This window comes from Tautonia sp. JC769, assembly GCF_040717455.1.
Lineage (GTDB): Bacteria > Planctomycetota > Planctomycetia > Isosphaerales > Isosphaeraceae > Tautonia.
In genome coordinates this window covers 112175-157456 of sequence record NZ_JBFEFH010000017.1, presented here as the reverse complement: position 1 = coordinate 157456, position 45282 = coordinate 112175, and the positions used below count along the sequence as shown (strand labels likewise).

The window sequence follows — 45282 nt, the reverse complement described above, 5'->3', positions numbered from 1 at the left end:
CCCGGGACGCGAATCGGCCTTGTGCTCCTGACGCGATTCGCTAAGGTTGGCACCGCACACCGTGGGGCAATTCCGCGCCGATCGGCCGCTGGTCAACGGAGAGCCCCTGGAACCCGTCGCGACTGCACCGCCAGCAGGCAAGGAGGCCACTGGCATGAATCGCCGCATGGCCTTGTTCTCGACCATGATGCTCGGCGGTCTGATCGGGCGAGTGGCCCGGGGCCAGGATCGCCGGTCGGGCTTCCGACCGGCCCAGGACACCGTGGACGAGCCGAGCCTCGACCCGGATCTGCTCGGGATCGGCACCGACCCGCTCGACCCGGAGATCGGGAGCCGAGGCGGCTCGGACCCGGCCGAGGATCTTCCCTTCGTCGCCCCCCCCCAGATCAAGCAGCAAGGGCTCAAATGGGGGATCTTCAACATCGCCCCCTATACCGCCCTGCCCCACTCGCGCGACACCACCAAGCCCGAGACGGCCCTGGTGGAATGGGTCTTCCGGCACACCGGGTCGGACATCTGGCATCGCGACGACCTGGCCGTCCTGAGCGCCACCTCGAAGCAGCTCCGCGTGTTCCATCGCGACGACGTGATCGCCAAGGTCAATGAGGTCTACAAGCGGTTCGTCGACGCCTGGTTCGACGTCCTGACGCTCCGGGTCCGGATCGTCGCGGCCGTCGACCCGAAATGGCGCCTCGACGTCTTCTCGCGGCTCGATCCGGTCCGGCTCGGCACGAAAGGGCGGGGAGGCCCGCAGGGGCAGCAAGCCTGGCTCGTCGACCCGAGCACGACCGAGCAGCTCATGGCGACCATGTCCCTCAGCCAGTCGTTCCGCCTCATCGAGGAGCGCAAGGAGCCGATCGTCAACGGCCAGACCCTCACGCTCCGGACCGGCCTGAAAGACCCGATCACCTATCGAGGGGGGATCGACCGCTCCAATACGGTCCAGATCGGCTTCGAGCCGACCATCGACGCCATCGAAGAAGGTGTGGAGCTGCGGGCCAGTCCGCTGCTCCGGGACGACGGGACCTCGGTCGACCTGGCGGTCGACCTTCGGGCCACGGTCGTGAAGCGGAAACACCTGACCCGCGTGATCGTGCCTCGCCAGATCGGCCCCGCCGAGATGGATCTGGACGTCCCGGAGGTCGCCCACAGCCGGCTCAACCAGACGATCCCCGAGTGGCCGCTCGACAAGACCTTGCTGATCTCGGCCGGCATCCTCCCGGGGATCTTCATGAACAAGGGGGGCCCCTTGAACCTCGGGTTCGGCGGCCCGACCCAGACCGAATTGCTCGTCGTGCTCGACCTGCAGAGCAATCTCGAATCGGCCCGGCGCCGACGCGAACGCCGCTGACCGGGCGGGTCCGCTCAGGCGCGTCGGGCGGCGAGCCGGGCGCGCAGCTCCGCAAGCGGGCCGAAGTCGAGGAGCTCCAGCCCCGTCCCCGCGACGCATCGCAGGCCTTCGGCCCGCAGGGCCTCCGGCAAGGGGGCCGTGCCCACGTCGAGCCCCGCCGCGTTCGCCGAGAAGGCCGGCAAGGCGATGGTCCGATCGTCGAACAGGAAGCACGGGGCCGATCGCCCGGCCGCCTTCAGGGTCGGGTGATGATGCCCGAAGACGATCCGGTCGCCTGGGATCGGGCGGTGCCCGTGGGCGATCGTCCAGCCCCCCACGGCGATCGACTCCGGCCAAGGGGGCCGTCGGCGCGGGTCGTGATTGCCGGCGACCATCACCAGGTCGACCCCGCGCCCGGCGAACCAGGCTCGAAGGCGAGCCAGCGACCGCGCCGTCCTCGGGCACGGGGCGGCGGATTCGGTCAGATCCCCTGCGACGATCACCCGATCGAGCGGCACCCGGGCGAACAGGCGATCGAAGGTGGCGATCGTCTCATTGAGCGAGTGGGACGGCACGACATCGCCCCCCGAGGCCCTCGCCCACTCGTAGCCGAGATGCACGTCGGCGACGACGGCAAGCCGATCCGCCTCGAAGATCGCGGCCCCCTCCGGCGCGAGTCGCCAGCCGGGAGGGCCATCGACCAGGCCCTGAGCCTCCAATCGCCCCCCGATGCGCATGGTCTTGCCCCCGGAATCGCCCCGCGAGAGCCGGGCACTCGCGGGGCGGACTTGATTCGCCCTCAATAATGACGAGACCATTGCGAAGAATCCAAGTCGCGATCTCGAATTCGAGCCGTCAGGCTCGCCGAGCCGCTCCGGACATTCCACCTCCCGTCGATGGGCAACCCGGGAACCCCCATGACCTCCTTGATCCTTGCAACTGCGTTGTTGACCCCAGCCCCGCCGGGAACGCCCCAGGAGGGATCGTCTCCTGCGGTCGGCCACTGGGTCGGGACGCTGAAGATCGGGCCCTCCGAGCTGACCCTGGTCCTGCACGTGACGCCGAGCGACGACGTCGAGGGAGAGCTCTCCGGGTCGTTGGATAGCCCCGACCAGGGATCGTTCGGCCTGAAACTGGATCGAATCGCCTTCGCCGATCGCACCCTCCAGTTCGAGAGCCAGACCATCGCGACGACGTTCAGGGGTGAGATGGACGAGGAGGGCCGGGCGATCACCGGGACGTTCACCCAGGGCGGCCGAGCCACGCCAATCACCCTGACCCTGACCCCGGACGACCAACTGCCCCGGCCCGTCGACGCCCCGGAGGCGTTGCTCGGCATCTGGCAAGGGCCGATCGAGCTGCCGCTCGGGCAGTCGCTCCGCGTGGCGCTTCGGGTGGAGACCGTCGAGGGCTCGCCGGACACGCGTCGGGCCGTCTTCGACAGCATCGATCAGGATGTGAAGGGGATTCCGGTCACCGCGATCTCGGTCGAGGGCAAGCGGGTTCGGTTCGAGGTCAAATCGATCGGCGGGACTTTCGAAGGGACGATCGACGAGGATCGCACCCGGCTCGAGGGGCAGTGGACGCAGTCGATCCTCAACCTCCCGCTCACGCTCGAGAAGGTCGAGGCGACCAGCACGCTCGATCGCCCGCAACACCCGAAACCGCCCTTCCCGTACACGGTCGAGGAGGTGACCTTCGCGAATCCGGCGGCCGAGATCGACCTGGCCGGGACCCTGACATTGCCCGAGGGAGACGGCCCCTTCCCCGCCGCCGTCCTGGTCAGTGGCTCGGGACCCCAGGATCGGGACGAGACGATCCTGGGGCACAAGCCGTTCCTGGTGATCGCCGATCACCTGACCCGCGCCGGGATCGCCGTGCTCCGGTTCGACGACCGCGGCGTGGGAGCGTCGGGGGGCGATCACGCCTCGGCAACCACGGAGGACTTCGCCACCGACGCCCTGGCCGCCGTGCGGTTCCTCCACGATCGCCCCGAAGTCGCCCCGGAGTCGATCGGCATCATCGGCCACAGCGAGGGCGGGGTGATCGGGCCGCTCGCCGCCACGAAGGCCCCTGAAGACGTCGCGTTCCTGGTGCTGCTCGCCGGGACCGGCGTGACCGGCCGCGAGATCATCCTGAGGCAATCCTCCCTGATCGCCCTCGCCTCGGGCATCCCCGAGGAGCGGGTCGACCAGCAGGTCAAGCTGCTGGAGCAACTGACGGCCCGGTTGGATACGGACGACCCCGGGCCCCTCGACGCCGACGCCGTGGACGCCCTGGCGAAACAGGCACTCGAGGGCATTGCCCCCGAGCACCGCGACGCCCTCGAGGAGTCGGACGTTGCCCTTGCGCTCTCGGCCTCGGAGCTGCAAACCCCCTGGTTCCGGTTCTTCCTCCGCCACGACCCGAGGCCGGCCCTCCGGCAGGTCTCCGCCCCGGTGCTCGCGCTGTTCGGCGAGAAGGATCTGCAGGTCGACCCCGAGCAGAATGCCCCCGAGGTTGAAGCCGCCCTCATCGCGGGCGGGAACCGGCAGTCGAAGGTCGTGGTCGTTCCTGGCGTGAATCACCTCTTCCAGCGGGCCGAGAGCGGTGCCCCGCTCGAATACGGATCGATCGAGGAGACCATCGCGCCCGACGTCCTCGATCGGATGACCACGTGGATCCGATCGGTCACATCAGAGAAGCACTGACGAGGAGATCCGTGATGATCTGCATCGGCCCTCGGCTCGCATCGCCCATGGCTGAGATGACCGTGATGCAGAACATCACGATCAACGCAATCAGCAACGCGTACTCGACCGCCGAGACCGCGGAATCGTCAGACGCGATTCGAGTGAACCATCGAGCGAGCATCGAATCGGGCTTTCTCTTGGAAGGAGGAGCAGATCGCTTCCCGGCCATCGGGCATACTCAGACACCCTGATGGGAATGCTAGGCCGGGGATCAACCACTGTCAAAGTGCGTGTCCGAGCCAGCGCCCGGCGAGATGCTGAAACATCGGATCGAGATCGACATTCCCACCCGTGAGAATGACCCCGATCCGTGTGCCGGCGATTCCCGGGACGCGGCCGCTCAGCAACGCGGCGACCGGCACGGCGCAGGAGGGTTCAATGATGATGTTCAGCCGTTCCCAGATGAACCGCATCGCCTCGAGGATCTCCGGCTCTTCTACGGCCACGATCCGTTCCAGGTGACGCGAGAGGACCGCGAAGGGTCTCGTGCCGAGCGAGGTCCGGAGCCCGTCGGCCACGGTCCTGGGGTTGTCTGACGGTTGGATCCGGCCCAGTTCGAGCGAGCGTCTCGCGTCGTCGGCTCGACTCGGCTCGGCGCCGATCAGCCGGGTCTCGGGGCTCGCCCCGGCCGTCGCCAGGCAGGTGCCGGCCATCAATCCCCCGCCCCCGATCGGGGCCGTGACGACATCGAGCGGCCCGGACTCCTCGATCAGTTCCAGGGCGGCCGTCCCGGCCCCGGCGATCACACGCCAGTCATCGTACGGGTGGACGAGTGCGTAACCGTGCTCGTCGATCAGGCGGGCGACCGTCGCTTCGCGAGACTCCACCGTCGGCTCGCAGGAGACGACGCGGGCCCCGTGCCCCTCGGTCGCCTGGCGCTTGATGGCCGGTGCCGAGTGCGGCATGACCACGCAGGCCGGGACCCCCGCGAGCTTCGCCGCGAGGGCCAGGGCCTGGGCGTGATTGCCCGACGAGTGCGTGACGACCCCGGATCGCCGCTCGTCGTCGGAGAGTTGCAGGATCGCGTTCATCGCCCCCCTGAATTTGAACGCACCGATCCGCTGGAAGTTCTCGCACTTCAGGAAGACGGAAGCCCCGACCCGTCGATCGAGCGCCGAGCACGTCAGCACCGGAGTCCGATGGGCCAGGCCCTCCAGGCGGTCGGCGGCGTCACGGATCTGATCGATCCCGATCGGGATCTCGGGAGAATGAGCGGGGGCACTCATGAGCGGGACTCCTGGCGAGGCGATGAATCAGGATGCAGAAAAGTCTCGACGCTTGACACTCAGCTCGACGCTCAAAGGTACGGAGAGAACAGCCGGGCGAGGTTGTCTCGGAGTTTGAGCGGCAGCGATCGGCTCTTCAGTGATTCGAGGGTCAGCTCGCATGCTCGGCGACGACGATCCTCGAGGAACCGATCGATCTCGGCCGCGAGACCGGGGTCGTAACATTCCACGTTCAGCTCGAAATTCAGGACGAGGCTCCTCGGATCCCAGTTGGCCGAGCCGAAGAACGACCAGGCACCGTCGACGACCATCAGCTTCGAGTGGTCGAACGGCGGCTCCAGCAGGAGGACGCGGCATCCCGCCTCGAGCAGCGGCTCGAGCAGCGGGATCCCGGCCCATTGGACCACCGCATGGTTGTTCTTCTGCGGGATGAGGATCTCCACGTCAACCCCGCGCTGCGCGGCCGAGATCAGGGCCGCCGAGAGGGGGGGGTCGGGGATGAAATACGGGGTGACGATCGAGACGGAATCGCGGGCGACCGCGAGTGCCCCGAACAGGACGGCGGTCAACGGGTTGTCCGGCAGGTCGGGGCCATCGACGATGATCCGGGCGATCGTGTCCCCCTCGTGCCGGTGGTCTCGGGGGAACCAGAGCGGGCCGTCGAGGATCTCCTCGGTGCTGAAGGCCCAGTCGTCGGCGAACGACTGTTGCAGGGTGGTGACGACCGGGCCGCAGATCTCGAAGTGCGCGTCGCGGGCATGGACCGGGTGGACCTCGCTCGGCTTGCTCAGGAAGTCGTCGAGGATGTTCATGCCCCCGGTAAACCCGAGATGGCCGTCGATGACCATCACCTTGCGGTGGTTCCGAAGGTTGGCATAACGCATCCAGTCGGGCCGCAGGGTCGGGATGAACAGCGCGACGTCCAGGCCGAGGCCTCGAAGGTGCTCGACGATCGGCGCCCCTTCGTGGACCGACCCCAGGCCGTCGATCAGGATCCGAATCTCGACCCCCCGACTGCGGGCCCGGGCCAGGGCCTCGGCCACCGGGATCCCGGCCTCGTCGTTGCGGAAGATGTAGGTGAGCAGCGTGATCGACCGCCTGGCCTGGTCGATGGCCCGGACCATCGCCGGATAGGTCTCGTCCCCCCCGTCGAGCAGTCTCACCCGGTTGCCCCCCAGCAATCGGCGGCCCGTCGCCGCCCCGCCGAGCCGGGCGAGCGTGGCCAGATGCGCACGATCCGGGCCGAGCCGTTCGTGCAGGAGGGCGTCGGTATATCCTTCCGGGTCGAGCTTGTGGACCGAGGGCCGGTCCCGTCGCAACGCCCTGGCCTTGCGCTCGATCCGGTTGATCCCGAGCAGGACGTAGACGATCGCACCCAGGATCGGCGAGAGCCAGATCAGGCCGATCCAACCGATCGCCGCCCGCGTCTCCTTCTTGTGAATCAGGACGTGCATCGTGGTGACGAGGCTCACCAGGATGCCCAATCCCGTGACCAGGATGTGTTCCCAGGAAATCGTCGCGGCGACCAGCAGCATGGACGTAACCTCTGGCGGACTCGAACACGGGCAGGCAGGCCGCCTAGCTTACCCGATCGCCGGGCCCGCTAAACCACGATCGAGGGGCCGACCCCTCGGATTCCCGGCGATCGACGCGGCGAATGCTGGGCAGGCGACTGCCGGGGCGATACACTCCGGAAATCCGATCGATCGCAACGAGACAACGGTGCGGCCTTCAAGGCCAGGAGCATTGGCGTGCGCGTCTTGATGACCGGAGGTTACGGATGCATCGGTTCCTGGGTCACCCTGCAATTGATCGAAGGGGGCCATGAGGTTGCGATCCTCGACCTGAAACGTGACACCCACCGCCTGGAACTGCTCCTCGAGCCCGATCACCTGGAGCGGGTCCGGTTCATCGCCGGCGATGTGACGGATCCGGACCTCGTCCGTGAGGCCGCCGAGCAGTTCGAGGCCACCCAGTTGCTCCACCTGGCCGCCTTACAGGTCCCCCTCTGCCGGGCCGACCCGATCAAGGGGGCCCTCGTCAACGTCGTCGGCACCCTGGCGGTCTTCGAAGCGGCCCGCATCCTGAAGGACCAGGTCACGCGGGTCGTCTACGCCAGCTCGGCCGCCGTGCACGGCCCGGGAGAGCCGAACGGCGCCCCCCTGGCCGACGAGGTCCGCCTGGCCCCGATGACCCACTACGGCGCCTACAAGGTCTGCAACGAGCTGAACGCCCGGGTCTACTGGCTCGACCACGGGATCTCGAGCGTCGCGCTGCGTCCCTGGACCGTCTACGGCGTCGGTCGCGATTTTGGGATGACTAGCGAGCCGACGAAGGCCATCAAGGCCGTCGCCGCCGGCCGCGACTACGCGATCAGCTACGGCGGCCTCCAGGACCTCCAGTACGTCGGGGACGTGGCCGCCGCCTTCGTCCGGGCCCTCGACGCCCCGTTCGAGGGGGCCGACTCCTTCAACGTCCGGGGCGATGTCGTGCCGATCGAAACCTTCGTCTCCACCTTCGAGACCGTCGTCCCCGAGGCGAAAGGCCGTGTTTCGCACGGCTCGAACCAGTTGCCGATCGCGCCGAGTCTCGACGAGAGCCGACTCCAGGCGCAGCTCGGCCCCCTGCCCCGGACGAGTCTCGACCAGGGGATCGCCGAGACCTACCGGCGGTTCTCAGACCTTCAAGCTCAGGGACGGCTCGACCTGTCGGATCTCTGACGCGCCGGTCCCACCTGACCAGGGGTTTGGACGGTCGGCCAGGGCGGGATACAATTGAATACGAGCCTGAATCGCCGAAGAAATCGATCGATCGGAGTCCCCGACATGAGCCAGGATGACACGAGCGCGATCCCGAAGTCGAACCGCCGATCGCTCCTCCGTCGGGCCTTGGGCGGTGCCTCGGCAGGAATCGGTCTCTGGGCCTGGCGAGGCCCCGAGGCACTCGGATGGTTCTCCTCCGCCGACGTCGCCGACCGCGAGCTGATCATCCGCAATCTCGTGCCGCTCGACGCCGAGACTCCCCTCACCAGCCTCGGAAGTTGGATCACCCCGAACGACCTGTTCTTCAAACGCAGCCATTTCGTCGAGCCCGCCATCCTGCCCGAGCCCTGGCGGTTGGAGATCAAGGGGCTGGTCGATCGGCCGGTTTCCCTCGCGCTGGACGACCTGGCGGAGATGGAGCAGGTCACCCGGCCGGTCGTGCTTCAGTGCGCCGGCAACGGCCGAGGGTTATTCCGCCCGAACATCCCGGGCATCCCCTGGGCGAAGGGGGCCGTCGGCAACGCGGAATGGACCGGGGTCCGGCTGGTCGACCTGCTGGAACGGGCGGGCGTGCAAGGCGGGGCCAGGCACGTCCACTTGCTCGGGGCCGACACCCCGCCGCATCCGAAGACGCCGGCGTTCTTCCGGAGCATCCCGCTGGCCAAGGCGATCGACCCGATGACGATGGTCGCCACGCACATGAACGGCGAGCCCCTGCCCCACCTGCACGGCGGGCCGCTCCGCCTGATCGTCCCCTGCTGGACGGCCAACCACTCGCTCAAGTGGTTGCGCGAGATCACCCTGGCCGACGAGGAAGCCCCCGGCTTCTACCAGAGGACCGGCTACCGGATTCCCCGGGAACTGGCTCCGCCCGGCTCCTGGATCGAGGACCCCGAGGGTGAACTACTCCCCGTCACGGCGATGAACGTCAAGTCGCTCGTCACGTCTCCCGGAGAGGGGCAGCGGCTCACCTCGGGGCGGGTGGACGTCAGGGGAGTCGCCTGGACCGGGCCCGGCCGGATCACCGGGGTGGACGTCTCCATCGACGGCGAGGCGTGGCAACCCGCCACCCTGGACGGCCCGGACGTCGAAGGCTCGTGGCGGACCTGGAACCTCGCCTGGGACGCGTCGCCCGGCTCGCACACCATCCGGGTCCGGGCCACCGATTCCCACGGCGAGTCCCAGCCGGAACAATCCCCCTGGAACCGGAGCGGCTACCTCTGGAATGCGATCGAATCGATCGCGGTCGAGGTGGCCTGACCCGGTTTGTCTTACTCTTATCCCGAGGATCGGATCGAGCGATGCTCACACGAAGCGCCCTTCTCGCCGTCTGCCTGCTGATCGCATTGCTCGCCGGCTCGTCGACCCGATGGCCGTCCGGCCGGATCCTCGCGGAAGCGACCCCACAGCAGGATGACGCGGGGGCTGAGGAAGAGGCGTTCGAACGCGAGCTGGGCCGACGGACGCTCGAAGGCAACTGCCTGATGTGCCACTCCATTGAGATGATCGAGACGCAACGGCTCACGCCCGAGCAGTGGGCCGCCGAGGTCGAGAAGATGGTCGGCTGGGGAGCCCCCGTCCCCCCCGAGGAGACCGATTTGCTGGTGGCCTACCTGGCCGCATCCTACGCGACCGAGTCCGCCGAGCCGGTCTTCGGTCGGCAGACCCTCGACGATGCCCGGTCCTCGACCCGCCCGGCACCCGATCCCGACGCCCTTCCCGAAGGCGCGGCCGACCGGGGGGCCGCCGTCTTCACCGAGCACTGCGCCACCTGCCACGGCCCGGACGGGCTCGGCGGCGACCTGGGGGTGAGCCTGATCGCCCGCCCGGTCCTGCTCCGCCCGGCCGACTACGCCTCGATCCTGCGCAAAGGCCGTCACCGGATGCCCGGCTTCCAGATCGTGCTCAGCGACCAGCAGGTCGCCGACACGCTCGCCTGGCTCCAGGCCCAATCGCGTTGATCCGACCCGGGCCGGTCGCGTCCCCCCGTTTTTTCCCCACGTGCTCTCGGCACGCGGGCAAAGCAAAAAAGGGGGGCGAGTGCTTCCCCCCCCATCGCAGGGGCGAATCGATCATTGCCGGGGCGACTGGCCGGGGACGGTTCCAGGGGTGGTGACGCCGGCCGCCGCCGACGGGGCGGGGAAGAAGTCCTCCGGCATCGGCTTGATGTCGATCTTGGCCGATTCCCGAGCGTCTTCGATGATCGATTGCTGGAGCTCTTCCCCGTAGACGCTCTCGACCGCGTCCCGAATCTGGTCGAAGGTGACTTCCTGGCCGGATCGGCGGTCGGTGACCTTGATCAGATGGAAGCCGTACTCGGTCTCGACCGGCTCGGACACCTGACCGACCTCGAGCGCGAAGGCGGCCTCGGCGAACGGCTCGACCACCTGCCCGCGACGGGAGAAATAGCCGATATTCCCGCCGTCCGGGGCCTCCTGATTGCTCGGGTCTTCCGAGAACTTGTCGGCCGCGACGGCGAAGTCGAGCGAGCCGTCGTCGATCTGCTGCTTCCACCCCGCCACTTTCTGCCGGGCGGCCTCCTTCTCGGCGTCCGTCGCTTCCGGTTCGACGCGGGCGAGGATGTGGCTGGCCTGGACGGTCGTCCCCGTGAACAGATCCTTGTTCTCCTCGAAGTACGAACGAAGGGTCGCCTCGTCGGCCCGGGCGCGTAGGTACTTCGACCACCGGAGGTTCATCGCCAGGCGTTCACGCAACTCGGTCTCGGTCAGACCCAGCTCGGCCATCAGGCTGTTCAGGCTCCCCTGCCCGCTCTGCTGGAGCTGCTGGCCGAGATTCGCGACCTCGGTGTCCAGCTCCGCCGCCGTGACGGCAACCTGCTGCTCCTGCAGGAAGCGGGAGAACAGGTCCTGATTGATCAGCGCATTGATCGACGTGGTGTAAACCTCCTCCCTCGCGTCGGGGGGGATGGCGAACTGGCCGAGGAATTCGAGGACCTGCGACCGGGTGATCGTCCCCCCCTCGAACGTGGCCACGACCGGATCGTTGGCCGCGGGGGCCTGGGCCGGGGCCGGCCCGGACGGCCTGACGGTCGGCGGAGCCTGCGCGATCGCGGGACCTGCCATGACGAGTACAACGACAAGGGCCGCCGGCGACAGCTTGCGTCGGTCGATCGCGCACATGAACGGAGCCTCCGTGGCGGAAAAAAAGTTCGAGTCGAGGGGTTCGATCGCTCGTTGAGCCTTCTGCGGGATCCTCGACCGCCAATCCGTCAGCGGTCCGGCCCGAGCTCCTGATCGCGACGCATTATACGGCCCTTTGCCCGCGGTGTTGAGAGCAAGACGCGGGAGCCGAACACCTGCGCCCTCCCCGTTCCGACCGGGAGCCGACTCGAATCGATCGCGATGCGACGCTCGGGGCTCCCCATCGTGATCCGATTACCCGAAGAACCACCAACGGACGCGAGAGGGGCGGGGGCGGAGGCGGATGACGGCCCGTTCCGAGGTCAGGTCGGGCAAGAGCAGGCCCACGGCCAGCGCCGCGGCGCCGATCAGGGCCGTGCGGAGCACCCGAGGCCGGGTCGGGTCGGGGTCGTCCTCGGGAGACTCGCCCGCCGTCGGTTCCGGACTGCCGCCGGCGGGAGGCTCGATGGCGGCGACCAGCGCGGCCAGGTCATCCGGGATGGGCGGGGAGCAATGGCTCCCGGAGAGGATCGACGGGGTCCCCCGACGGGTCCGGAGTCCCGCGACATCCGAGGGGCTGGTCCCTGGGCCGGTCATCGGGGCGATGCCCGACACCTCGGCGGGGGCCGCCAGCTCGATGGGGATGACCGCGAGCTCGGCCAGCGATCCCGATGCGGACGACTCGCCGGCGCGCTCGGGCATCCCCCGAGCCCCGGCCCGATCGGCCCCCTCGGGCCCCTCGCCGACCGGGCCGGAGGCCATGAGCAAGGGATCGGCGAACTCGTCGATCCGGGGCAGCCGGTCGGGCACCTCGCGCTCCCCCCGGATGTCGGGGCCGGTCGCCAGCAAGCCTCCCACGGTCGAGGCGCTCTGGGTCGGCAGGGGCCGGACCAGCCCTCGCTCGAACGCGGAAGCGGCCACCGACCCGGCCGAAACCCGCTCGATCGTCGTCGCCCGCCCCGGGGCGAGTTCCAGGCCGGAGAGTTCAGCCCCTCGACGCGTGTCGAGGTTCACGAAGAGGGACGCGCCGAGTTCCGCGACGCCGAAGAACGGGGCCTCCTGCTCGAGCGGCACATCCCAGCCGATCGGCGACTCGACCTGGCTCCCCCCAGCTCCGGGATACCAGGTCTCGGGGGGGGGGGGCGGGGCCGCCTGACGGACATTCAGCGTGTAGGGGACCGGCGTATCCGACATGGTCGGCGGCCCCACCACCTCGATCCCGAGGTAAAGCGCGGTCGGCTCCGTGGGGACGAGCGAAAGCAAGCGGGCATCGAGCCGATCCGTCGAAGCATCCAGCCACCAGGCATCGATCAAGGCCCCTTCGGCATCGCGCAACGAGACCCGCAAGGCGGCAACGCCGGCATCGAACCGATTCTCGAATCGGACCGCGTACGAGAAGCTCAACGCCCGCGTCCCGGGGGCCAACGCGAGGCGGAACAGGTGGCCTCCTTCTCCGACAACGACCGCCCCCTCCCACTCGACCAGTCGAGTCGAGGGCAGAGGCTTTGCCAGTTCCGGATCGAACTCGAAGCGCACGTCATCCCCAGGGATGGGGGGATGTTTGCCCGGCCTGTCGTCGGCCGAGACGAGCCACGACGTCACCCGCCAGGGGAACGACACGGTCACTCGGGAGCGCTCCGGGGCGTCCTTGGGGGATCGATCGCCGGAGACGGCAGGCGTCCCCGACTCCCAGAGGTTGAGTGTCTGGCTCGGACCAGCGAGCACGATCGGCTCCGCGATGCTCGGGGGCTCGAACGAGCCGAGGCCCGTTGCAAGCATCGCCCGGGCTTCGAGGAGTTCCAACCGAGCCGGTCGAGCCTTTCGAGATGTGCGACGGGCGGCTCGGACCACGGTCTGGCTCCTTCAATCCCTGGTGCAAGACGGCCCGGCCCGCCGCTGGCAGGCCCGCCATCCCCTCAGCATACCTCGGCCCGGACTCATTCAGGAGGCGGTCGGTCGCCCGGCCGTAGGCGAGTGTCAGGAACGGGTGTCCCGACGAGTCATCCCCTCCCTCTTGGACGGATTTCGAGGCCCGGACCCGACAGCCATCCCGAGGATTTCTCGCGCCCCGGCGGGCGATCGGGCGGGATTCCCCCCGATCGTCTCAATCGGGAGGGAAGGGCCCCGGGGCGGCCACCGGCACGCTCGACGGCCGCTGAGCTCTCGACTACAATGGACACCCGTACCGCCCCAACCCGACACCACGAAGGCCCGGATCGGATCGCGCCCCGCGCTGATCCCCCGGACGGACGACGCCCGGATGGCCCGCAATTTCGGCAATCGCCCCGCCCGATCGCGTCGAATCCCCCCCCCGGAGTCCCCGGTCGGCGCGATCCGATCGGCCGCCGTCCGCCACTGGTTCGGCCAGGCATTCCCGGGGGGTCCGACCCCCGCCCAGGCCCTCGCCTGGCCGGTGATCGACGCCGGGGAGAATCTCCTGCTCGTCTCCCCCACCGGCACGGGCAAGACGCTCGCCGCGTTCCTGGCGATCCTCGACCGATTATACCGGTCGCACGAAGCCGGGACCCTTGAGCCGGGCGTGCGATGCGTCTACCTCTCCCCCTTGCGGAGCCTCGGCTACGACATCGAGCGGAACCTGCTGGAACCCATCGATTCGATCCGACGGGAGCTCGGCCTCGACACCAGTCCGGTGACGATCGGGGTCCGCACGGGCGACACCTCCGGGCACTTCCGCCGGAAGCTCCGGGAGCAACCGCCGCACCTCCTGATCACGACGCCCGAGAGCCTCTCGCTCGTGCTCAGCCAGAAGACCTGGGGGCGGCTCTGGCGGTCGGTCGAGCATCTGATCGTCGATGAGGTCCATTCGCTCGTCCCGACCAAGCGCGGGGCCGACCTCGCGGTTTCGCTCGAACGCCTCGCGGCCCAGGCGGACCGCGACCCGAGCCGGATCGGCCTCTCGGCGACCTGCAAGCCGCCCGAGCCGGTCGCCCGGTTCCTGGTCGGGCCGACCCGATCGTGCCGGGTGATCGAGGCCCCCCGTCCCGACGGCAAGGCCGGTCCGGTCATCGAGGTCGAGTCCCTCCTGAATCGCGACGAAGGCCCCCACCGAGGGCTGACCTACCGCCGCCTGCTCCGGAGGCTCCGGGACGAGACGGAATCGAACCGCACCACGATCGTCTTCGCCAATACCCGGGCCTTCACCGAGCGGATCACCCACGACCTGAAGGAAGACCTCGGGGCCGAAGCCGTCGCGGCGCACCACTCGGCGCTCGACGCCAACCGCCGTCGAAGCGTCGAGGCGGCCCTCAAAGGCGGAGAACTGCGGGCCGTCGTCACCAGCACGAGCCTGGAGCTGGGGGTCGACATCGGCTCGGCCGATCTGGCCGTCCTGGTCGGCCTGCCGGGCAGCGTCGCGCGGTGCCTCCAGCGCGTCGGGCGGGCGGGGCACCGGGTCGGGTCGCAGACGAAGGGCCTGATGCTCGCCGCCACCGCCGCCGAGCTGGCCGGGGCCGCCGTCACGGCAAAGGCGGCCCGGGAAGGGCGCGTCGAGCCATTGCGGACGGTCGAGGCGCCGCTCGACGTGCTCTGCCAGCAGCTCATCGGCATGGCCTGCGTCGGCGAGTGCTCGGCCGACGAGGCGTTCGCCCTCGTCCGCAAGGCCGGGCCGATGGAGCACCTGAGCCGGCCCGACTTCGACGCCTGCCTCCTGTTCCTCTCCGGGGAACTTTCCGCCCCCGCCGGGGCCTGGGAGCCGGAGCCGGGGGCGACCCCGAAGTGGACCTCCCCCCGCTTCTGGAAGAAAGGGGACCTGTTCGGGGTCCGCAACGCCAGGATCATCCGCTGGTTCCGGGCGAACGTGGGGACGATCACCTCGGAGGAATCGGTCAAGGTCTTCGTCGATGAGGCACCCATCGGCACCCTCGAAGGGAACTACGCCGAGCGGCTCCAGCCGGGCGATCGGTTCGTGCTCGACGGCCGGGCCCTGGAGTTCGTCCGGCTCGACGGCCTGACCGTCCACGCCCGATTCTCGGGGGGGGACCCCGACCTGCCGCGCTGGACGAGCGACCGCCAGGGGCTCTCCGCCGAGCTGGCCTCGGAATTGGCTTCGTTTCGTTATCGTGCCGCAACCCTCCTCGACGAGGGGACTTCGGCGTTCCGCGCATGGCTCGTCGAGTCGTACCGGCTCGAACCGGAAGCCATTGGCCTGCTTGAAGATCTGTTCGCGGCGCAGGAGCAACTGAGCGAGGTCCCCCGGCCTGGTTCAGTCCTGATCGAGGAGTCTCCGCACGAGGAAGGAGTTTGCTACACCGTCCACGCCCCGCTCGGCCGATCGGCCTGCGAGGCCGCCGCCCGGGCCTTCGCCGCCCGGCTCGGCCGACGGTTCGGGCGTGACCTCGGCCTGGTCGTCGCCGACCTCGGCTGGCAGGTCCGGCTGCCGATCGAGGCGTCCTTGACGGCGAGCGATCTCCCCCCCCTGCTCGACCCCGAGGGCTTCGCCGACGACGTGCTCGCCGGGATCGACCGCGGCGACCTCGCCGCCCGACGCTTCCGGCATGTCGCCTCGACCGCCTTGATGGTGCTGCGCCGCCCCGAAGGGGGTCGGACAAAAGTCGGCGGCCTGCTCTGGGTCAGCCAGCGGCTTTACCCGCTCGTCCAGGCCGCCTGCCCCGATCACCCGCTGTTGAAGGAAACCCGCCGCGAGGTGCTCCACGATCTGCTCGATACCGCCACGGCGCTCGACTGGCTCCGATCACGCCCCGTCGTCCGCTTCCGATCGCTCGACGGGCCCTCTCCGTTCACCGCCTGCTGGATCGACGCCGCCGGGCCGGAAGCGATGAAGTTCGAGTCGCCCGAGGAGGCGCTGCGGAGGTTCCACGAGCGACTCTTTTCCGGAGGTCAGGATTGATCCCCGGGTCAGTCAGGTTCCCACTCATCGGCCTGGTGGGCGACGGGAGTCCCATCGCGGTCGAAACGGACCGCCATCCCGCGGGTCGTGCCCGGCTCCATGTACTTCACACTGTCCTGAGCCTCGTTCTCGAAAAAGATCCGGATCACCCTGGGCTTCCCTCGGGTTTCGAAGGTCGGTTCGCGGCCTTTCAGGAAACTCCGGGCCGATCGATCCAGGGATTCCAGCGGGACGGTCGTCCCGTCCAGTCGGACGAGTAGGACAAGAGGCATGTCGCGCTCCGACGCAACGGGCAGTTCGAGATCAGCACGCCCGGCCTTCCGGAACGATGCCGGCACTCCGAACGTGTCCATCTCGATGACCCAACCCCGAGTCCGGTCCGAGTCGAGCAGCAGCACCGCAATCGATTCAGCCCCCGGGGTTCGGTCGAGCACGATGGTCGCGAGGAAGCCGGACTCGACGATCCCCCCATGCAACCGGAGGAATTCCCTCGCCTCTCGTTCGAGGTTGACCGGGGAGGCAACTCGGGTGTAATTCGGCCCCTGGAGGCTGAAGATCATCACCGACTCGGTCGGCGTGTTCCCGGCCGGTGCGTGAAGTCCTCCGGACGGACTCGTCGCCGGTCCGCAAGAAACGAGCAGAAGCGCGACAAGCGGCAGGAGACGGGAATCCTTAAACATGACTGCGACCTTCCCCCCAGGCGGCAATTTTTCGAAGGCCATGACGCAAGGTATCAGAGCTGATCGGCGCTGATGACCTCGCCCCCCTTGCGGGTGGCGAGGGCTCGCCAGGTCGCGGGCGAGACGGTGTCCTTGACGAACCGGACGGAACCGTCGCCGAGCAAGAGATTGACGCCGCCGGGGTGGTTGCTGCTGGCCTCGCTCCAGCCGACGGAGTGGCGATTGCAGCTCGGTTCGGCAGGATTGGGCGGATACCAGTGGGAGTACGTCGAGGCGTTGGCGTCGCCGTCGGCCCAGTTGCTCCGCTTGTTGGGGTGGACGTTGGCGGCGGCCCGGCAATCGGCGTCGGTCAGGGTGTTGACGTGCCGGATGTAGCGACGAGCGTCCTCGGCCATGTCCGCCGCGGGGATGTTGTAGGGGCCGCCGGGGCCGATGAGGCTCTCCGACATGACGGCCGTGTTGCTCGACCCGTCGCGGATCTCGGCCAGCGTGGTCGAGGAATTGATGTAGAAGGTGCCGTCGATCTGCCGGTAACCGTTGGCGGGCACGTCGAGGCCCGACCCGGCCGTGGCCACGTAGTTCGCGCCGTAGATCGGAGGGGTCGGCCGGTCGATGCCGTCGCTCGGGCAATGGAAGAGGGCGACCTTGGTGGAGAGGGCCGACAGGTTCTCGGGGAACGGTGCATACGCCTGATTCGGCCCGCCGATGATCGGGAAGTCGAAGTTGATCGCGTCGTGGACGGCCGACTGCTCCAGGTAAGGGGTCAGGTGGGCCAGCACCCCCCACTTGGCATGGCCGCCGGGGACGGTCGGATCCCCCGGCCAGGGGGCGTCATAGAAGGTGTAGCCGATCGGGAAGCTGCCGAGCGCCCCGTGATAGTTGTGCAAGGCGATGCCGAGCTGCTTCAGGTGGTTGACGCATTGCGCCCGCCTGGCCGCCTCTCGGGCCGCCTGCACCGCGGGGAGGAGCAAGGCGATCAAGAGCCCGATGATCGCGATGACCACGAGCAGTTCGATCAGGGTGAAGCCGCGACGTGATCGCGTCATGGTGGGGAGGCTCCTTGCGGTGTTCGGGCGGATCGGGATCAAGGGAGGACTTCCAGGGCCACGGTGGCCGTGAACGACTCGACGTCGAACTGCGAACGATCCTCCTCGGCCGCCGGGAGGGTCTTCTGGGCCCGGATGACCCAGGTCCCCGCGCGATCGAGCCGGATGGTGGCGATCCCGTCGTTGTCCGTCGGGATGGCGAAGCACCAGGCCAGGTCCGGCTTGAAGCCGATGAACCGGGCGAACACGTCTTGCCGAGCGGCCGGTTCCCCCCGGAACAGGACCCGGACGCGGAGGTCGGCCCCCGCGGTCCACGACTCGGGGCCGTCGAGCGGGACGATCTCGAACTCGTGGCCGAGCGTCCGGGTGGCCTCCTCGTGGGCATCTCCCGAGATCAGGAGCGCCTTGGCGAACTGGTGGCTCCGGGCGGAGTAGTCGATCGTCCCCCCCTCGACCTGGGCCCGGGCCTCGGGCTTCGTGGCCATGACGTGGCGATGCTGGCCATGCTCATCCACGACGACGGTATAGACCGACGGGTGCCGGGTCGCCTCGGCGGTATACAGCCCCTCTTCCTCGACCCTCACCTCATTGGCGTGGAGCGAGTAGCCCTCGGTCGCCAGGTAGCTGACCGAACCCGACGGGGTATGGAGCCGGTAGTCCTTGATCGCCTCGGCTTCGATCGGCAGGTCGATCGGCAGGATGTGCCCCCAAGAGAGGTAGACGGTATCTCGGCTCCCCGGCTCGGTCACGAGCCGGCTGGCCATCACCTTGATCTCGTGCGCCGGGGCGGCCGTGGACGCCCCCATCAGGAGCATCGAGGCCGCGCAGGCCCCCCAAACCGGCCCTCGCCAACCGAATCGTCCCATGGTCCCCCTCCTGTGCAAGGAATCGGCATGCGGTAGGAAAAATCCTGGAATCGTAATACACGACGCCCCGCCGGATCGCAAATCAAATCGCGGAAAAATCCCCGAAGGGCATCGGATTGCTTGCCAAAGCGGGGAGGGCGTCGGTAGGCTTGGGCGCGAGAGGGTGGAACGGACTCGGGCCCGGGTAGAAGGATCGGAGGACCCGATGATGGCGAGCGACGGTCCGGCCACAAGGCCTGACGAAAGCCACGAGTTGCGCCGATTCCTCGACCGCATCCGCGCCGGGGATGACGACGCCGCCCGGGAACTGCTCGGGCGGTACGAGGCCGAGGTCCGCCTGGTCGTCCGCCGCCAGTTGCCCCGGCTCTTGCGCTCGCGGTTCGACTCGCTCGACTTCATGCAGAGCGTCTGGGGGAGTTTCTTCCGGCGGATGCGAGGCAACGACGGCCCGGCCGACTTCGAGGATTCCCGACACCTTGTCGCCTTCCTGGCCAAGGCTGCGAAGAACAAGGTGATCGACGAGTACCGCCGCGCGGGCAGCCAGAAGCAGGACATGCACCGGGAGGAGCCCCTCTGGGTCGACGGCCAGCGGCCTCGGGACCTCCCCGGGCGTGACGACTCTCCCAGCGAGGTGGCCGAGGCGCGCGAGGCCCTCTCCCGGCTCCGCGACCTGATGCCGCAGGATCGGCACGCGATCATCGAGCTGAAGGCCCAGGGGCTCTCCAGCCGCGACGTGGGCGATCGGCTCGGCATCAGCGAGCGGACGGTGCAGCGGGTCATCGAGGACCTCAAGCGCCGGCTCGACCTGGAGCGTGAAACGGACCCGTCTCGAGCCGGGCAGCATGACGACGCGACGCCTCGGCCGGCCCCCAAGGACGGACCCTTGCCCCGCCGCCCCCGACACGAATGATCGAGCCCCCACACCCGTCGGACCTGGCCACGACTTCCGGCCGGACCTGGGACGATGCCTCATCGCCCGCCGCCGCCCGGCTCGCCCACCGCTTCGAGGACGCCTGGAAGCGCTCCCCGCCCCACGCCCGGCCCGATCCGGCCGCTTACCTCCCCGATGAGCCTTCCGAGCGTCCCGGCGCCTGGCTCGCCCTGCTCAGGGCCGACCTGGGACTCCGGTGGGATGCCGGGGAGGCCGTCAGCGTCGAGCAGTATCGCGCCCGCTACCCGGACCTCGACGAACAGACCCTCGTCGCCCTGCTGTACGAGGAGTTCTGCCTGCTCGAAGAAACGGGATCGGACCCCGACCCCGCCGACTACGAGCGGCGGTTCCCGGAGCTGGCCTCGGCCCTGCGGCGGGTCTTCGACATCCATGCGCTGATCGGCGGATCGGCCTCGCCGATGGTCAGCTCGACGCAATCGAACTTCAACTCGGGGCGGAGCACCCGATCGGTCGAGGCCGCCCCCGTCGATCCGGTCGAGTTCCCCGAGGCCGGCGAGACGATCGGCGGGTTCCGGCTGGCCGAGGAGCTGGGCCGCGGGTCGTTCGCCCGGGTCTACCTGGCCCACGAGCGCTTGCTGGCGGATCGCCCGGTCGCATTGAAGGTCGCCACGACCGGCTCCCGAGAGCCGCAAACCCTGGCCCGATTGCAGCATACGCATATCGTCCCGGTCCACAGCTACCGGGTCGATCCGGTCTCCGGGCTCCACCTGCTCTGCATGCCCTTCTTCGGCCGGACGACGCTGGCCGATGTCCTGAACGACCCGGCGACCCTCGCCGCGCGCTCGGGCAGCGAATTGCTCGCGGTGCTCGACCGGATCGAGCCGCCCGAGGACGACCGGCCCCGCACCGCCACCGCCGCCCGGAAGGCCTTGGCCGGTCGATCCTTCTCCGGGGCGATCGCCTGGTGGGGGGCCCGGCTCGCCGAGGCGCTGCAGCACGCGCACGACCGAGGCGTCCTGCACCGCGACGTGAAGCCGACGAACGTGCTGGTGACCGGCGACGGGCTGCCGATGCTCCTCGACTTCAACCTGGCCATCAGCCCGGTGATCGACGAGCCCGCCGACGACTCGGCGAAGCTCGGCGGCACCCTGGCCTACATGGCCCCGGAGCACATCGAGGGGCTGGCCGAGGGGATCGACACGGGGGTCGACGCCCGGGCCGACGTCTTCGCGCTCGGCGTGGTCCTGTTCGAGGCCATCGCCGGATCCCGGCCGTTCCCGGTCGTCCGCAAGGCGCGATCGGTGCCGGAAGCCTTCTGGAAGACCGCCGAGCAGCGGCGAGCCGGGCCTCCCCCCTTGCTCCGGGGGGGCCGGCCGGTCTCCCCGGCCCTGGAGGCGGTCATCCGCCGCAGCCTCGAGCCCGATGCCGAGCGCCGCTACCAGTCCGCCTCGGAGCTGGCGGCCGACCTCCAGGCGATCGCCAACGACGGCCCGCTGCGCCACGCGACCGAGCCGATCGCCAGCCGGTCGATCCGATGGGTGCGCCGCAATCGCGTGCGGTTCCTGATGGCCGCCCCGGCCGTGGTCGCCGGCTCGATCCTGCTGGCCACGATCCACGACGCTCGGGTCCGGCGGGTGGCGGCGCAGGGCGAGGTGAGGCGGATCATCGAGCAGGCCGCGATGTACCAGCAGGCCGGCAAGCTCGACGCCGCGATCCAGGGCTACGGCTTCGCCATGCAGGCCGCCGCCAAGCACCCGTCGCTGGCGAAGCTCTGGTGGGAGGCCCAGGAGAAACGCCTCTGGGCCATCCACATCGAGCAGCTCGAACGCCACACGCTCGAATTCTTCGAGGAGGCCGAGTGGCTCCGCTATCGCCTCTTCGGCTTCGTCGAGCCGGAGCGGCCGCCGGGCGAGGCCCTGCGCGGCCTGCTCTCCCCCTTCGGGGTCTTCTCGGAGATCGACTGGGCGGCGAACGACGACTTCGACCGCCTGCAACCCGAACGACGCCGCCGGTTGCTCGAAACGGTCCCCCAGTTGCTGTTCCTCCGGGCGGTCCACCTCTGGTTGACCGAGCCCGCCGGGCCGTCCACCGCCGGGGACATCGCCGACCTGCGCGATCGGGCCGTCCGGGCCATGCCGGGCAACGACCCTCGCCGAGCCGCCTGGGACGCCCTCTGCGGCGAGCTGGGCATCCTCGGGCCGGCCATCTCCCCCGCGACCGACACGCCCCTCTCGGCGAACGAACGTGCCCGGCAGACGGCGGAAGCCGCCTTCCTGCTGGGCATCGCGTCGGCGGCGCGGTACCAGGGGACCGGGGACTCGGCCGACGCCGACCGGGCGATCGCCTGGCTCGAAGCCGCGGTTCGGGGACGCCCCGACTCCTACTGGCCCCGGTTCTACCTGGCGACCTTCGCGCTCGAATCGGGCCGCATCAACGACGCCCTCCGTCACGCCGACGCGGCGGTCGCCCTGAACCCGTCGACCCCCTGGGCGTTGTTCAATCGCGCCCTGGCGGCAAGGGCCTCGGGCAACACCGCGGCGGCCCTCGGCGACCTCCGGGCCGCCTCGGCCCGTATTCCGTCCGGCGACCGGGACCGCCTGCTCGACCGGATCGAGCTGAACGTCGGGCTCGTCCTGCTGCAGCGGGGCGACCGGGAGGGGGCCCGGGCCGCCTTCGAGTCGATCGTCGGGACCACGCCGGTCGGGCTGTCCCTGGGGCGACAGGGCACCGTGTTGCTCCTGGCGAGCGGGCCGACCGGCCTGGCGAGCGGCCTGGGATCGGTCGGGATGCAGACGGCGCTGGGGACGCTCGCCGCGGCCTCGGGCACGCGGTTCGAACGCGCCGCCCGGCTGGACCTGGCCCGGCTCGACGCCGAGGAAGGCCGGCCCGAGCTGGCCCTGCTCGCTTACAGCGACCTGCTGGTCGACGAGCCCGCGCAGCGGGAAGCCCGCCTCGGTCGTGCGCTGCTCTTGCTGGCCTCGGGTCGGCGGCAGACGGCCCTGGCCGACGCGGAAGCCCTGGTCGCCCAGGCCCGGGCGGCCTCGCAGGCGAGGGTCGTCGGCGGATCGTCGTGGGCCGATCGTCGGCCGCTGGCCGAGCTGATCGAATTTCGGGGCCGGTGCCACCTGGCAACCGGGCAGCCGGCCGCCGCGCTGGCGGATTTCGCCGAGAGCCTGGCGATCGCCCCGACCCCGTCGCGGTCCCGACTGCACCTGCGAGCCTTGCTCGCCACCCGGCCGGGGGTCGCGCTGCGGCTCGATGACCCGGCGGCCCTCGACCTGCTCCCCGGCTCCGGCCTGACCGCCGACCTGCTGCACGCGGCCGAGGCCCTGGCCTCGCCCCCGGCCTCGGCCGAGGCGTCCCCGGTGCCCCGAATGCTGACCCGGGCCACCGTGCTCTCCGCGCTCGGCCGCGCGGGGGAGGCCGAGGAGGCCGCCTCGGAGGCCACGCTGGTCGCCCCGGACGCCTCGTTGCCGAGGCTGGTCCGGGCGAGGATCCGCCACCGATCGGGCGACCTGGGCGGCGCGTTGGCGGATCTCAACGCGGCCCTGTCGCTCCGCCCCGATGACCTCGCGTCGTTGATCCTCCGGGGGCAGGTGCTCTACGAATCCGGCCGGCCGCTCGACGCGTTGAACGACCTGAACCGGGCCGCGGTGCTGGGCCGAGACGACGCGCATCTGCACCGGGTCCGGGCGCTGGCGCTGGCCGCGATCGGCCACCTCGACGCCGCCATCGCCGACCTGGGCGAGGCGATCGCCCGCGACCCGCACGACCCGCTCCTGTCGCTGCTCCGCGCCCGGCTCCACGACCGGGCCGGGCAGCACGCCGCCGCCCGTGCGGACCTGGATCACGCCTTCGCCTGGTCGAGCGATCGGCCGGAACTCCGGGCCCTGATCGCCCTGATCCGAGGGAAGGGCCGGTCGACCGAGGCGGGGGCGGACGCATCGCCTCGGCCCGAGGACGACCTCACGACCGCCGCGTCGTCGCGCTGATCGGTCGGCCTTCAAGGGGTTCCGGCCCGCCCGGCGGGGCGATTCGCCCCCTCCGGGTCGGGCCTTACCACCCGTCGACCGGGCCCGACTCATGCACCCCCGGCCAGTAGATGACCGGTTGCGGGAATCCCCCCGAGAAGGGGTCGGCGGGCCAGAACCGCACGACCCACCAGCCGAGCATCGCCAGGATGGCGTAGGTCGCGATCGTCGCGCTCATCGACTTCGAGGTGAACTTCAGGGCCGTGCCGAAGGCCTTGTTCACGCGCCTGCCGACCAGGTCGACGCTGCACCACTCGTCGAGCACCAGGTGCGAGAGGAACCCGAGGATGACGGCGCAGGCCATGACGACCCGCAGCAGGTGCGACTCGGCCGGATAGCCGATGTACGTCACGGCCCCCCAGATCAAGGCGGTCGGGATGCTGTGCGACATCCCCCGATGCACCGTCAGGCGGGCGAGCGTCCGTCGCAGGCCATGTCGGACCAGCACGTACGTCATGATGGCCGACCACAGGTGCAGCTCGAACGGCACGACCACCGGCGAGTTGTCGATGTCCTGCCAGACCGCCACCGCCGCCAGGATTCCCAGGAGGCCGCTGAACCCCCGCAGCTGGACCGAGCTGTCCGAATCGAGGTCCGGGAGCAGGCCCCCGACCGTCGCCAGCAGGGCCGCCACCGAGCCGTACATCCAGTGGACGCCCATCATCACCCCACCTCCCCAGGCGTAGAGCACCCCGAGGAAGCTGGCGAATCCGACGTGCTGCCGAAAATTCCCCATCGCCACGACCCTACCTTCCTTGATCATGCCGACGCCCGATCCTCCGGACGGCCCTTATCTTACCGCGATCACCGCGCCCGTCGAGCCGGAAACACGCCCCGATCGGACCGCCCCCGACTCTCGCCCGGGCAAGTGCCGTCCCCATCCCGACGCACCTCCGCGAGGGCGGTTGAGGCCGATTTTGCTGAAGTTGCCGACGGGAGGGCGTCGATGCCTCTCCCAGAGAAGTCCGGCTGTGCCCCGGAACCACCCCCCGAGACGCTCCCGGATTGGTTGCGTTGCATTGCTGGTCGAGGTCGGCTGGGCTCACGGTCGGGGCCATGGATGCGGAGACACTTCGGCAATCAGGCGAGCAATCGGCGATGGTTCTGGGCCGCGGTCCTGATCGCCCTCGCGCCGATGCGGGCGACGGCCGGGCCGCCGCAGGACTCCAATCCGACGGGCTCGCACTCCTTGATCGGTCTGTACGACCGGATGGAAGCCGGAGCGGGGCTCCCCTCGTCCGCAGGGATCATCCGCCGGGCCGGCGGCGAGCCCGCCCCTCGGGATGCGGCCGTCGAGCGCTCGCAGGTCGATGAGGACCGCGCCTCCAGCGAGGCGGAGCCCGGAGGGCCGGGACTCCCCGGCACGATTCCCGATCCGATCACGGGAGAGCCGACGCTCGACGTGGCCTTGCCGAGGGCCGAGGCCGTGGAAGGCCCCGGACCGGCGTTCCTGCAAGAACTCCTCGGACTCGAGGAGCTGCCGTTCACCTTCCGCGGCTGGTTCCAGAACAGCTTCTCGGGGAACCCGGCGGACCCGCCCGACCGCATCAACTTCGGCGAGTTTCCGAACTATCAGGCCAATCAATGGCAAGGCAATCAATATTACCTGATCGTCGAGCGGATTGCCCGCCAGGAGGGCCGGGCCGACCTGGGCTTCCGGGTCGACGGCTTCCTCGGCAATGACTGGATCTTCACGAAGTCGTACGGGTTCGCCGACGAGGCCTTCGACGTCGGTCAGTTCTCCGGCATCGACATCCCCCAGTTCTTCGCCGAGCTGCACCTGCCGCTCTTCACCGACCGGGGGCTCGACATCAGGGGGGGCCGATGGTACAGCCCGGCCGGATTCGAGGCGGTCCAGGCGATCGAGCGGCCGCTGTTCTCCGTCACCAATCTCATGACGTTCACCCCGTTCACGTTCTTCGGCGTGCTCGGGATCCAGCACCTCGACGAGCGAACGGACGTCTACCTCGGGGCCGTGAACGGCTGGGACCGGTTCCTCAACGCCAATTACGTCTGGAACACCCTCGCCGGCCTGACCCGGGAGTCGGCCGATGGCCGGACCCGGCTGTCCGCCTTCACGGTGGTCGGCCCGAACCAGTTGCCGTTCTTCCCGTCGGCCAATTCCACGTTCCTGCCGGTCGGGGTCCGCACGTCTCCCGAGGTCGCCGGCCTGACCAATTTCGGGTACTCCCGGAGCAACCGGTTCTACGCCTCGTTCGTCCTGACCCGGGAGTGGAGCGATCGGCTGACCCAGGCCATGGAAGTCGCCTGGGTTGTTGACGAGAACACTCCTTTGATGCGAGGCCCCGGCTCGCGGCAGACCGGTGCCCGAAACACGCGGCAGGATACCGAGTGGTACGGCTTCGGCAACTGGTTCCTGTATGAAATCGACCCGAAGCTGACCGCCGTCTGGCGATCCGAGATTTTCCGGGACGACGACGGCATCATCTTCGGGACCACCTCCGACACGTACTACGAGATGACCCTCGGCCTGATCTGCAAGCCCCGGCTCTGGTTCTGGGTCCGGCCGGAAGTCCGGTTCGACTGGTCGCAAACCGGTACACCGTACGACGATGGTCGATCGGGGAGTCAGGTCACCCTCAACGTCGACGCAATCCTCCTCTATTGATCAGGCGGCCCCTTCGGAACCGAGGGCATGAGGACTTGAAGGAAAATCCCGGTCCAGGTTGCCGGGCTGTGGTATTGTATCGGTATCGCCAGACCGGGCCTGCGATGCCCGGTATCGGTGAGTCCGAACCGACGCGAGGACCTTGCCGCATTTCTTGAGCGGCTGCGCCCCGACTTCCGATCGATCACCATCGGGGATGACCCCCGGCGGTGATCGTCACTGGTTGCTCACCCTTTTGACTGGGCGTCCGTCCCGACCTCGGTTCAGGAAGAACGGCCCGGCCCCTGCCGCAGGATGGCACCACGTTTGTTCGCAGTACTCCAACCGGGGGCCGGGCCGCTCACCGAATCGCTCGACTGACCGATTGACGGTTCGAGTGGGCGGCGTGACGCCTGGAAACATGCATCAGGAATCGGCCGACCCAATGGCCGGGCAGGGAGCCTCGAACCGCTGATGAAGCCGATGCTGCTCGGACGAGACGCCTCGTCCGTCCGAGGATCCCGACTCCTCCCCGGTTCGATCCTGATCCTGGCCGTCTTGCCGGCCGTTCTTGCCGTCTGGATGGTGCCCGGGTTCGTCACCCAGGACGGCCCGTCGCACGTCTACAATGCCCTGATCCTGCGTGAGGACCTGCGCCTCGGCGAGGATTCTCCCTTCGCCGAGGCGTTCGAGGCGCACTGGCGTCCCTTGCCGAATCTGGGCGGCCACCTGGCGCTGATGGGGATGCTCGCGGCCCTGCCGGCACGGGCCGCCGATCGGGCGATGACCACGATCACGCTCGTCGCGTTCGCCTCGCCGATCCTCTGGCTGCGCTCCCGGGTGGCCGGGCGGGAGGGCCTTGGTCCGGCGGCGATAACGGCGGCCTTGCTCGCGATCAACATGCCCTGGCTCATGGGCTTTGCGAACTTTCTCGTGGGAGCGACCCTCGCCCTCGTCACCTGGGGCGTCTGGTGGGGTTGGCGCGATGACCTGCGGATCGGCCGGATCGTGGCGATCGGCGGCCTGCTGGTGGTCGGATACCTGGGACATCTCGTGAGCCTCGGGATCACCGCCGGCGGCCTGGTCGTGCTGGCGTGGCTGGCCCCCGGGACCCACGCGGACCGATGGCGTCGGCTCGTCCGCACCCTGGCGAGCTGTGCCCCCCTGGTCCCGCTGGCCGTGCTCTACACGTCCCTCGCGACCGAGGGCGGGGCGTTCGATCCGACCTGGGAGCAGGCCGGCCCGTTCTGGTCGCCGGTGACGTGGGCGAGGCGGCTCTCCTGGGTCGATCCGATTGCCCTCGGCCGCCGCGACTTCGTCCCGCTCTGGCCCGACGCGGGCGGCCGATGGTGCGTGATCCTGTCGCCGAGCCTCTGGCTGGGACTCGGGCTGGCGGTGCTGCTCGGGACCACGCTGGCCCGCTGGCGTTCGCGTGCCGACGAGGCCCAATCCACCCGGCAGGCTCGGCGGGCCTGGGCGGCGCTCGCGGCCCTGCTCCTGCTGGGGGGGATGGTCGGCCCAGACGGCTTCGGGGAGGACCACGGCTATTTCCTCTCGCAGCGGGTGGCGTTGATCGGCCTGGCCTGCCTGGTCCCGGCGCTCCACCTCGACCTGCGTTCGCCTCCGGTCCGGTTCGGGGCCGGCCTGATCGCCGTGGCCCTGGCGCTGCAATCGGCATTCGTCTGGGATTACGCGATTGAGGCCGATCGCCGGGTCCGGCCGATCCTGCACGCGGCCCCCGCGGTCGGCCCCAAGGAACGGGTCGGCACGCTCCTGATCGACATCCGGGGCCGATACCGATCGAACCCCCTCTTGCACGCCGACTGCCTGCTCGGCCCCGGCTCCGGCAACGTCATCTGGAGCAACTACGAGACCCGGCATTATTACTTCCCGGTCCAGGTCCGACCGGACATCGACGCCCCCCCTTCGCTCCTCTTCGAACAGGTGGCGATCCTCGACGATCCCGCCGACCTCGACCGACGGGCACAGCTCTGGCGCGACCTGCTCGCCCAGTACGGAACCGCGATTGATGCGGTCCTCGTCTGGGGTTCGGAGCCGACGCTCGACGCCATCACCGCCGCCTGGGCCGGACGAGGCCCGAGCGCCCGGTCGGGGCCGGTCCGAATCTTCCGACCCCTGGTGAGGCGTGACCGTCGACCGGAATCCGCATCGCAGCACTGAATCATTCGCCCTGGCGCGGGTTTTGGCCTAGAATCAATCGTCGAGTCCCCCCCACCGAAGTTGCGCCGGAGGTGATGAATGGGCATCGTCGAGACGCGACGCGGATTGCTCCGGATGCTGGTCGCCTCAATGCTGATCGGGTTGCTGGGCGTCGCGGCCCCGCGGGCGGCCGAGGCGCAAGCCGGCTCGCGCCGGATGGCGGCCGGCACCATCACCCCGGCGGATCTGCCCGGCCCGCTCGACGACGTGATCTTCCGGCCGACCGTCATGGTGCGCAAGGGGAACTCGCGCGGCAGCGGCACGATCATCGCCTCGACCAGGGGGCGATCGCTGATCCTGACGGCCGCCCATGTGATCGACGGCCCCGGCCGGGCGGCCATCGAGCTGCACCGCTTCAACCTCGGGATCGAGGGGAGGAAGCTCGGCGGGTCGTGGCCGAAGGTCGTCCCCGCCACCATCCTCGCGGCCGACCTGGATGCCGACGTGGCCGTCCTGCGGGTCGAAGGCCTGGCGAGGCTCCCGCACGTCGCCCGGCTCGACGACTCGCTGGCCGAGCCGCTCCCGGAAGGCTTCCCCGTGACCTCGGTCGGCATCGACCAGGCGAGCGACCTGAATAGCTGGGACTCCCGGATCCGGGGGACCGCCCTGCTCTCCCGGAACCAGGCCGATGAGGGAGGTTCCGCCTTCACGTCCCCCTCGCAGGACCGGGATCGGGCCCCACCCCGCGACCCCCGGCTGTTCGTCATCACCGAGCATCCCCCGATTCAAGGTCGATCCGGCGGCGGGCTCTATTCCAGCAAAGGCCGATTGCTGGGGGTCTGCGTCGGCCGGATCGAGCTCAAGAGCGCCCGGGGCGAGGCACGGGCGATCGGGCTGTTCGCCTCGGGCCAGAGCATCCGGCGCGTGCTGGATCAGCTCGGGCCGGCCGACTCCCCCCCGAATTGAATTGCCCTGACGCGACCAAACGACCACAATACCGATGCGGCGAGCCGGCCCGACGATCGGCCCCGGTTCGCCGACTTTCCTCTCAACGACTCGGAGGCTCGCCAAGGTGGAGACGTCCAACCCTGTCTTCTCGGAAACTGTTTTCGGTGATTGGGCCCGCGAGGAGACTCGCGTCAATACGATGACCGTGCAGGGCACGGCGTCGAAGTGCTTCCTGCTGCTGGCGATCTTGACGGCCGTGGCCGCGTACGTCTGGGGGCTCGGCCAATCGGGCACCGACGTGACGCCGTGGATGTTCGGCGGCATGATCGCCGGGTTGGTCCTGGCGCTGGTCACCGTCTTCGCCATGAAGTGGGCCGCCTACACCGCCCCGCTCTACGCCGCGGCGCAGGGGGCGTTCCTCGGCGGCGTGTCCTGGTGGTTCAATTCGATGTACGAGGGTATCGCCTTCAACGCGATGGCCCTGACATTGGCCATCTTGCTGGTGATGCTCTCGCTCTACACCTCGCGGATCATCCCGGTGACGGACAAGCTCCGCATGGGGATCGTCGCCGCGACCGGGGCCATCTTCCTGGTCTACATGGTCAGCTTCGTGCTGGGCTTCTTCGGCGTGTCGGTGCCGATGATCCACGACTCCGGCCCGATCGGCATCGGCTTCAGCCTGGTCGTCGTCGGCGTCGCCGCGTTCAACCTGCTGCTCGACTTCGACTTCATCGAGCGCGGGGCCCGCTCCGGCGCCCCCAAGACGATGGAGTGGTACGGGGCCTTCGGCCTGCTCGTCACCCTGATCTGGCTTTATATCAGCCTGCTCCGCTTGCTGGCCCAGCTCCAGGGACGCGACTGATCCAGGGGTTACCCCGGCCGTTGCAATCCCCCCCACCTTCGATTCGAGTCCAAGGACGCCCGCCCCCGCTTCCCCCGAAGCGAGGGCGGGCGTCGTTCGTCTGGTCGTTCATCCGGTCGACGATGCCGCCAGGGAGGCCACGGACGGATGTGCGTCAAGAAAATAGACTTGCGGACGAACACCGGTTAGTCTCGTGGCATCCCAAGGGTCCCGGCGCCCGGGACCGTGCCGCTCGAACCCTTTTCGCCCGCCCCATTCGGAGGATCGCTCGCCCATGAGCTTGCTTCTCGCCCAGGAGGCCGGTGGCCTCGGAGGGACGGCCATCATCCTGATCGTCATCGGGGTGATCGTCGCCATCCTCGTGTTCCTGGCCATCGGCACGTACAACAAGCTGGTCCAGCTCCGCAACCGTTACAAGAATGCCTACAGCCAGATCGACGTCCAGCTCAAGCGCCGGTACGACCTGATCCCGAACCTCGTCGAGACGGTCAAGGGGTACATGAGCCACGAGCGCGAGACGCTCGAGGCCGTCATCCAGGCCCGCAACGCCGCCGTCTCGGCCAGCAACCAGGTGGCCGCCAACCCCGGCGACCCGGAGACCATGAAGCGCCTGGGGGCGGCCGAGGCCGACCTCGGCTCCGTCTCCGCCGGGACCGGCGTGCTCGGCCGGCTGTTCGCCCTCTCGGAAGCCTATCCCGACCTGAAGGCGAACACCAACATGCTGTCGCTCCAGGAAGAGCTGACCAGCACCGAGAACAAGGTGGCCTTCTCGCGGCAGGCCTATAATGATGCCGTCATGACGTACAACACCGCCCGCGAGGTCTTCCCGGCCGTCATCTTCGCCGGGATGTTCGGCTTCGGGCCGGCCCAGTTCTTCGAGGTCGATTCGCCGAAGGAACGCGAGGCGCCGCGCGTCTCCTTCTCCTGAGCTTGTGGCTCGGGTGTCGCGTCCCCGATCATCGGGGCACGGCACCCGAGCAACGCATCGGCACACGTCGACGCCAGTCCCTTCCCCCCCAGATCGCAGCCGACCGGACCGCCCGCCCATGGATTTCTTCGAGCATCAGGAAACCGCCCGTCGCAAGACCGGGCTGCTGGTCTTCTATTTCCTCCTGGCCGTCGTCGCCATCATCGGGGCGATCTACCTGGTCCTGGCGTTCGTCTTCCTCGGGATGGGGGAGGACGGGGGCCGGGCATCGGCACCGCCGACGCTCTGGGATCCGGGCCTGTTCGGGCTGGTCGCCCTGGGGACGACGGCCCTGGTCGGCGGGGGCAGCCTGTTCAAGATCGCCTCGCTCGCCGGCGGGGGCCACACGGTCGCCGAGTTGCTGGGGGGCCGGTTGATCCACCCCGACACGAGAGATCCCGACGAGCGCCGCGTCCTGAACGTCGTCGAGGAGATGGCGATCGCGTCGGGCACGCCCGTGCCGCCGGTCTACCTGATGGATCAAGAAGCGGCGATCAACGCCTTCGCCGCCGGTTACACGCCGAACGACGCCGTCATCGGCGTGACCCGGGGGTGCATCCAGACCCTCTCGCGCGACGAACTTCAAGGGGTGATGGCACACGAGTTCAGCCATATCCTCAACGGGGACATGCGCCTGAATATCCGGCTGATGGGGGTCCTGTTCGGCATCCTCCTGATCGGGATCACCGGCTGGATCCTCTTCCGCTCGACCATGTACTCGAACCTGAGGGCCCGGAGCGACAACAAGGGGGGCAACCCCCTGCCCTTGATCGGCCTGGCGCTTTACGTCATCGGCTATGTCGGCGTCTTCTTCGGGCGGTTGATCCAGTCGGCCGTCTCAAGGCAGCGGGAATACCTGGCCGATGCCTCGGCGGTGCAGTTCACCCGGAATCCGGAGGGGATCGCCGGGGCCTTGAAGAAGATCGGGGCCATCTCGGCGGGCTCGCACCTGAAGACCCCCGAGGCCGGCGAGGCCGCACACATGTTCTTCGGCGAGGGGATCGGCGGCGCCTGGCTGAGCCTGATGGCCACCCACCCCCCGCTCGGTGACCGCATCCGGCGGATCGACCCCAGCTTCGACGGCGACTTCTCCAAGGTCTCGCTCGCCCCTCCCAGCCACGCCCGGATCGACCGCCAACCGTCCAAGCAACCCCGCAAGGCCGACGCCGGCCGGATGAAGTTCGATCCCGTCGAGGCGATCACGAAGATCGGCACCATCGACCCCCAGCGCCTCGCCTACGCCGCCGCCTTGCTGGAGTCGTTGCCCGAGCCGATCACCCGACTGACGCACGACCCCTACAGCGCCCGGGTCCTCGTGTATGGCCTCCTGATCGACCGCGATCCGGAGCACGTCGACGGCCAGTTGAAGGCCCTGGCCGAATCGGCCGGGGCGAAGCTCGCCGAGCAGACGCGATCCGTCTTGCCCGAGGTCCAGGGCGTCGAGCTGACGGCCCGGCTCCCCCTGGTCGAGCTGGCCTTGCCGGCCCTCCGGCAGCTCTCGCCCGAGCAGTACCGAGGGTTCCAGCGCGACGTGCGGGCCCTGATCGAGGCGGATCGACGGATCAGCCTCTACGAATTCGCCCTGCTTCGTTTGCTGATGCGGCACCTCGGCCCCCAGTTCGGCGCGAAGGCGGCGCCGAGCGTCAGGTATCGGTCGGCCGCGAAGATCGAAGGGCCGACCGGCACCCTGCTGACCGCCATCGCCCGCGTCGGCCAGCCCGACGACAGCGCCGAGGCCCGCCGTGCGTTCGAGTCGGGCGTCCAGGCCCTCGGCTGGGACTCGGCCCGGGTCGATCCTGTTGCCGAATCGGGCCTCGAAGCGGTCAGCAAGGCCCTCGATGTCCTGCTCGAAGCCAGTGCCCCGTTGAAGCGCGACGTGCTCCGGGCGTGTGCCTCGGCCGTCGGCTCCGACGGCCAGATCACCGTCGAGGAGGGGGAACTGCTACGCGCGATCGCCGACTCGCTCGACAGCCCCATGCCGCCGATCCTGGCGTCCCAGGCGTGACGGATCAAGGGGCCACGGATTCTCATTTTTCGATCGATCCGTTCGATCCCTCCCCGATGGAATGCGGCGATCTTCGTGGCACAGGATGCGGAACCCATCGGGGTGGCACAGGCGACAACCCGCCCGCACCACCCGACTGATGCGGTCATCACCATGTCATGGCGTGCTCGAATCAATCGTCATCCGTGGCATCAGGCGGCTGGCTCACGAGCTGGGCGAAGGCCTCTCGGATGCGAATCACCTGCTCCGGCGTGACGATCAGGTAGCGGTGCAGGCCGTCGGGGTCGGGCTCGAAGCGGGTCTGGCCGTCGTCCTCGAAGGTGACCCGGCCGGGGGGGGAGAGGTCGAAGTAGCCGCGGTCGGGCTCGACGGCGTGGAGCACGCTGGTCAGGTCCCAGGTCGGCCGCTCGTGGGGGGTCGGCTCGTAGACCTGATAGGCTTCGGGGATCGGGTGGTGGGCGACGTAGCCGAAGTCGTTCTCGATGCTCGCGGCGGGGTAGGGAATGGCGATCCCGATCTCGAAGCCGCTGAAAACGATGGGCGTCGGCCAGTCGCGAACGAGCGTCCGGGCGGATTCGAGGTCCTGGACCACGTTGTACTCGCCGAAGCGAGCGTTGTCGCCGATGGGGGCGAAGGCCCCGGCCATCACCTCCAGCAGGCGGACCTTCTTCGCCGCCAGGTCCCGGCCGGAGAGCGGGGAGACGTCATCCGGCCCCGAGGCCAGCAAGCGGGCCAGGTTCGTCGAGAAGCCGACCTGGGCGATCACGACCGATCCGTCGGGTTGCTCCGCCAGGACCTTTCGCAGCAAGGCGACCGCCTCGGGCGCCTCGGAGCCCGAGGCCAGCGAGCGGGGGTAGCGCAGGCCGTCGCCGGAATCATTCGGCTCGGCGGCCAGGCCGAGGAACTTGCCCTGCTCGGGGGTCACTCCATCGCGGACCACGCCGATCGGGATCGACCCCCGTCCATAGAAGTGGTTGATCGCATCGGCAAGCGGCCCCGCGAGTTCGTGGTCCTTCGTCAGGGTCACGGCCAGCAGCTCGCACTTGCCGCGCGACTGCAAGGCGTGGATCAGGCCCATCGCCATCGCGTCATCGACGTCGTTGCCGAGGTCGGTGTCGAAGATCAGACGCACGGGCTCCTCCGCCGGGTGTGCGGGGGCGGTGGTCATGAGCAGGAGGGAGAGGAAGGCTGTGGTCATGGCAGACGGAACACCCATGGAAAGACAAGGTCATGAAGTCCTGAAAACACTCGACGGTGGCGAACTCGGCCACGGCCTCAGCGGGGCCGGGCGCGGGGCCAGTGGAGGTCGACCCCCTGGGCGGTCAGGAACGATTGGAAGGCTCGAAGGTGAGCGGGAGTGTTGCGGACGGCCCGGGGCGAGAGGTTTCGATCGAGGCAGAAGGCGGCAAGCGCCCCGGCCGCCTCACCAATCGCCCACTCGACCGGATGCAGGCGATAGCAACCGTTGGTCACGTGGGTCGTGCCGAGGTTCTTGCAGGCCGGGAGCAGGTTCTCGACCCGGACGGGGATCAACGCCCCGAGCGGGATCTCGAAGGGGAGGGAGCTGACATCAATATAGTTATCTCCCCCGGTGCTCGGATGGAGGTCGATCCGATAGCTGCCGACGCCGACGCTGTCGGGGAAGGTGGCCTCGGCCACGTCGTCCCCCTCGGCGGCGCGTCGGGCCTCGGTGCCGACGTGACGTTCGAGGATGGTGAACTCGGCGGCAATCCTGCGGGATTCACGGATATAAGGGGCCTTGGCCATGCCGTCGGCCGTGCCCATCAGGTCGGGACGGAGCCGGAGCCCCGGCCAGCCGGTCCCGCCGTCCGGGCGCGGGCAAGCGGTCTGGAGCCAGTAGAGCAGGGAGCGGTTCAGGTCCTTCGCCCGGTCGATGTGCCGCCGGGCCTCGTCGGCCGGGACGCCGACGAGCGGGCCGAGCAGATAATCGTTCTGTGGCCAGTTGACGCAGGTCACGCCGGTCGAGCCGTCGAATGGGCCGGGCTGGAAGTTGCCCGGGTCGATCACGCGCCGGTAGGTCCACCAGCCGAAGGCGTTACTCGTGGGGTCGAACGGGACCGACCGGGGTTCCAGCGTCTGCGGGCTGCTGTACGAGAGATCCAGCAAGGGGCCCGACCAGGGCGGGGTGAGTTCGGGGACGAAGTCGCGCCAGAAGGCGTAATCGGCCGGCTCGTCGATCGTGTGGTCTTCCTCGGGGCGGTATTCCATGAGGAAGCAGACCGTGAAGGCTTGTTGATTTCCCGGTTCGGGCTGCTCCGGGGCCGAGCGGTCGCCCGTCTGCGCAGCGGCCTCGAAGCCGACGACGTGCTCGACGTCGGCGAGTTCGAGCAGGTCGCCCAGTTCGGTCGCATCGAGGATGTAGGGGGCGACAAGGACCCGGTCGTCGCCGGTCCTGGTGTCGCGGACGGTCACGGATCGGACGCGGTCCCCATTGGTTTCCGCGGCGATCGGCGCGTGTTCGAGTAAGACCGAGAGCCGACCGGCCGAGGCGAACGGGGCGAGCATGTCGGTCAGGGCGGCGAGGTAGGCCCGGGGCTCGGCGCAGAGGGCCGAGACGCGGCCGTTGCCGGGGTTGAGGTGCCGGGCATCGCGGGCCGCGGCGGTCAGCGGGTAGTTGCGATGGAAATAGGATCGGGTCCGCTTGCGGAGGTCGGCATACGACTCGTTCCGGCCGAAGCGTTCGATCCAGGGATGTTCATCCGGCGGCACGGCCTGGCTGGTGAGCTGGCCGCCGATCCAATCGGTTTCCTCGGTCATCACGACCGACTTGCCCGCCCTCAGGGCTGCCAGCGCCGCCGCGCAGCCGCCGAGCCCGCCGCCGACGATCACCAGGTCGGCCTCAATCGCCTGCCCTTGAATCGGAGGGGCCTGAGTCAGGGCGAGACCGTGCCGGGCGGCCACCAGGGCGGCCAGGCCGGACGAGCTGCCGATCAGGAAGCGGCGACGGTTGGGGCGTGTGTAACTCTCATTCATCAGCGATGGACCGATTGGGTTGGGGTGGGTACACTTGAGGAGGTCGGGCCAGTCTTCGATCGAGTGGTGCCCGAGTCAGACGGAACGTTCTGCGAGAGTGGTGGAACTGGCAGACACGCAGGATTTAGGTTCCTGTGCCGAAAGGCGTGAGGGTTCGACTCCCTCCTCTCGCATTGCTCGGATTCGTCGGATCGCTCAGGGCCGGTCGAAGGCCGGGTCGGGGGCAAAGGTCAGTCAGCGGGGATGCGGGTTTCGAGCTGGTTCGGCACCGGCTCGACCGTGGCCCGGTGCGCGTCGGCCAGGCGCCGGATGCGGGCGAGGACCTCGGGGTGGTCGGCCGAGAGGTCGAACCGCTCGGAGGGGTCGTGCTCCAGGTGGAAGAGCAACGGCGGGTCGTGCTCGATGCGGTTGGTGTTCTGTCCGTAAGGCTCCTGGGTGATGAAGTGGGCCTTGTAAGGGCCGAGACGGACGGCGTAGAGTTCGGTCCCCCGGTAGTAGAAGACGGAGTCTCGGGGGCTGGGACCGGTGTCGAGCAGGGCCGGGCGGAGATCAACGCCGTCGAGGATCCGGTCGCTCGGCGGCTCGCCCCCGGCTAGTAGGACGGCGGTGGGGAGGAGGTCCATTGTCGTCCCGAGGTCGGGGACAACCTGACCGGCGGGGACCGTTCCGGGCCACCAGGCGAGGAAGGGCTCTCGCATGCCCCCTTCCCAGGTGCTCCCCTTGCCGTTGCGGAGCAGGCCGGCCGAGCCGCCCTGCTGGTCGTAGGTCAGCCACGGGCCGTTGTCGCTCGTGAAGACGACCAGGGTCTGCTCGGCGATGCCCAGCCCCCGGATCGCGTCGAGGATCTGGCCGACGGACCAGTCGATCTCCTCGACCACGTCGCCGTAGAGCCCCCGGAGGCTCACGTCTTCAAATTGCTGAGATCGGAAGAGCGGCACGTGCGGCATCGAGTGGGCGAGGTAGAGGAAGAAGGGCTGATCCCCTTCGGTATGGTCTCGGATGAAGCGGACGGACTGCTCGGTGTAGCGTCGGGTGAGGGTCCGTTGATCGGTCGGGCGTTCGATGATCTCGGTGTCTCGAAGCAGGGGGACGTTGAAGTACTCGATCTGAGGCTCGGTGATCGCGACGCGGCCCGAGGGGGCCGAGGGGAGGCGGTCCATGTCGTTGCTGTAGGGGATGCCGTAGTACGAATCGAAGCCGTGGTTCGTGGGGAGATATTCGGGCCGGTGACCGAGGTGCCATTTCCCGACGGCTCCGGTGGCATAGCCGAGGTCCCTGAGGGCCTCGGCCAGGGTGGTCTCGCTGGCGGGCAGGCCGCCGGTGGAGTCGGGGAAGAGGACACGGTGGCGGGTGTTGCACATGCCGGATCGGATCGGCAGGCGGCCGGTCATCAGGGCGGCCCGGCTGGGGGTGCAGACGCTCGCCCCGACGTAGAACTGCGTCCAGCGCTGGCCCTCGGCGGCCATCCGGTCGAGGTGAGGGGTGGCGATCGTCGGGTTCCCGTAGCAGGAGAGGTCGCCGTAGCCGAGGTCGTCGGTGAAGATCACCACCAGGTTCGGCCGGGGGGCGTCGTCAAGGGGGGGCGGGGCCGTCGCCAGCATCGGCAAGGCGGCCAGCAGGGGCGCAATCATGGGAGAGGCTCCTCGCTCTGGGGGACCGGACCGAGTGACACCTTATCCGATCCGAGGTCCCCGGTCACGGGGGCGCCCTGGAGGCCTTCGGTGCGCCCCCAGGACGCTGTCCGGTGCGCCCCGGAGCGCTCCCGGAGATGCTCCGAATTCGTCGATTCCCAAAACGGTTACGGCGATTGACGTGGGGCCGTTTCGGGAATCGTCCGGGAGGCTGGGGGGACGGGCTGGCCGGTCGAAGATCAGCCTGCGGGGCCGGGACGATCCGGACGCTCCGCCGTCTCGGGACGATGATCAGGGAGGAGTGGCAATTGCGGTCGGTGCGCCAATCGATCGTGCCCGGTGCGCCCGTGGTACATCCTGTAACCTTTTTTGTGGAAAGACTTTGTGGGCTGCAATGTGGTTCGTTTCGGGAATGAGTGTTTGGGAAGGCGGGAAGGAGGAGGGTCGGGCGAGGAGTGGTCGCTCCGAGGGGGGTCGGCCGAGGGGGAGGAGCCATCGCGAGGGGCGAATTGATGGTCTGGGCGAGTTGCCATAGAGGAGAGGATCGAGGCGCGAGGCGAGCAGCGACGGCCGATCGGGAATGATCGACCGTCTCCCATATCATCGTGATTCTGGGCAAGTACAGTCACAAAACCTTGGGACGGGGCCAGCAAGGGTATCGGGGAGTCGTCGGGGAAAAAGGGACGGAGAAGTTCCAATTGGTTGATTGCGTGAATTTGTGCTTATTGCGGATCATCGGGCGGGGCCGCCCGATCGGGACTCGGTCGGAGGCGGCGATGCCCGCCGACCGGGAGGGCCGGGCGTGGGACGCCGAGGGGCATCAGCGCCGCCGCCACCAGAGGACAACGCTTGTCGTCAGGACGAGAAGGCCGAAGCCGAGGGTCAGCGTCGGGACGCTGTCCGACCAGTTGCGGTTCGGGACGGCACGGATCGGCTGGGACACCTCCGTGAACGTCGCCTCCTCCTTCGGGGGCGTGAATTCCCGCGTAATCTCGTTGAGGACACGTGCCCGCGGCCCAGGGGTTGGCTGGAAGGTCGACGTGGGGTAGCTCTGGTCGAACGTGAGGGACTCAACCACGATCTCCCGTTCGATGTACGGCTTGCTGGGATTGTCGGCCAGGTAGATTCGTTGCTCGGAGTTCAGGGGGAAGGGACGGCCTCCGACTTCGTCGAATGATTTGGCGGCCCAGACGGTCGTCGGCTGGTCGCCCGCCCGGGTGTCCTCGTCCTGATACATGCAGACCTTGAGCGGGATCGCCGTAGCCTGGTCGAGGTGATAGACCGTGTCCTGCTGGATCTTTCCCGCGGTCCGATCGACGAGGAAGACGTGACAGTCGCGGTCGAGGTGGCGGCTCGTGCCGAGGTAGTCGGCGTCGGCGAGCACCACGTGGAGCGGACGGAGCCCGGCGTAAAAGTACATCAGCGGCTCGGGACAGTGGTGCCACCCCCGGTCGTCCATGCCGAAGGAGCGGCGGATCATCACCGACTCCGTCTCCTCGCCGTTCGGCAGGGTGCCGATATAGACCGTCGCGGACTGGGTGCCGTCCGTGTAGTAGTTGCACGTCATCGGTGCGCCGTCGCTGGAGACGGTGTGCTCCTCGAAGGCACGCTTCCCGTCGACGGTCTCGATGTAGTGGTTCGTGGTGGTCGTCGACGAGTATTGCATCTCGTCTCCCGACGCCTGGTGGTTTCTCATCGCGACGAGCGTACGCACCTCGACGGACGTCCAACTGTCCATCAACCAGGCGAGTCGTTCGGCCGCCAGGGCGTTCGGTGTTTCCATGTCTGACGCCTCTCGTTGGAAGGTCATGAGGGAGGACCGATGGGTGCCAATCGCGTTGTCGAGCCGTGAGAGGCGCATCGAAACGAGGCCGACTCCGGCCCGATCCGTGTGCCGCCTGGCCCGCCGAGCTGTGCGACGCCTCCCTCTCATCGGGAGTGCGGCGCCCATCCCCGCACGGGTCGAGGTTGGGCAGTGTCCGCGGCGGGGCCGCGCTGCGGACGGGCCGGGGTCGAAGACACGCGATCGGTGAGCCCCCCGATCGCGCGACTCCGTCACGATCGGTCGAGATCGTGGACCGGGGCGACCCCGACCGCTCGGCCCACACTTACCGACAGGCGAAATACGATCCGGTGCACGGCCCGAAGAGGACGGGCGGATTCGTACAAGTTCGGTAAGGGCCGCATAACCAGAATTGCTCGGTGCACCCCAGGCCGGGGACGCCGGTCAAGGCGCATGTCCCGAAGAAGAATCCGTTCGGCGGCTGGCCGAAGTCGCAGCCCGCATTCCCCGGGCTCTTGAGCACACTGCAACCGTAGCAAACCTGAGTCCCGGCCTTGTTACACTTTCGAGGCGACCCGGGATTGTGCTGTATCTCGGATTGTAACTGGGCCTCGGTCGGCGCCGGGATCAGGAAGGCGGCCGCCAGCACGAACGCGACTGTAAGGAGGACGCACAGGGGACGTCCGACCGGCTTCGACATCAGCACTCGCTTCATCCGGAATTCTCCCTTCTGCTCCGAGAGGAACCGTCGAGGTGTCGCGTCGCCCCAGTCGCGTCGCGGTCACTCGAAGGTCACGGGCTCACCACCCGAGCGGGTGCCGAGCGCCCGCCAGGTCTGCTGGTCGATCGAGTCGGCGAACCAGCGGACCGAGCCGTCGGCCATGGCGGCGTTGACACCGCCCGGGTGGCCGCTGCGAGCCGCGCGGATCCCCTGGTAGGGCCCGAGGCTGCAGTCGGGGACCGGGCTGTTCGGGGGCACGGACGGGAAGAAGGCCGAGTAGACGGGAAGGTCCAGGAGCCAGGCCCGGCCCCCGTTCGTCTGGCCCTGTGCCGTGCTTTCCGGCCCCAGCCCGGAGCAGAGGCCGATCCACTCGTCGGCGGAGGCCTCGTAGTTGTACCGCCCGATCACCGAGATCCAGTCGCGAGAGGGGTCGAACCGGCCTCCGCCGGAGCCGACGCTCTTCTCCGAGAACGCCAGGGTGTTCGACAGGCCGTCGCGGATCTCACTCACGCGGCGCAGGAGGCCGTTCTGGGAGAACGGGCCGGTGTCGATCAGCTCCATTGACACCCCCCCGCGGATGGAAGGGACTCTGCGGTGTTCGTTGAGGCCGACGTTGGCCCGAACGTTCGTGCAGCCATAGGGGTCGGCGTCGGTATACGGGTCGCTCGGGCAGAGCAGGACGTCGAGGGTCCGCGTCGCCGCCGTGACGTTCGCCGGAGGGACGAGGTCTACGGCGGGGACCTCGAAGTTGAGCGCCTGGGACAGCGCAACCTGCTCCAGGTGGGGCAGCAGCGCGACGAAGATCGAGCCGCGCACGAACCAGCCGGGGGCCAGGTGCAGGGGGATGTGGTCGGTGGCGGCACTGGGAAGCCCGTTGTGAGCTGCCTCGAACGCGTGGACCGCCTGGATCAGTTGGCGCTGCCTGTCAGCACATCGGGCACGCCGGGCCGCCTCGCGCGCCGACTGGACGGCAGGCAGGGTCAGGCCGACGAGGACGGAGATGATGCCGACGGTGACGAGCAGCTCGACGAGCGTGAACCCGGGCCGGCGGGTGTTCTCGCGTGGGGATGTCATCGGTCCACCTCTTCATTCACCTTGACCAGGACCGGAATGGTAAGTCCTTTCACGGGGGATTCGTCGACCTCGGCACGGATGGAATAGCCTCCCTCGCGGATGGGCATGCCTCGATCTTTTCGGATTTCGAAGGCGTGGAGGCCCGGGGTGTCATCGTCCTCGACCGGAATGATCTGCAATGGGGCTGGCCCATCCGCCTGGTCCGTCGCGTGCAGGCGGGGCCGCGGCCCGGCCGACTTGACGAAGAAACGGGCGCCCGAGTCGGCATCGCCGCCCAGCAGGAGACGGGGGGGGATGGCGCGGAGCGGGGCGTCGGCCCGTCCCAGGACTCGGATCGATTGGACGCGGCTCGGGAGCCAGGGGTCGACCACGCCGACCTCACCGACGAACTCGTCGGGCGGCGAAGAGCCGAGGATCACCGGGAAGCAGTCGCGCCTCACGAGGACCCCTGGGTCGCTGTCGACGGTGGCCGTACCGAAGCGAAGGAAGTTCAGGTCGCTCGTGGGCTGTGGCATCGCCCGCGTCCCGACCATCTCGACGAACACTTCACGCTCCATCCCGGACGGGTCGCCTTCCCAGCGGAAATTGAGGTCGCCAGAAACGCGATACAAATACGGGAGACGGCGGCCCCCGGTCAGGCGGAGTCCGAGCTCGAACCAGGGCTCGGCCGGCGAATCCGCCTCAATCTCGATCAGAACTTCGCGGTCGCCGACCTCCGTCGGCTGCGGCTCGACCGTGACGGACGTCCGGCCGCCGGGAGGGACGACCGCTTCGCCCACCTTCGGGGCCACGCATCCGCAACTGCTCCTGGCAGAAAGGATCCGCACCGGGAAGTCGCCCACATTCGTCAGAACGAATGTAGGACGGTCGGGATACTCGGCCTCCGTGTCATCCGGAGGCTGCCCGCCCCACTCGACTCGTGACTGCTCCGCGACGAGATGCCCCGGCGCCCCTTGCTGGCGTTGGGAGAGCCAGGGCGAGGATAGGCCAACGACCAGGCAACCGAAGCCTGCTATGGCCCGATAAGCCCACATAGGGAGTCTCAAAGTGTCGAGACCGCGGGGATCAAATCGTTGCCACCCGTTTTGTCGATGGGGCCGCCCTTCGGCGAGGTCGTTGGGAGTGGAGGAGCCCCCAAAGTGGATCTCGCCTCGCGAGACTCAAGGCGACGCACAAGAATTCATATCATGGGTACAGTCGCACGGACATCAGGTGATGTCAAGGATAAAATCGGGTTTGTTCTGGAACGTGCTCGGGTTTTTGATTGCGCGTGCCTGGGCTGGCTCTTTCCCCGACTCCCATCTCGTGCGAGGAGGACCCGATCCGAATGGCTTCGATCCAAATCGTTGCACCGGTCGGCGGGCAGAGCCGCCCCCGACCGAGTTTGGAGTGGTCGATTCCGCCCGCCGATCCGCAATGAACTCCCCCACGCGATCCGGCCTCAGGCGGTGGGGGTACCGCGGACGGCGCCGCGGAGGAGGGCGTCGTCGAGCTTCATGTCCTGGACGATGGCGTCGAGGCGCTGGCTGACCTCGTACATGGTCTCGGGGCGTTTGGGGGGGTCGCTCTGGAGGCAGGCGACGAGCAGGCTGTTCAGGGGGGCGGAGATGGCGGGGTTGAGGCGGGCGGGGAGGGAGATCTTCTCGATGTCCCCCTTAGCCCGGCCGCCGACGTTGGCGGGCTGGCCGGTCATGAGGTGGTACATGAGGGCGCCTAGGGCGTAGATGTCGGAGCGTTCGCCGAGGATCTTGCCGCGGATCTGCTCGGGGGCCTGGTAGAGGCGGGTCCCCTTGTATTGCTCGCGGAGCGGGCCGGGGACGAGGGTCAGGCCGTAGCCGAGCAGCTTGACCTCGCCGGCCTTGGTGAGCATGACGTGCTTCGGCGAGAGGTCGCCGTGGCGGACCCCCCGGCGGTGCATGTGGGCGAGGCCGGCGGCGACCTTCTGGAAGACGAGGACCAGTTGATCGAGCGAGAGGTCTTCGAGCTGGTCGAGCGACCTGCCGGGGACGTACTCCATGAGCAGCTCGCCGCGGTCGACGCGGAACCACTTCTTCTTCGACTGGAAGTCGTGGTACTTCATCGGGACCGGGTGGCCGAGCTTGGCCGAGGCCTCGCAGGCGCCTTTGGCCAGGGCGAGGTGGACGTCGGACGACTTGTCCTCGCGCTTGATGACCTTCAGGGCGTAGCGGCGGCCGAGCTTCCCCTGGTCGGCGATGAGCATGATCGTGCCGGTGTCATCGGTGCTGACGATCGACTCGACGAGGTACTTCATGCCCGAAAGTCGCGGACGGTCGTCGCTAGATCCCCCAGACATGCGCGGATTCCTCCCCAGGCGAGCAGATGCAAGGCGTCGAGGCACCCTTGACCTCGGTCGAAGACGACATCCCTCGATCTTACCGATGGACGGGGCCAACGCCAGCGGGAGCCGGCGCGGAGGGGCGGGGATCTCCGGTTCGATCGGCGGGGGTGTCCCGGGGATCGGGGGCGGCGTGCCCCCTCGGCGCGACGCCCGGGAGGGGATCGACGCCGGGTCTCGCGGCCGGGGAGGTCGGGAGGAGCCGCGTCCGGCCGGGCACCGATCCCGGGGATCGCCCCGGGGGGGCAGGGTTGCGTCGGCTCGGGACTTGCTGAACACTGGCCTCCCTTGGGTTGCCACCGCCCCGGGGCGACCCGCGGCCCAGAACTCGACAGCACCGGCCTCGGATGCGCCGGATGGGAGAATCCCCGGATGATCGTCCTGATTGTCAGCGTGGTCGCCGCGCTCTCGATTTCCGCACTCTGCTCGCTGCTGGAGGCTTCGCTGCTGAGCCTCACGCCGAGCCAGGTGGGCGAGGTCGCCCGGCGGCATCCGGCCTCGGGAGAGCTTTGGAGGAGATTCAAGGCTGACGTCCAGCGACCGATCGCGGTGATCCTGATCCTGAACACCGCGGCGCACACGATCGGGGCGACCCTCGCCGGGGCCGAATTCGAGGAGCAATTCGGGGAGGACGGGATCATCTACTTCTCGATCCTGTTCACCTTCCTGATGCTCCAGTTCACCGAGATCCTGCCCAAGACGATGGGGGTGCGCTACAACCGACAGCTCGCCCCCTGGATCGCCCGGCCGCTCGCGATCCTGATCAAGGTGCTCTCGCCGGTGCTCTGGCTGATCCACTTCATCAACCGCCCCTTCGAACCCCGGCGCAAGAAAGGGGAGCAGCCCGACGCGACGATCGAGGAGATCACGGCGCTGGCGGGGCTGGCGAGGCTATCGAACCTGATCGGCTCGCACCAGGAGCGGATCATCAAGGAGACGACCCGGCTGACCTCGCGATGCGTCGGCCAGCTGATGATCCCGGTCGAGGATGTCGCCTTCCTGTCGACGGAGCAGACGGTCGACGAGGCGATCGGCAGGGCGCAGGCGACCCCTCATACGCGGTTCCCGGTCTGCGAGGGATCCGACGCGGATCGCGTGCTCGGCTACGTCAACTTCAAGGACCTGATCACGCATTCCCGGAGCGGGTTCGAGGTCGGCAGCCTGGGGGAGATCATCCGGCCGATCCACGTCACGACGCCGGACGAGCAGGCCTCGGACCTGCTGAAGGTGTACGTGGAGCAGCATGTTCACATCGCCATCGTCCGGGACGACGACGGCAAGACGCTGGGCCTGATCACGCTGGAAGACATCATCGAGGAACTCGTCGGGGAGCTGGAGGACGAGTATCCGGTAAGCAGCCTGCCCCGGATGTTCCAGCCGAGGGGGGACGGGGCGTGGCTCGTCGGCGGCGGCGTGCCGGTGGGAGAACTGGCCGATCGCCTGGACGTGCCGCTGACGGACGCCGAGCTTACCGTCGCGGCCTGGCTTGCCGGGCGGCTCGGCCAGCCGCCCCGCCCCGGCGCGACGTTCCGGGAAGGGGGCCTGGACTTCTCCGTTCGTCGCATCCGCCGGGGCCAGGTCTTCGAGGTGCTGGTCCGGTC

At 68.8% G+C, this 45282-nt stretch carries 32 protein-coding genes and 1 tRNA gene (1 of these 33 running past the window's edge); 17 read left to right on the top strand and 16 right to left on the bottom strand.

The window, feature by feature from the left end; genetic code table 11:
- Positions 1-154 precede the first annotated feature (154 nt).
- Positions 155-1351 carry a hypothetical protein gene (locus AB1L88_RS17305; protein ID WP_367097931.1) on the top strand — a complete coding sequence of 399 codons (1197 nt, stop codon included), beginning with the start codon at positions 155-157 and terminating at the stop codon, positions 1349-1351.
- A 14-nt stretch (positions 1352-1365) separates the two neighbouring features.
- Here the strand turns inward: AB1L88_RS17305 and AB1L88_RS17300 are convergent, their stop codons facing one another.
- Complete coding sequence (locus tag AB1L88_RS17300) at positions 1366-2148, bottom strand: metallophosphoesterase (RefSeq protein ID WP_367097930.1); 783 nt, start codon at positions 2146-2148, stop codon at positions 1366-1368.
- Between the two features lie 99 nt (positions 2149-2247).
- Here AB1L88_RS17300 and AB1L88_RS17295 point away from each other — a divergent pair, with 99 nt between their 5' ends.
- Together AB1L88_RS17295 and AB1L88_RS17290 are read left to right on the top strand one after the other, a co-directional pair.
- Positions 2248-4020 carry an alpha/beta hydrolase gene (locus tag AB1L88_RS17295; RefSeq protein ID WP_367097929.1) on the top strand — a complete coding sequence of 591 codons (1773 nt, stop codon included), beginning with the start codon at positions 2248-2250 and terminating at the stop codon, positions 4018-4020.
- Positions 4021-4034: 14 nt separating this feature from the next.
- Positions 4035-4253, top strand: a complete 219-nt coding sequence (locus AB1L88_RS17290; protein ID WP_367097928.1) for a hypothetical protein — start codon at positions 4035-4037, stop codon at positions 4251-4253.
- A gap of 30 nt (positions 4254-4283) precedes the next feature.
- Here AB1L88_RS17290 and AB1L88_RS17285 read toward each other — a convergent pair whose 3' ends face one another.
- Together AB1L88_RS17285 and cls are read right to left on the bottom strand one after the other, a co-directional pair.
- Positions 4284-5288, bottom strand: a complete 1005-nt coding sequence (locus AB1L88_RS17285; RefSeq protein WP_367097927.1) for a pyridoxal-phosphate dependent enzyme — start codon at positions 5286-5288, stop codon at positions 4284-4286.
- 71 nt (positions 5289-5359) lie between these two features.
- Positions 5360-6823, bottom strand: coding sequence for a cardiolipin synthase (cls, locus tag AB1L88_RS17280; RefSeq protein WP_367097926.1), 1464 nt, complete (start codon positions 6821-6823; stop codon positions 5360-5362).
- Positions 6824-7039: 216 nt separating this feature from the next.
- Between cls and AB1L88_RS17275 the strand changes: the two genes are divergently transcribed.
- From AB1L88_RS17275 to AB1L88_RS17265, 3 genes are all read left to right on the top strand, one after another.
- The gene (locus AB1L88_RS17275) at positions 7040-8008 is read left to right on the top strand and encodes an NAD(P)-dependent oxidoreductase (RefSeq protein ID WP_367097925.1); all 969 of its coding nucleotides are present in this window, start codon (positions 7040-7042) and stop codon (positions 8006-8008) included.
- A 105-nt stretch (positions 8009-8113) separates the two neighbouring features.
- Positions 8114-9310: a sulfite oxidase gene (locus AB1L88_RS17270; RefSeq protein WP_367097924.1), complete on the top strand. Its 1197-nt coding sequence runs from the start codon at positions 8114-8116 to the stop codon at positions 9308-9310.
- Positions 9311-9351: 41 nt separating this feature from the next.
- The gene (locus tag AB1L88_RS17265) at positions 9352-10011 is read left to right on the top strand and encodes a cytochrome c (RefSeq protein WP_367097923.1); all 660 of its coding nucleotides are present in this window, start codon (positions 9352-9354) and stop codon (positions 10009-10011) included.
- A 111-nt stretch (positions 10012-10122) separates the two neighbouring features.
- On the opposite strand, the gene AB1L88_RS17260 is transcribed toward AB1L88_RS17265, so the two are convergent.
- Complete coding sequence (locus AB1L88_RS17260) at positions 10123-11190, bottom strand: peptidylprolyl isomerase (protein ID WP_367097922.1); 1068 nt, start codon at positions 11188-11190, stop codon at positions 10123-10125.
- 255 nt (positions 11191-11445) lie between these two features.
- Complete coding sequence (locus AB1L88_RS17255) at positions 11446-12969, bottom strand: hypothetical protein (RefSeq protein ID WP_367097921.1); 1524 nt, start codon at positions 12967-12969, stop codon at positions 11446-11448.
- Between the two features lie 481 nt (positions 12970-13450).
- Between AB1L88_RS17255 and AB1L88_RS17250 the strand changes: the two genes are divergently transcribed.
- Positions 13451-16057 carry a DEAD/DEAH box helicase gene (locus AB1L88_RS17250; protein ID WP_367097920.1) on the top strand — a complete coding sequence of 869 codons (2607 nt, stop codon included), beginning with the start codon at positions 13451-13453 and terminating at the stop codon, positions 16055-16057.
- An 8-nt stretch (positions 16058-16065) separates the two neighbouring features.
- On the opposite strand, the gene AB1L88_RS17245 is transcribed toward AB1L88_RS17250, so the two are convergent.
- The 3 genes from AB1L88_RS17245 to AB1L88_RS17235 form a co-directional block, all read right to left on the bottom strand.
- Positions 16066-16617 (bottom strand): hypothetical protein, encoded by a 552-nt coding sequence (locus AB1L88_RS17245; RefSeq protein WP_367097919.1) that lies wholly within the window; start codon positions 16615-16617, stop codon positions 16066-16068.
- A gap of 173 nt (positions 16618-16790) precedes the next feature.
- Positions 16791-17783, bottom strand: coding sequence for a DUF1559 domain-containing protein (locus AB1L88_RS17240; protein ID WP_367097918.1), 993 nt, complete (start codon positions 17781-17783; stop codon positions 16791-16793).
- Between the two features lie 38 nt (positions 17784-17821).
- Entirely contained in the window at positions 17822-18649 is an 828-nt protein-coding gene (locus tag AB1L88_RS17235) for a DUF4198 domain-containing protein (RefSeq protein ID WP_367097917.1), read from the bottom strand.
- Between the two features lie 253 nt (positions 18650-18902).
- On the opposite strand from AB1L88_RS17235, the gene AB1L88_RS17230 reads away from it, so the two are divergent.
- Together AB1L88_RS17230 and AB1L88_RS17225 are read left to right on the top strand one after the other, a co-directional pair.
- On the top strand, positions 18903-19559 hold the full coding sequence (locus tag AB1L88_RS17230; protein ID WP_367097916.1) for a sigma-70 family RNA polymerase sigma factor: 657 nt from the start codon (positions 18903-18905) through the stop codon (positions 19557-19559).
- Positions 19556-23533 (top strand): protein kinase, encoded by a 3978-nt coding sequence (locus AB1L88_RS17225; protein WP_367097915.1) that lies wholly within the window; start codon positions 19556-19558, stop codon positions 23531-23533. Before AB1L88_RS17230 ends, AB1L88_RS17225 begins: the two co-directional genes overlap by 4 nt.
- Positions 23534-23597: 64 nt before the next feature.
- Here AB1L88_RS17225 and AB1L88_RS17220 read toward each other — a convergent pair whose 3' ends face one another.
- Positions 23598-24335 (bottom strand): metal-dependent hydrolase, encoded by a 738-nt coding sequence (locus AB1L88_RS17220; RefSeq protein WP_367097914.1) that lies wholly within the window; start codon positions 24333-24335, stop codon positions 23598-23600.
- Positions 24336-24632: 297 nt separating this feature from the next.
- Between AB1L88_RS17220 and AB1L88_RS17215 the strand changes: the two genes are divergently transcribed.
- The 6 genes from AB1L88_RS17215 (at position 24633) to AB1L88_RS17190 (ending at position 33122) form a co-directional block, all read left to right on the top strand.
- Positions 24633-26201, top strand: coding sequence for an outer membrane beta-barrel protein (locus tag AB1L88_RS17215; protein ID WP_367097913.1), 1569 nt, complete (start codon positions 24633-24635; stop codon positions 26199-26201).
- A gap of 453 nt (positions 26202-26654) precedes the next feature.
- Positions 26655-28361 (top strand): hypothetical protein, encoded by a 1707-nt coding sequence (locus tag AB1L88_RS17210; RefSeq protein ID WP_367097912.1) that lies wholly within the window; start codon positions 26655-26657, stop codon positions 28359-28361.
- 78 nt (positions 28362-28439) lie between these two features.
- Complete coding sequence (locus AB1L88_RS17205; protein ID WP_367097911.1) at positions 28440-29306, top strand: serine protease; 867 nt, start codon at positions 28440-28442, stop codon at positions 29304-29306.
- 106 nt (positions 29307-29412) lie between these two features.
- Positions 29413-30150, top strand: coding sequence for a Bax inhibitor-1/YccA family protein (locus AB1L88_RS17200; RefSeq protein ID WP_367097910.1), 738 nt, complete (start codon positions 29413-29415; stop codon positions 30148-30150).
- Between the two features lie 274 nt (positions 30151-30424).
- The gene (locus AB1L88_RS17195) at positions 30425-31078 is read left to right on the top strand and encodes a LemA family protein (RefSeq protein ID WP_367097909.1); all 654 of its coding nucleotides are present in this window, start codon (positions 30425-30427) and stop codon (positions 31076-31078) included.
- Positions 31079-31196: 118 nt separating this feature from the next.
- Positions 31197-33122 carry a M48 family metallopeptidase gene (locus tag AB1L88_RS17190; RefSeq protein ID WP_367097908.1) on the top strand — a complete coding sequence of 642 codons (1926 nt, stop codon included), beginning with the start codon at positions 31197-31199 and terminating at the stop codon, positions 33120-33122.
- 172 nt (positions 33123-33294) lie between these two features.
- Here AB1L88_RS17190 and AB1L88_RS17185 read toward each other — a convergent pair whose 3' ends face one another.
- Both AB1L88_RS17185 and AB1L88_RS17180 read right to left on the bottom strand, forming a co-directional pair.
- Complete coding sequence (locus AB1L88_RS17185) at positions 33295-34320, bottom strand: nucleoside hydrolase (protein ID WP_367097907.1); 1026 nt, start codon at positions 34318-34320, stop codon at positions 33295-33297.
- Between the two features lie 77 nt (positions 34321-34397).
- The gene (locus AB1L88_RS17180) at positions 34398-36116 is read right to left on the bottom strand and encodes an FAD-dependent oxidoreductase (protein ID WP_367097906.1); all 1719 of its coding nucleotides are present in this window, start codon (positions 36114-36116) and stop codon (positions 34398-34400) included.
- Between the two features lie 91 nt (positions 36117-36207).
- Between AB1L88_RS17180 and AB1L88_RS17175 the strand changes: the two genes are divergently transcribed.
- Positions 36208-36289 (top strand) — tRNA-Leu (locus tag AB1L88_RS17175).
- A gap of 57 nt (positions 36290-36346) precedes the next feature.
- On the opposite strand, the gene AB1L88_RS17170 is transcribed toward AB1L88_RS17175, so the two are convergent.
- From AB1L88_RS17170 to AB1L88_RS17150, 5 genes are all read right to left on the bottom strand, one after another.
- Positions 36347-37747 (bottom strand): sulfatase, encoded by a 1401-nt coding sequence (locus AB1L88_RS17170; RefSeq protein WP_367097905.1) that lies wholly within the window; start codon positions 37745-37747, stop codon positions 36347-36349.
- Positions 37748-38567: 820 nt separating this feature from the next.
- Positions 38568-39530 carry a hypothetical protein gene (locus tag AB1L88_RS17165; RefSeq protein WP_367097904.1) on the bottom strand — a complete coding sequence of 321 codons (963 nt, stop codon included), beginning with the start codon at positions 39528-39530 and terminating at the stop codon, positions 38568-38570.
- 781 nt (positions 39531-40311) lie between these two features.
- Positions 40312-41325, bottom strand: coding sequence for a DUF1559 domain-containing protein (locus tag AB1L88_RS17160; protein WP_367097903.1), 1014 nt, complete (start codon positions 41323-41325; stop codon positions 40312-40314).
- Complete coding sequence (locus AB1L88_RS17155; RefSeq protein ID WP_367097902.1) at positions 41322-42359, bottom strand: DUF1573 domain-containing protein; 1038 nt, start codon at positions 42357-42359, stop codon at positions 41322-41324. Before AB1L88_RS17155 ends, AB1L88_RS17160 begins: the two co-directional genes overlap by 4 nt.
- Before the next feature lie 407 nt (positions 42360-42766).
- Positions 42767-43639 (bottom strand): serine/threonine-protein kinase, encoded by an 873-nt coding sequence (locus AB1L88_RS17150; RefSeq protein ID WP_367097901.1) that lies wholly within the window; start codon positions 43637-43639, stop codon positions 42767-42769.
- Between the two features lie 414 nt (positions 43640-44053).
- Here AB1L88_RS17150 and AB1L88_RS17145 point away from each other — a divergent pair, with 414 nt between their 5' ends.
- Positions 44054-45282, top strand: partial view of a hemolysin family protein gene (locus AB1L88_RS17145; RefSeq protein ID WP_367097900.1) — the 5' portion only. Its footprint extends 31 nt past the window's final position; the window shows 1229 of its 1260 coding nt (coding positions 1-1229); the start codon lies at positions 44054-44056; the stop codon falls past the right edge of the window.

Excerpts from the sequence above, each read along its gene's own strand:
- AB1L88_RS17235 (WP_367097917.1), bottom strand. The coding sequence starts at position 18,649 with ATGGGACGATTCGGTTGGCGAGGGCCGGTTTGGGGGGCCTGCGCGGCC.
- AB1L88_RS17155 (WP_367097902.1), bottom strand. The coding sequence starts at position 42,359 with ATGTGGGCTTATCGGGCCATAGCAGGCTTCGGTTGCCTGGTCGTTGGC.
- AB1L88_RS17185 (WP_367097907.1), bottom strand. The coding sequence starts at position 34,320 with ATGACCACAGCCTTCCTCTCCCTCCTGCTCATGACCACCGCCCCCGCA.
- AB1L88_RS17205 (WP_367097911.1), top strand. The coding sequence starts at position 28,440 with ATGGGCATCGTCGAGACGCGACGCGGATTGCTCCGGATGCTGGTCGCC.
- AB1L88_RS17270 (WP_367097924.1), top strand. The coding sequence starts at position 8,114 with ATGAGCCAGGATGACACGAGCGCGATCCCGAAGTCGAACCGCCGATCG.
- AB1L88_RS17260 (WP_367097922.1), bottom strand. The coding sequence starts at position 11,190 with ATGTGCGCGATCGACCGACGCAAGCTGTCGCCGGCGGCCCTTGTCGTT.
- AB1L88_RS17245 (WP_367097919.1), bottom strand. The coding sequence starts at position 16,617 with ATGATCTTCAGCCTCCAGGGGCCGAATTACACCCGAGTTGCCTCCCCG.
- AB1L88_RS17160 (WP_367097903.1), bottom strand. The coding sequence starts at position 41,325 with ATGACATCCCCACGCGAGAACACCCGCCGGCCCGGGTTCACGCTCGTC.
- AB1L88_RS17285 (WP_367097927.1), bottom strand. The coding sequence starts at position 5,288 with ATGAGTGCCCCCGCTCATTCTCCCGAGATCCCGATCGGGATCGATCAG.
- AB1L88_RS17295 (WP_367097929.1), top strand. The coding sequence starts at position 2,248 with ATGACCTCCTTGATCCTTGCAACTGCGTTGTTGACCCCAGCCCCGCCG.
- AB1L88_RS17195 (WP_367097909.1), top strand. The coding sequence starts at position 30,425 with ATGAGCTTGCTTCTCGCCCAGGAGGCCGGTGGCCTCGGAGGGACGGCC.
- AB1L88_RS17250 (WP_367097920.1), top strand. The coding sequence starts at position 13,451 with ATGGCCCGCAATTTCGGCAATCGCCCCGCCCGATCGCGTCGAATCCCC.
- AB1L88_RS17150 (WP_367097901.1), bottom strand. The coding sequence starts at position 43,639 with ATGTCTGGGGGATCTAGCGACGACCGTCCGCGACTTTCGGGCATGAAG.
- cls (WP_367097926.1), bottom strand. The coding sequence starts at position 6,823 with ATGCTGCTGGTCGCCGCGACGATTTCCTGGGAACACATCCTGGTCACG.
- AB1L88_RS17215 (WP_367097913.1), top strand. The coding sequence starts at position 24,633 with ATGCGGAGACACTTCGGCAATCAGGCGAGCAATCGGCGATGGTTCTGG.
- AB1L88_RS17210 (WP_367097912.1), top strand. The coding sequence starts at position 26,655 with ATGAAGCCGATGCTGCTCGGACGAGACGCCTCGTCCGTCCGAGGATCC.
- AB1L88_RS17240 (WP_367097918.1), bottom strand. The coding sequence starts at position 17,783 with ATGACGCGATCACGTCGCGGCTTCACCCTGATCGAACTGCTCGTGGTC.
- AB1L88_RS17170 (WP_367097905.1), bottom strand. The coding sequence starts at position 37,747 with ATGATTGCGCCCCTGCTGGCCGCCTTGCCGATGCTGGCGACGGCCCCG.
- AB1L88_RS17255 (WP_367097921.1), bottom strand. The coding sequence starts at position 12,969 with ATGCTTGCAACGGGCCTCGGCTCGTTCGAGCCCCCGAGCATCGCGGAG.
- AB1L88_RS17305 (WP_367097931.1), top strand. The coding sequence starts at position 155 with ATGAATCGCCGCATGGCCTTGTTCTCGACCATGATGCTCGGCGGTCTG.
- AB1L88_RS17165 (WP_367097904.1), bottom strand. The coding sequence starts at position 39,530 with ATGGAAACACCGAACGCCCTGGCGGCCGAACGACTCGCCTGGTTGATG.
- AB1L88_RS17265 (WP_367097923.1), top strand. The coding sequence starts at position 9,352 with ATGCTCACACGAAGCGCCCTTCTCGCCGTCTGCCTGCTGATCGCATTG.
- AB1L88_RS17190 (WP_367097908.1), top strand. The coding sequence starts at position 31,197 with ATGGATTTCTTCGAGCATCAGGAAACCGCCCGTCGCAAGACCGGGCTG.
- AB1L88_RS17220 (WP_367097914.1), bottom strand. The coding sequence starts at position 24,335 with ATGATCAAGGAAGGTAGGGTCGTGGCGATGGGGAATTTTCGGCAGCAC.
- AB1L88_RS17180 (WP_367097906.1), bottom strand. The coding sequence starts at position 36,116 with ATGAATGAGAGTTACACACGCCCCAACCGTCGCCGCTTCCTGATCGGC.
- AB1L88_RS17290 (WP_367097928.1), top strand. The coding sequence starts at position 4,035 with ATGATCTGCATCGGCCCTCGGCTCGCATCGCCCATGGCTGAGATGACC.
- AB1L88_RS17225 (WP_367097915.1), top strand. The coding sequence starts at position 19,556 with ATGATCGAGCCCCCACACCCGTCGGACCTGGCCACGACTTCCGGCCGG.
- AB1L88_RS17300 (WP_367097930.1), bottom strand. The coding sequence starts at position 2,148 with ATGGTCTCGTCATTATTGAGGGCGAATCAAGTCCGCCCCGCGAGTGCC.